36 protein-coding genes (1 of these 36 only partly in view) are annotated in these 53024 nt (G+C 59.7%); 16 read left to right on the forward strand and 20 right to left on the reverse strand.

Annotated elements, in window-relative coordinates:
- From HNO79_RS10940 to glnT, 3 genes are all read left to right on the forward strand, one after another.
- Positions 1 to 557, forward strand: partial view of a GltB/FmdC/FwdC-like GXGXG domain-containing protein gene (locus tag HNO79_RS10940; RefSeq protein WP_372380120.1) — the 3' portion only. Its footprint begins 130 nt before the window's first position; only the last 557 of its 687 coding nucleotides appear in the window; its start codon lies beyond the left edge, outside the window; it ends in the stop codon at positions 555 to 557.
- Between the two features lie 7 nt (positions 558 to 564).
- Positions 565 to 1902, forward strand: coding sequence for an FMN-binding glutamate synthase family protein (locus tag HNO79_RS10945; RefSeq protein ID WP_010515362.1), 1338 nt, complete (start codon positions 565 to 567; stop codon positions 1900 to 1902).
- A 76-nt stretch (positions 1903 to 1978) separates the two neighbouring features.
- Positions 1979 to 3307: a type III glutamate--ammonia ligase gene (gene glnT / locus HNO79_RS10950; protein ID WP_214164541.1), complete on the forward strand. Its 1329-nt coding sequence runs from the start codon at positions 1979 to 1981 to the stop codon at positions 3305 to 3307.
- A 110-nt stretch (positions 3308 to 3417) separates the two neighbouring features.
- Here glnT and HNO79_RS10955 read toward each other — a convergent pair whose 3' ends face one another.
- From HNO79_RS10955 to HNO79_RS10980, 6 genes are all read right to left on the reverse strand, one after another.
- Positions 3418 to 4191, reverse strand: coding sequence for an N-acyl homoserine lactonase family protein (locus HNO79_RS10955; RefSeq protein WP_338034406.1), 774 nt, complete (start codon positions 4189 to 4191; stop codon positions 3418 to 3420).
- A 57-nt stretch (positions 4192 to 4248) separates the two neighbouring features.
- On the reverse strand, positions 4249 to 5706 hold the full coding sequence (locus HNO79_RS10960; RefSeq protein ID WP_214164543.1) for an amidohydrolase family protein: 1458 nt from the start codon (positions 5704 to 5706) through the stop codon (positions 4249 to 4251).
- A gap of 51 nt (positions 5707 to 5757) precedes the next feature.
- Positions 5758 to 7023, reverse strand: coding sequence for a lipase family protein (locus tag HNO79_RS10965; RefSeq protein WP_214164544.1), 1266 nt, complete (start codon positions 7021 to 7023; stop codon positions 5758 to 5760).
- Positions 7020 to 7826, reverse strand: coding sequence for an IclR family transcriptional regulator domain-containing protein (locus HNO79_RS10970; RefSeq protein WP_010515356.1), 807 nt, complete (start codon positions 7824 to 7826; stop codon positions 7020 to 7022). Before HNO79_RS10970 ends, HNO79_RS10965 begins: the two co-directional genes overlap by 4 nt.
- Before the next feature lie 108 nt (positions 7827 to 7934).
- Entirely contained in the window at positions 7935 to 9371 is a 1437-nt protein-coding gene (locus tag HNO79_RS10975; RefSeq protein ID WP_110507221.1) for a glutamine synthetase family protein, read from the reverse strand.
- 14 nt (positions 9372 to 9385) lie between these two features.
- Complete coding sequence (locus HNO79_RS10980) at positions 9386 to 10699, reverse strand: aromatic ring-hydroxylating dioxygenase subunit alpha (protein ID WP_214164545.1); 1314 nt, start codon at positions 10697 to 10699, stop codon at positions 9386 to 9388.
- Positions 10700 to 10888: 189 nt separating this feature from the next.
- Between HNO79_RS10980 and HNO79_RS10985 the strand changes: the two genes are divergently transcribed.
- The 11 genes from HNO79_RS10985 (at position 10889) to HNO79_RS11035 (ending at position 26350) form a co-directional block, all read left to right on the forward strand.
- Positions 10889 to 11212 carry a 2Fe-2S iron-sulfur cluster-binding protein gene (locus HNO79_RS10985; protein ID WP_010515444.1) on the forward strand — a complete coding sequence of 108 codons (324 nt, stop codon included), beginning with the start codon at positions 10889 to 10891 and terminating at the stop codon, positions 11210 to 11212.
- Positions 11212 to 12432 carry an NAD(P)/FAD-dependent oxidoreductase gene (locus HNO79_RS10990; protein ID WP_214164546.1) on the forward strand — a complete coding sequence of 407 codons (1221 nt, stop codon included), beginning with the start codon at positions 11212 to 11214 and terminating at the stop codon, positions 12430 to 12432. Before HNO79_RS10985 ends, HNO79_RS10990 begins: the two co-directional genes overlap by 1 nt.
- A gap of 370 nt (positions 12433 to 12802) precedes the next feature.
- On the forward strand, positions 12803 to 15025 hold the full coding sequence (locus HNO79_RS10995) for a TonB-dependent receptor (protein ID WP_200409829.1): 2223 nt from the start codon (positions 12803 to 12805) through the stop codon (positions 15023 to 15025).
- 31 nt (positions 15026 to 15056) lie between these two features.
- Complete coding sequence (locus HNO79_RS11000; protein ID WP_214164547.1) at positions 15057 to 16658, forward strand: carboxylesterase/lipase family protein; 1602 nt, start codon at positions 15057 to 15059, stop codon at positions 16656 to 16658.
- Between the two features lies 1 nt (position 16659).
- Positions 16660 to 17919 (forward strand): MFS transporter, encoded by a 1260-nt coding sequence (locus tag HNO79_RS11005; protein ID WP_010515438.1) that lies wholly within the window; start codon positions 16660 to 16662, stop codon positions 17917 to 17919.
- Positions 17916 to 19073 (forward strand): mandelate racemase/muconate lactonizing enzyme family protein, encoded by a 1158-nt coding sequence (locus HNO79_RS11010; protein WP_214164548.1) that lies wholly within the window; start codon positions 17916 to 17918, stop codon positions 19071 to 19073. The genes HNO79_RS11005 and HNO79_RS11010 overlap by 4 nt, the downstream gene beginning before the upstream one ends.
- A 2-nt stretch (positions 19074 to 19075) precedes the next feature.
- Positions 19076 to 21172, forward strand: a complete 2097-nt coding sequence (locus HNO79_RS11015; protein ID WP_214164549.1) for a hydantoinase/oxoprolinase family protein — start codon at positions 19076 to 19078, stop codon at positions 21170 to 21172.
- Positions 21172 to 22905: a hydantoinase B/oxoprolinase family protein gene (locus HNO79_RS11020; RefSeq protein WP_048856460.1), complete on the forward strand. Its 1734-nt coding sequence runs from the start codon at positions 21172 to 21174 to the stop codon at positions 22903 to 22905. The genes HNO79_RS11015 and HNO79_RS11020 overlap by 1 nt, the downstream gene beginning before the upstream one ends.
- Complete coding sequence (locus HNO79_RS11025) at positions 22902 to 24101, forward strand: cytochrome P450 (protein ID WP_010515434.1); 1200 nt, start codon at positions 22902 to 22904, stop codon at positions 24099 to 24101. Before HNO79_RS11020 ends, HNO79_RS11025 begins: the two co-directional genes overlap by 4 nt.
- Positions 24102 to 24115: 14 nt before the next feature.
- Complete coding sequence (locus HNO79_RS11030) at positions 24116 to 24856, forward strand: SDR family NAD(P)-dependent oxidoreductase (protein WP_048856462.1); 741 nt, start codon at positions 24116 to 24118, stop codon at positions 24854 to 24856.
- Entirely contained in the window at positions 24857 to 26350 is a 1494-nt protein-coding gene (locus HNO79_RS11035) for a gamma-glutamyltransferase family protein (RefSeq protein WP_214164550.1), read from the forward strand.
- Positions 26351 to 26390: 40 nt separating this feature from the next.
- Here HNO79_RS11035 and HNO79_RS11040 read toward each other — a convergent pair whose 3' ends face one another.
- The 9 genes from HNO79_RS11040 to HNO79_RS11080 all read right to left on the reverse strand — a co-directional run bounded on the left by HNO79_RS11040 (position 26391) and on the right by HNO79_RS11080 (position 35517).
- Positions 26391 to 27650, reverse strand: coding sequence for a YlbE family protein (locus HNO79_RS11040; protein WP_010515431.1), 1260 nt, complete (start codon positions 27648 to 27650; stop codon positions 26391 to 26393).
- A complete protein-coding gene (locus HNO79_RS11045) occupies positions 27647 to 28912 on the reverse strand; it encodes a YlbE family protein (RefSeq protein ID WP_010515430.1) in 1266 nt (421 codons plus the stop codon). The genes HNO79_RS11040 and HNO79_RS11045 overlap by 4 nt, the downstream gene beginning before the upstream one ends.
- A gap of 21 nt (positions 28913 to 28933) precedes the next feature.
- Entirely contained in the window at positions 28934 to 29110 is a 177-nt protein-coding gene (locus HNO79_RS11050) for a hypothetical protein (RefSeq protein WP_010515429.1), read from the reverse strand.
- Entirely contained in the window at positions 29103 to 30644 is a 1542-nt protein-coding gene (gene fdrA / locus HNO79_RS11055; protein WP_214164551.1) for an acyl-CoA synthetase FdrA, read from the reverse strand. Before fdrA ends, HNO79_RS11050 begins: the two co-directional genes overlap by 8 nt.
- A gap of 13 nt (positions 30645 to 30657) precedes the next feature.
- On the reverse strand, positions 30658 to 32184 hold the full coding sequence (locus HNO79_RS11060; RefSeq protein WP_048856465.1) for an ABC transporter substrate-binding protein: 1527 nt from the start codon (positions 32182 to 32184) through the stop codon (positions 30658 to 30660).
- Between the two features lie 190 nt (positions 32185 to 32374).
- Entirely contained in the window at positions 32375 to 33160 is a 786-nt protein-coding gene (locus tag HNO79_RS11065) for an IclR family transcriptional regulator domain-containing protein (RefSeq protein ID WP_214164552.1), read from the reverse strand.
- A 105-nt stretch (positions 33161 to 33265) separates the two neighbouring features.
- Complete coding sequence (locus HNO79_RS11070; protein WP_010515423.1) at positions 33266 to 33673, reverse strand: GlcG/HbpS family heme-binding protein; 408 nt, start codon at positions 33671 to 33673, stop codon at positions 33266 to 33268.
- Between the two features lie 17 nt (positions 33674 to 33690).
- On the reverse strand, positions 33691 to 34596 hold the full coding sequence (locus HNO79_RS11075; RefSeq protein WP_214164553.1) for an oxamate carbamoyltransferase subunit AllH family protein: 906 nt from the start codon (positions 34594 to 34596) through the stop codon (positions 33691 to 33693).
- 6 nt (positions 34597 to 34602) lie between these two features.
- Positions 34603 to 35517, reverse strand: a complete 915-nt coding sequence (locus HNO79_RS11080) for a carbamate kinase (protein WP_010515421.1) — start codon at positions 35515 to 35517, stop codon at positions 34603 to 34605.
- Between the two features lie 533 nt (positions 35518 to 36050).
- Here HNO79_RS11080 and HNO79_RS11085 point away from each other — a divergent pair.
- The gene (locus HNO79_RS11085; protein ID WP_214164554.1) at positions 36051 to 37289 is read left to right on the forward strand and encodes a cation:dicarboxylate symporter family transporter; all 1239 of its coding nucleotides are present in this window, start codon (positions 36051 to 36053) and stop codon (positions 37287 to 37289) included.
- 134 nt (positions 37290 to 37423) lie between these two features.
- Here the strand turns inward: HNO79_RS11085 and HNO79_RS11090 are convergent, their stop codons facing one another.
- The 5 genes from HNO79_RS11090 to HNO79_RS11110 form a co-directional block, all read right to left on the reverse strand.
- On the reverse strand, positions 37424 to 38479 hold the full coding sequence (locus HNO79_RS11090) for an NAD(P)-dependent alcohol dehydrogenase (RefSeq protein WP_214164555.1): 1056 nt from the start codon (positions 38477 to 38479) through the stop codon (positions 37424 to 37426).
- A gap of 197 nt (positions 38480 to 38676) precedes the next feature.
- A complete protein-coding gene (locus tag HNO79_RS11095) occupies positions 38677 to 40782 on the reverse strand; it encodes an HlyD family efflux transporter periplasmic adaptor subunit (RefSeq protein ID WP_214164556.1) in 2106 nt (701 codons plus the stop codon).
- Between the two features lie 22 nt (positions 40783 to 40804).
- Positions 40805 to 42139, reverse strand: coding sequence for an efflux RND transporter periplasmic adaptor subunit (locus HNO79_RS11100; protein WP_214164557.1), 1335 nt, complete (start codon positions 42137 to 42139; stop codon positions 40805 to 40807).
- A gap of 21 nt (positions 42140 to 42160) precedes the next feature.
- Positions 42161 to 42970 (reverse strand): efflux RND transporter periplasmic adaptor subunit, encoded by an 810-nt coding sequence (locus tag HNO79_RS11105; RefSeq protein ID WP_214164558.1) that lies wholly within the window; start codon positions 42968 to 42970, stop codon positions 42161 to 42163.
- A 98-nt stretch (positions 42971 to 43068) separates the two neighbouring features.
- Positions 43069 to 44730, reverse strand: coding sequence for a TolC family protein (locus HNO79_RS11110; RefSeq protein WP_244987518.1), 1662 nt, complete (start codon positions 44728 to 44730; stop codon positions 43069 to 43071).
- Positions 44731 to 45278: 548 nt separating this feature from the next.
- Between HNO79_RS11110 and HNO79_RS11115 the strand changes: the two genes are divergently transcribed.
- Positions 45279 to 53024 (forward strand): DUF4347 domain-containing protein (locus HNO79_RS11115; RefSeq protein WP_214176808.1); only part of this gene is annotated, 7746 nt, incomplete at its 3' end.

The following is a 53024-nucleotide window of genomic DNA, read 5'->3' on the forward strand; positions in this document are numbered from 1 at the left end:
GTCTGAACGCGCCGATTGATGTCATGATTGACGGGCAGGCCGGATATTACGCAGGCGGTATGAACAAGCATGCCAATATCACCATTGAAGGCAATGCCGGCCCCGGCGTTGCTGAAAACATGATGAGTGGCAGCACCCGCGTGCGCGGCAATGCCAGCATGGCAGCCGGTGCCACGGGACACGGCGGGCTGCTGGTGATCGATGGGGATGCCGGGGCACGCTGCGGCATATCGATGAAGGGCATCGAAATCGTGGTGCGCGGTTCGGTCGGGCATATGAGTGCCTTCATGGCGCAGTCCGGCACGCTGGTCGTTTGTGGGGACGCGGGCGAAGCACTGGGGGACAGCCTGTACGAGGCGAAGATTTTCGTGCGTGGCGAAGTCAGAAGCCTGGGTGCGGACTGCGAGGAAAAGGACATGACGGCTGACGACCTGGCCTGCCTGCAGTCCCTGCTGGCCCGCGCGGGTGTGACCGAATATCCGGCAGACAGCTTCCGTCTCTATGGATCCGCGCGCCGCCTGTACCATTTCCATGTTGATAACGCCGCGGCGTACTGAGGCCATCATGACAGACAATACAAAGAAGATCCCGCGAACGAAGCCGCGTTTTTCCGCAACATTCGATCCCTTCACCATTTCCGAAATCCAGCGCGCCGCTGCCACCGGGATTTATGACATCCGCGGTGCTGGCACCAAGCGCAAGCTGCCCCATTTTGATGACCTGCTGTTCCTTGGGGCATCCATTTCCCGCTATCCGCTGGAAGGTTACCGTGAACGCTGTGACACGGATGTCGTGCTGGGCACGCGGTTCGCGAAAAAACCCATTCACCTCAAGACGCCGGTGACCATTGCGGGCATGTCCTTCGGTGCGCTGTCCGCGCAAGCCAAGGAGGCGCTGGGACGCGGGGCCAGCGCGGTCGGGACCTCCACGACCACAGGTGACGGCGGCATGACGCCGGAGGAGCGGGGACATTCCTCGACCCTTGTCTACCAGTACCTGCCTTCGCGCTATGGCATGAACCCTGATGACCTGCGTCGTGCGGACGCGATTGAAGTGGTGGTGGGACAGGGCGCAAAGCCTGGCGGCGGCGGCATGCTGCTGGGGCAGAAGATTTCCAGCCGTGTAGCCAGAATGCGCGACCTGCCCGAAGGCATCGACCAGCGTTCCGCCTGCCGCCATCCGGACTGGACGGGGCCGGACGATCTTGAAATCAAGATCGAGGAACTGCGGGAAATTACGGCATGGGAAAAGCCCATCTATATTAAGGTAGGGGCAAGCCGTCCCTATTACGACGTGTCGCTGGCGGTAAAGGCCGGGGCGGATGTCGTGGTCCTCGACGGGATGCAGGGCGGCACGGCGGCAACGCAGGAAGTCTTTATTGAACATGTCGGCCTGCCCATTCTCTCGGCCATTCGCCCCGCAGTGCAGGCACTGCAGGATCTGGGCATGCACCGCAAGGTACAGCTGATCGTGTCCGGTGGCATCCGCAGCGGCGCGGACATGGCCAAGGCCCTGGCGCTGGGTGCGGATGCGGTGGCTATTGGCACTGCCGCCCTGATCGCACTGGGTGACCAGAGTCCGGAGCTGGCGGAAGAATACGCCCGGCTGGGTACGGTTCCCGGCGCGTATGACGACTGGCAGGACGGACGCGACCCCGCCGGTATCACCACGCAGGACCCGGAACTGGCCGCACGCCTTGATCCCATTATGGGCGGACGGCGGATTGCCAATTACCTGTCTGTCATGACGATGGAAGCGCAGGCGATTGCCCGCGCATGCGGAAAGAGCCACCTGCACAATCTTGAACCTGAAGACCTTGTCGCCCTGACGATGGAAGCGGCTGCCATGACCCGCATCCCGCTGGCCGGGACGGAATGGTACCCGGGTAAGCAGGGCTTCTGAAAACATGGCGGGGCACCTTTGCACAGGTGCTTCCTTTTCGGGTTTCTCGACGATACTGAACACGGATATCCTGCTTATGGTTCAAGATACTATCCCGCAGCGGCCGCCTGTCGATCTTGCAGCCGTAGCTGAAGAGCGGGGAATAAAATACTTTCTCATTTCCTATACCGACCTGTCGGGTGCACAGCGGGCGAAACTGGTGCCGGCTGTTGCCATAAAGGACATGCAGAAGAACGGGGCCGGATTTGCGGGGTTTGCGGCTGCGTTCCAGCTTTCCCCTGCTGATCCCGATCTGGTTGCTGTGCCCGACCCCACGACACTGATCCAGCTTCCATGGAAGCCTGAAGTCGGCTGGCTGGCATCCGACCTGAAAATGCATGGGCAGTGGATCGAGCAGGGGCCACGCAACACATTACGCCGGATGATCGACCGGGCGGCGCAGGTCGGACTGACGGTCAAGACCGGGGTAGAGTGCGAATTCTTCCTGCTGACACCGGATGGGCAGACCATTGGTGACGCGCACGATAATGCTGCCAAATCATGTTATGATGCATCGGCATTGATGCGGCAGTATGATGTGATTACCGAAATATGCGACGCGATGCTGGAACTGGGCTGGCAGCCCTACCAGAACGACCATGAGGACGCAAATGGCCAGTTCGAAATGAACTGGATATTTGATGATGCCATGGTCACCGCAGACCGCCATGTATTTTTCAAATTCATGACACGATCCATTGCCGAGAAGCATGGATTGCGGGCGACATTCATGCCCAAACCCTTCGTCAACCTGACGGGCAGCGGCTGTCATGCGCATATCTCGCTATGGAACAACGGCAGGAATGTCTGTCATGCGGACGGCGATCCGCTCGGGCTGTCCGCGGAGGGGTATCACTTTGTCGGTGGCCTGATCGAAAATGCGGATGCGCTGTGCGCCTTCCTCAATCCCGTGGTGAATTCCTACAAGCGCATCAATGCGCCACGGACGGTTTCGGGCGCTACATGGTCCCCCAATTCCGTTACGTATGCCGGGGATAACCGGACCCACATGATCCGTGTGCCGGGCAAGGGACGTTTTGAAATGCGGCTGCCCGATGGTGCGGCCAATCCTTACCTGCTGCAGGCTTCGCTGCTGGCGGCCGGGCTGGATGGGCTGGAACGCAGACTGGATCCGGGCAAGCCGTTGGACATCAACATGTACACGGACGGCCATACGGTTCCGGATGCCAAGAAACTGCCCCTGAACCTGCTGGATGCCGTACGTGCGCTGGACGCGTCCACAGCAATGCGCCGACTGCTGGGTGATGGGCTGGTCGGTCCGTATATCAACCTGAAAATGGAGGAATGGAATGCCTATTGTGGGCATCTGTCCACATGGGAACGGCAGGCGACGCTTGACTGCTGAAAACCATGACCGCGTATGTGTGCAGGGCGGGTGACTGTCAGGTCCCCGCCTTTTTTCATGGTGCATATGGGGCGGACCGTTTTGCCTGTCACGGCCCGTATTCCGGTCATTCAGGCATAGAAATTGGGGGAGAGCGGCAGGTCCTGTATTTCCTGCGGGTCATGAAACAGGATGAGTTCCGCATTGAAACGCTGGGAGAGGGCATTGATCCGCTGGATGGACTCAAGGGCTGCCTCGGCATCATAAGTGACCCCGGGCAGTACTTCATGCGCAAAGTTCTCGCGTAAATCACCGGCATCGAATGTCAGGATCTTTTTACCCGAACAGGGCAGGGTAACAATTGCCGACTGGTGCCCCGGCGTATGACCGTATGTTGCAATCAGGTCCAGGCCGGGGCACAGGCTCCAGTCACCGTTATGGAAGTTCCACGCAATATCATCACTGGCGAAGTCTTCGGTGAAATAGCCGTATTCCTTGCACTCCATGGCGTAAGAGTATTCTGCTTCCTGCATATGGATAACGGCATTGGGAAGCTTTTTTATGTATCCGGAATGATCATAGTGCAGATGGGAAATAATGACGTCGGAAATGTCATCCAGCCCGATGCCGATTTCAGCAAGCAGTCCTTCAAGATCATGCCCCTTGCGGATAATGGGCGGCGTTACGCCATAATCGGAAAAATACCTGGCTTTGTTTTCCTCGGTTGAAATATAAAAAGGGTCCAGGCCAGTATCAAGCATTGTCCACCCTGTCGCAGTTTTCAGCAGATAGACACAGATTGGGGCGCAGATCATGAAATTCTGCCCACGGCCCAGGGTTGAGACGGACTTGGGTATGACTTCATATCCACATAGAAGAATATAAAGACGCTCGACGGCCGTCATGCCACGTCTCCATGGTATGTTGTCTGTTGCATGTATGTCATCTGTATTGGACCGTAGTCATGCCAGATGCGCACCGGACCGGTAGAAGCGTCTTATCCCGTCCTGCATCTGAAGATCATGCACCTGTCTGTCCGTATTGGTCCTTGCATCGATGAACCGGGCGGTACTGCGCAGTTCTGCTTCAATGTCGGACCTTGAGACCGTGCGGCATCGACCGTTTTCGACAATGGTTTTCCCGTTTATGATCAGGCGGTCCACGTCCTGATGTGTCAGGCGCGACATAAGTATGTCAGGGGTCAGAGGCATGGCCGGAGCTGTCGCATGAATGCGTCCGGTGTCCAGCACCACCACGTCCGCCACCTCCCCTGCGGCAAGACGGCCCCCGTCGCGCGATCCGGTCACAATATAGCGCCCGTCCTGCATCAGTGCCTTCAGGCATGCAGGCAGCATCAGGTTCATGTCGCCCGGGCCATCAATGCCGGGGGCCAGGGCCTGCGTTATGCCCTTCACAAGGCGTGCTTCACGCAGGATATCGTCATCATCTTCCAGCGCCATTCCATCCAGGCCGATACCAAACGTAATGCCTGAACGGACGATCTGGGGCAGAGGCGGAAAACCGGAGCACAGGCGCATATTGGATGACAGGTTGCATGCAATCGTGACGCCGCGTTGTATCAGAAGGTCCAGTTCCCACGGCTGAAGCCAGACACAGTGCGCAAGGGTAAGGCGGGGACTGAGCAGGCCGATTTCGTCAAAATAGGTCACGATACCCTGCGGGAAGTGATGATCGGCCCAGTCCCGCTGGAGCTTTGTCTCAAGGAAATGCATGTGGACACGGCGATTTTCGGCTGCCGAAATCTCGGCAATCTTTTCCAGCGTTTCCCGGTTGGTCCATTGTGGGCCAACGGGGCCGAACTGTATGGAGAAGGTATCTGTTTCCAGCGCCTTCAGTTCTTCAAAGATACGCAGCCCTTCTTCCAGTGTGCGTTTATGGCGCTCTGCCCATAGCTGCGGGTGTGCCTGCGGGTTATCGACAAAGCGCGCCAGATCTGCCGTTTCGCCATAGACAAACGGGTTTTCCCCGGCAAAGGGCAGTGCGAACGCAACACGGATCCCGACCTGCTGGGCTGCCTGCGCCACGCCTTTCGCTTCTTCCAGCAGTCTGCGGCCATCCTGCGTGTTATGGCAGTGTACCACGGCGCCGATCCCGGCTTCCGCCATGCGAGTAAAGGCGCAGGCCGTGCTGAGATAGGAAAGGGCGCGCGGTTCCAGCCCGAGGCGTGCCATCCATATCTCCAGTGGACCATCGGCTATGCCAACAGACAGGGTGGGAAAACCGCGGCCATGGTCATGCGCGTTGGCAAAGGGCGGCATGGCCACCCGGCGCGATGCCCCCGCCAGATCAGGGGAAGGGGCAATACGTTCGATATGCCTGCCGTTCAGGCACAGGCGTTGGTTGGCCACCAGTTCAGGATCTGTCGGGTTGGCCAGAAGATAGTCTACATCCAGATCCATGGTGTCATCCATCAATAGAAAACTGCGGTCATCCCGGTTGGGACCGGGACCTTAATTATTGAATTTCACGTCCGTCCGCGGGGTCTGTATGGGACCGGGTTCCGCAAGGTCGTGACAGGAGGATGGTGCCGGCCTGCCATCCATGACGCCCTGAACAAAAGGCCATGAATCCTGCAATGCGTAATTGACGGTACCACTATGGGTCAGTCCGGGATATTTGTACCAGACAACCGACGTTCCAGCCTGGCACAGCGTCTTGACCGCTTCATACTGTCCGTTGGTGCCTGCCATGTTATCGGAAAGGCCCGTCCCGACAAAAAGCGGTATGGTCACATGGCCGTCCGGCAGATCGAAATAAGTATTGAATTTGGCGTCAGACGGAGGAAGATCCGATTTGATCAGTTCACCGCCCTCATGAATGTCAAGCGCCTTTGCCTGATTGAACAGATCATGCAGGCAGCCCTCGTTTGCCGTCTTGTAAAGCGCTTTTCCCTTTTCCGACAGATAGGCCGGCAGGTCGGTCTGGGGCGCGATGGCCTGGTCACTGCCCGCAAGCCGCAGCATTGCAAAGGCAGGGTCCATTTTCAGGATGGTCGTATAATGCTGGTCGACGCTTGTCTGCCCGTTACGTTCCTTATCGCCGATGGCGGTCACCAGTCCGGTCAGCACCCCACCGACAATATGAAGTTGCGGTGCGTAATGCGGATATTCCCATGCAGCGGCCAGTGCGGCACCCGCCCCCTGTGACTGTCCGATCAGGACAATCCGGTTCTGGATATCCAGTGATCTGTCGCCAATAACCGCACGTGCGGCATCAAGGGCGCTATAGGCTTCGGGCCGGTAGAGCAGGTAGGGATGCACACCTTCGGTCCCCAGCCCCTGGTAATCGGTCGCGACAACGGCAAACCCCTTTTCCAGCCATGCGTTCAGATAGGCCTGATCGCGCTTGCTGGGTCCGCGCCGGGAGGGGGCGCACTGATCGGCAAAGCCCACTGTGCCATGTTCCCATGAAACCAGTGGCCAGCCGCCTTTTGGGGGGGCGGATCTGGGAAACAGTATGTAGCCTGATACGGCGGTCTTTTCTGTATTGTTCAGGCCATTCGTGGAACTGTACAGAATACGCAGCGCTTTCCCCGTTGCCGGGGGCAGCCAGGATTCAGTTAGTTTTTCCGTGCGAAGCATTGTGCCCGGCGCCGCCGATACAGGTTCCGACCATTCATAAAAGGGAGGGAGCGGGGCCAGGACACCTGCCGCATGCGCCGTGCCCAGTGTCAGGCTGGCGGCAACTGATAAAAACAGGAAAGACTTTGGTATCATAGTAACTGGTTCCTTATTTCCGAACATGCCTGATGCAGAACCGGAATAATACTCTCTTTTTTCTCGGGGGAACTGATCTTCTCGACACGGGTCCCCATGTTCAGGGCTGCAACCTGAACCCCGTCGCGCCGGATCAGTGGAACGGCAATCGAACAGTACCCGATCTCGACTTCCTGTTCGACAATACAGAATCCGGTCTCGGCAGTATGGGAGAAGATTTCACTTAACCGCTGTTTGTCCGTCACCGTAAAGGGCGTCAGGCGCACGGGTGACAGGTTCTGAAGGAACGTGTCACGTTCCTCGGGCGGCAGGGCGGAAATCAGGATACGCCCGACGGCGCTGCAATATGCGGGCAGCCGCATGCCGATGTTTTCCCGGATCTGGTAAGTCGGCGATTTCCCGGGGGAAGCATACGCGATCATCAGGGCCTCGGTCTGGTCCATGACCGCGACGGAACAGTTGGCGTCCAGTTCGGTGGCCAGTCGTTCGCATAATGGCTGGAGGATGGACGATATGGGGTTGGTATCAAGATAACTGCTGGCCAGTTCCAGAATCTTGGGCTGTATCCTGAACAGCCGCCCCTCCTCGGCAAGATAGCCCATATGTACAAGGGTCAGAAGCGCACGGCGCACGGTCGCGCGGGGAAGGTCCAGCTTCCGTGCGATTTCACTCAGCGTCATGGCCCGGCTGTCGGATGAGAAAGTCCCGAGAACGCCCAGGCCACGCGCCAGTGCTTCCGAAAAATCCCTGCCTGCCGGGTTTGCACTCCGTGCATCGGCGCTACTGCTCTGAAGCCGGCTCATGTTCTGATGGTTCCCATGTTATGTCAGGTTGGCCATGGATATGTCATGTCACATGGACTGCCATATCCCGGCCATGGCAGGAACTGCCTGACCGGGATGTGGCGGGGTTCAGAACAGGTCGAAATATTCCCGCTGTTCCCATTCGCTTACCTCCAGTTCATACCGCCTGATTTCTGATCGTTTTATCTGCGTTATATAATCTATGAACAGTCCGCCGAAGGCTGCACGGAATGTCTCGTTGGTCTGCAGCGCATCCACTGCTTCGGCCAGGGTCTGGGGCAGAAGGGGGCTCTGGTTGTCATAGGGGGTTTCGGTCGGTGGTCCCGGGTCAATCTTCTGGGCCAGCCCGTCCATGCCCGCCACGACCTGCGATGCGAGGTACAGATAGGGATTGGCCGCGGGTTCGCCCACACGGTTCTCCACGCGCGACGCCCTGTCGCCCGGTGCGCATAGCGCCCGTACCATGACGCCCCTGTTGTCGATGCCCCATGCCGCCCGGTCCGGCGCAAGTGAGAAGGGGCGGTAGCGTTTGTACCCATTGATGGTCGGGGTGGAGAAGACCGCCGCCGCAGCAGCATTCTTCAGCAGGCCGCCCATCCAGTGCAGCCCCGTTTCCGACATGGCTTCCGTCGGGCCTGATGGTTCGAAAACATTCCGGTGGGTCGCACGATCGCATAGCGACTGATGCAGGTGCCACCCGCTTGACATGACAGAGGGCAGGCGGGGACGGCACATGAAGCTGGCATGATAGCCATGACGCTGGCAGACCTGCTTTGCGGCGGCACGGAACAGGACCATGTCATCGGCAGGCTGGCTGCCCTGTCCGACATTGAAGACCATTTCCACCTGGCTGGGTCCGAATTCCACCTCCAGCGAGGCAAGGTCAAGCCCGAGGCCCTGAACATTTTTCCGCAGGACTTCAAGAATCGGGTCCAGCGTATCGTAATTCAGTTCCGTCAGGTAGTTGTACCCGCGATGGGTCAGTTCCACCGTGGAGGGTTCCCCCGGCTGTCCTGCATCCGATAGCGCAAGCCGGGGATCGACCATGCGCGTAAGGTGGAATTCAACCTCCAGTCCCGACATGAAATCATATCCCTGATCAGCCAGGGATTTCATGGCATTGTGGCACAGGTGGCGTGTGGCGATCGGGACGGGGCGGCCATCCCTGAAATACAGATCACAGAGTACCCAGCCCGAATGCGGTGCCCATGGCAGCACCCGGAACGTCGTGGGGTCAGGCACCATGACCATGTCGGCCGACCCGCGCATTTCCTTCAGCCCCGGAACATTCTGGGGCGTGAAGACGGAAATGACCGTGCGGTGCGCCGTATCTTTCATCAGCAGCGATGATGCGATTGTCAGGCCGTTTTTAAAGGCGCCCTCCACCCCGCCTGCGACCAGTGTCTTGCCGCGCAGGATTCCATGCTGGTCAGGAAAAGAAAACCTGACCACCGAGAGGTCTTCGGCCCTGATCCGGTTCTGGACTTCCTTGGCCGCCTGCTGCTGCTCCGGTGACCACAGATCGTATTTTTCTATGAAGGACATCTTCTTGCTACTTTTTAATCGCGTTTTTTCCAGGAAGCTCCGTTGCGTCGGTTGGCGTCCACCTGGCGCCAGTAGGTATCGATACTGTTGCTGGGGGCGACCCCGTCCATGGTGGCGGGCCCCTGGATCGCAGCCGCTTCATCGGGTGTCAGGACCATAAGCGGGGTTTCGCCGTTCACCGCTTTGGTGATCGCATCAACCAGAATGCGTCGGTAGGCGATAATGCCCTTGTCGCTCTGCCCCAGGTGTTCACGCGTCCTGTCCTGGATCGGCCCGAGGGATTCAACGGCCCACTGGTCATGTACGTTAATGTCCTCGCCCATGCCGGTATATGTCTTGTGGAGCTGTTCCTCGACATTGAAGCCGTAATTGTTATGCCGTCCGACACGCGGCCTGTAATCCGGCAGGGTGTACAGTTCCAGGCGCTGGTTGCGCATGTGGGTCTTGTTTACGGGCGTGGTGAAGCTGGTGAAGATGGCGTACCAGTAGCATGACGTATCATCGATCGGTACATGCCATTGCGTAATGGTCATTTCGCTTGAAAGCGGAATGACAAATGCCTGCGGAAACAGCAGATTGGTGACGCGGACATGTGTTTTGTCATCGCTCATCGGCCGGGTGGCGATCAGTTGCAGGCCGTAATCGGTTTTATCGACCTCGATCGCGGGGGCATCGAATTCCCGCAGCACGCGTGTCATCGGCATGTCACTGTCTGAAGATGTCGCGCGGAACTGCCTGCCATAGGCAGATTCGGGTTCATCATCTTCAAAAAAACGATGCAGGAAGCTTGCATGCGCCGGGTCAATTCCGACTTCCAGTGCCTGAAGCCAGTTGCATTCCATCAGTCCCTTGAACGCGAAGACATGGCTGTCCGGGGCCTGAAAACAGTCAAGGGCCGGGAAGGCCGGGGGTTCGCCTTCACCAAGATAGGTGAAGATGATGCCGCTTTTTTCCACGACGGGATACGAACGCTGACGGATCTTCCCGCACAGTCTGCTTCCCGCAGGTTCGGCCGGGGTTTCAAGGCACTGGCCCTGCACATCGAAAAGCCAGCCATGGAACGGACAGCGCAGGCCGCCATCTTCCAGTCGACCGAATGCCAGATCCGCACCCCGGTGCGGACAGTCACGGTCAAGAACGCCCAGCCTGCCGCTTTCATCGCGTAAGACAACCAGATCCTGCCCCAGCAGACGGGCCGGCCGGATGGGCCGTTTTCCTTCAAGTTCGTCCGACAGCGCCACCGGCTGCCAGTAACGGCGTAACAGGGTGCCGGCCGGCGTACCGGCAGAAATTCTTGTTATGAAATCGTTCTGTTCCGAACTCATCATATCGCGAGGTACTCCAGCGAAATGTCAGATGTATTTGCCGCATCTTGTCCGATTAGCGAACAAGACTTCCATATACGGACATTATGCTTGCGCTAATTGTGGAAGAAGAGCAAGCTTGTTTCGCACTCGTGACAATAAACTTGTTACGACATGTGTACCGCTCAATTGCATGTATTGGGGATGTCAAGCATGACCGAAGTGATTTTCCACCTACCTGACGGATCTGCCCGATCGGTCGCCGCCAAGTCCGGCCAGACCGTCATGCAGGTCGCTGTTCAGGGAAATGTCCGTGGAATTGATGCGGAGTGCGGGGGCGCGTGCGCATGCGCCACATGTCATGTCTATGTTGAACCGGAATACGTGGGGCTGATTCCCCCTGCAAGCGAAGAAGAATCCGAAATGCTTGACGGTGTTGCGGCGGAACGACGCCCCAACAGCCGCCTGGCATGCCAGATTACCGTGCCGGATGACGTGGAAACCTTTGGCGTTGATGTGCCGGAGTGCCAGTTTTAATGGGAAAGGGGACGCTTATCATTGGTGCCTCGCATGCTGGCGTGCAGTGTGCATCGGCCCTGAGGGACGCGGGTTACGCCGAACGCATCATCCTTGTGGGCGAGGACGATGCCCTGCCGTACCATCGTCCCCCGCTATCGAAATCCTTCATCTGCGCGAAGGTGTCGGAAGAAGATATCGAGCTGAAAAGCCATGCATTCTATACGGATGAACAGATCGAGCTGAAGCGCGGGCTGCGCGCGGACTCCATCTGTCGTGAGACACGCACCGTAACACTGTCCAATGGCGAGGTACTGGATTACGACAATCTGGTGCTGGCGACGGGCAGCCGCCCCCGCTTGTGGCGAAAGGGTGAAATGCCCGGCAATGTGCATGTCCTGCGCACCCTTGCTGATGCGCGTCATATCATTGGCGCACTGAAGGCGACGGACGGGACCGTCGCAATCGTGGGTGGCGGGTATGTTGGCCTGGAACTGGCGGCGACGGTCAGAACGCAGTTTGGTCGTGATGTCGTTATCATAGAGGCATCCCGCCGCCTGCTGTCCCGGTCGGCATCGCCGCTGCTGTCGGACTGGGTGGCGCGCCAGCATGTGCAGGCGGGATCACGTCTTTTGCTGAATACGCCCATGGTCGGGTTTGAAACATCTAATGGCGTGGTGGATGCGGTCGTGCTGGATGGCCAGCCGGATGTGAAAGCCGGTGTGGTCATACTCGGCCTTGGGATTGTCCCCAATGAGGAACTGGCGTCGCAGGCCGGCATCCGGTGCGCTGATGGCATTATGGTGGATGAATTCTGCAGGACGGATGACCCCTGCGTCTATGCAATCGGAGACTGCGCGCGCTTTTCCGTTGCGCAGGTTGATCACACGGTGCGACTGGAATGCGTTCAGAACGCGCATGACCAGGCAAGGGTCGCCGCCGCCACCATTGCAGGCAATCCGACCCCCTACAGGCCGGTGCCATGGTTCTGGTCTGACCAGATGGGGGCAAAGCTGCAGACTGTCGGTTTTCTGGATAATACCGTCTCGTCCATCACGCATGGGGATATCGAAAATGGAAAGGGTGCATTCTTTCATTTCGATTCAGAAAAAAATCTGTGCGCGGCCGAGACCGTCAACAACCCCGCCATTCACATGCAGATCCGTAGGGCACTGGCTGCTGGCAAGAAGTTGGATCAGCAACGTTTTGAACATGAAGGGAAGTTGGACCTGAAATCATAGAATTAGCGCAACTTATACTTTCCCTAAGTTGCAGTTTTGTGTGTGTTTGGTGCTACACCTGCCGTCTAAGATAATTCCTGAAAGGAAAAATAGTTTCTTACAGCCGCATGCGATGCTACATTTTTGGTGCTGGACCGTAACGACATGCCAGGGTCAGGCGCACTTGGTTGATTGTCGTAATATTCTGCAGGCCGGAGATAAAAAGATGAGCGTTAGTAGACGAATTTTCCTGTTGGCGAGCTGCGTGGTCGCTGCAACATATTCGCAACAATCTAGCGCTCAGAGCGCGGTTGCGACAAAGCAGACCCGTGAAAGCCAGCACAAGGCACAAAAAGCGGCAGACCGGACGGAAGCGCAGAAAGTCGAACTGATGACCGTTACCGCCGACGGCGCCATTTCGGCGACTGGTGTTACGGGGCGGCAGATGGGTGGTGGCCTGATCGCGGCTGAAACGGGATTCAAGTCGGCCAGTACGGTCAGCCATGATTTCATTGCGAAACAGTCGCCGACACAGTCCATATTCCAGTTGCTCAAATATGAACCCGGCGCCAATGCCGCATCAAGCGATCCCTTCAACATGCAGTTCGGGGGTGGCGGTCTTTCGGTGCGTGGCCTCGATTCATCGCAGATGGGGTTTGTATATGAAGGCATCCCTGTTACCAGCACCTATAACAGTCAGGTCAATCCGGCGGAATGGGCCGATACGGAAAACCTGGAACGCGTGCGGCTTGATCAGGGTTCACCGGACATTTCAACACCAACCGTCAATGCGTCCGGTGGCGTCGTCACCATGTTTACCCGTGATCCGTCCAGAAACTTTCATATTACCGCGGATTCCACCGGTGGTTCGTATGACATGGCGCGTGGCTTTGTCCGTGTGGATACGGGTGAGATCGGTCGGTCCGGCGTGCGCATGTTCATCTCCGTCTCGCAGTCGGAAGGCAACCACACACGTGGTTACGGTCATGATTCCAAGACCCACATGGACCTTGGCCTGCTGAAGGACTGGGGGCATGGCAGCCGGTCCAAGCTGACGATTTCGTTCAGCGAATTTGATATTTCCAACTACAACTATCCGACCCTAGCCCAGTATAATCAGGGCGGTCAGTACAATTACACCAACAACTGGGCGAACGGCACCAATTCCAAATACTACAAGCTGCATGATAACCCTTATGAATCGCTGCTGGTGTCCCTGCCCACCAACATCAATATCACCAAGCATCTGAAATTAAACTTCACGCCCTATACATACTACATGTTTGGCACCACGGGCTTTGGCGGTACCGTAAGTGAAAACGCGGTTTATTCCGGCCTGACAAGCGTGCCTGTCGATCTGAATGGCGATGGAAAAATCGGCGGAAGTTCGATGGTCTATGAGCCTTATATCGAGGAAACGTCGCGGTCAGGCTTTAATACGAACCTTGAATATAAAACGAAACATAACTCCCTTACATTCGGTTACTGGTTCCAGTACGAAAATGATGATCTGTATTCCAATTACGGGCGTGTAAGCTCCAGTGGCGCGCCGCTGGACCCGTGGGGCACCACGAACTATTACACGTATAACGGTCATCCGATCTCGCTCATGGCTCAGCACTCCTATGTTACGACAAATGTGCTGTATATTGCCGATACGGTCTCGCTGCTGCATGACCGCCTGAAGATGATGGCCGGTTTCCGTGAAGCCATGGTGACGCGTCAGGGTGTCAACTCCCTGCCGGGCGTGCCGTATAATGCCAACACCAACAATGCCGAACCGCTGCCCATGTTCGGCGCGACGTTCAAGCTCAACCGTCATCATCAGTTCTATGTCAATGGCAGCACCGCTTTCCGTGTCCCGTCATCCAATGCCCTGTTCGAAGGGACCTATAATGGCGTGGAGACCAAGGCGGGAAATACATCCCTGAAACCTGAATACTCCATTACTGAAGAAATCGGCTATCGGTATACTTCAAAGCTCCTGATGGCGCGGATCGCCTTCTTTAACTACAACTTCACCAATCGTCTGGTCAGCACCGAAACCTATCGCGGTTCACAGCAGATCCCGTCTGAGATCAATGGCGGTGGGGAACACGCCCGTGGCGTTGACTTTGAAATGGGCACGGGTCCCTGGCACCATCTGCGGCCTTATATTTCGGCCGAATATCTGGATGCGCGCCAGGACAGCAACCTGCAGGTCGGTGCGGACTATCTACGCACGAAGGGCAAGAGCGCTGTCGAAGCCCCGAAATACCAGCTTGGTTTCGCACTTGATTATGACGATGGCCACTTCTTCGGCAACGCAGGCGTGAAATGGGTCGGGCGGCAGTATTCAACCTTCATGAATGATGCGTCCATCGACCCTTACGTGCAGCTCGATCTGACGGGTGGGTACCGGTTCAACAATGTCGGTTTCCTCAAGCGGCCCGAAATCCGTGTCAACATGGTCAATGCAGCGAACAATCATTACCTGTCGGGTGTGTATGGCGTGCAGACAAGCGCCAATGCATCGCGCGGCCTGAAGGGCACGACAATCGCAGCGGGTGGTGCACCCACCTACTACGTTTCAACACCGTTCATGGTCATGGCGACGGTCAGTGCCGGCTTTTAATACTGTTATGGGATAGGGGAGGCGCTTCGTGGTGCGAGGGCAGACAGGACGACGCGGTTTCATGATCGGCTCGGGGGTGACCATGCTCGGATGGAGCGCGGCAGAGGCCCGTTCCGCCGTCATTCAGACAAAGGACGGGGCGCTGGAAGGTGTCTCCACCGCTGTTCCTGGTGTGACCGCATGGCTTGGCATTCCGTATGCCGCGCCACCTGTCGGCCCGTTTCGCTGGCGTCCCCCCCAGCCTGTCAGGGCATGGAAGGGGGTGCGCAGGGCCGATCATTTCGGTCACAGTCCGTATGCGCCATCCTCGTTTTCCAGTGATACAGACAGCGCCTTTACCCCTGCGGACATGAGCGAGGACTGCCTGACCCTGAATGTATGGGCACCCCCGCGTCGCAGGACGCTCCGTCCGGTCATGGTCTGGATTTATGGCGGCGCCTTCATCATGGGAACCAGTGCTGATCCGCATTATAATGGTACGGCACTCGCGGCTGAGGACGTGGTTGTTGTCTCCCTCAACTACCGCGTTGGTATTCTGGGGTCTTTTGCCCATCCGGAACTGGCGCGGGAATCTCCTCAGGGCGTTTCGGGCAATTACGGCCTGATGGACCAGATCGCCGCCCTGCGCTGGGTGCGTGACAATATCGAGGCCTTTGGTGGCGATCCGGACAATATTACCATTTTCGGCCAGTCCGCCGGTGCATTCAGTGTGGCCTACCATCTGGTCATGCCCCAGTCCCGCGGGCTGTTCCATCGCGCCATCGCCCAGAGTGGCGCACCTCTGGGGCGGCCGGATTCCGAAATTCTCCTCGGACGACTGCCTGAGATGCAGCAGGCAGGTGCCGCGTTCGGCCGTCGGATCGGTCAGCCAGATCTTGCCAGCCTGCGCAGCCTGCCGGCAGAGACCCTGATCAAGGAATACGGGTTCAGCTGGCAGTTCTATCCGGTGATTGACGGTTTCCTTGTGCCTGAACATCCCTTCCGCATGCTGGCGGCCGGAAACTGCGCCCGGGTTCCGGTCATGGCCGGACACAATCATGATGAAGGCAGCCTGTTCCCGCCCATCGGGAATGGAACGGCGGCTGGCCTGCGCAAGGCTGTCCACCAGATATATGGCAGTGAGGCGGGCAGGGTTCTGTCCCTGATGCAGGCGGAACCCGGGGTGACGCCCACAACGATGGGGCGCGATGTATTCGGGGATCTTGTGTTCAACTGGAACAGTATTGTCCTGGCCATGATGATGGCCCGCGTCAGTACAAGCTATGCCTACCGTTTTGACTACAGATATGCGCTTCCGGCCGTGTGGGGCGCGAAAAGTGCCACCGCAGCGCCGCCGGGATATGCGTTTCATGGCGCGGAAATAGGCTTTGTGTTCAAGACCCAGCCAATATGGTCCGAACGCCAGCACGAACAGGAAGATCTCATGCGCAGGATGTCGGGCTACTGGCTGAATTTTGCACGTAATGGCGATCCGAACGGCGCGGGCCTGCCCCAGTGGCCGTCCTACAGGCCCGGACAACGGCAATTGTTCCGCCTGGATGAGCGGCCCCCGGAGCTTGTGCCAATCGAAAATTACGACAGGCTGGTACTTCTGGGCAAAGCCATGGACAACCGCGTGCTGGAGCAGGGCTGACATGAATGCGGCAATAGACAAGCCCGTAGCCCGGCGGAACGTACGATCCGCGCTGCTGATCGCCTTCTGTTACGCAAGCATCGTGCTTTCAATGACAAGCGTCGGCATATTTGTATCGTTTGTTGTCGAAATCGGGCGTGACCTGCATATATCGCGTGCGGAAGCCGGTATGGCACTGTCGATCTATTCGATCCCGGCTGCTCTGGCCTGCATGCCGATCGGGCGTCTGATTGATCGTATCGGCATCCGGTATGGCATGATGCTTGCCGGTATTCTGGCGGCATTGGGGGATATTTTCCTTGCCGGTGCCAGTGATACCGAAATGCTGTATGGCGGCATGGCATTGGAAGGTACGGCCTTTGGCTGCATGGCGGTTGCCTGCCCCAGTGCCCTGGTTTCCTGGCTTGATGGAAATCTCCGCACGCGCGCGCTATCCTTCTGGTCCACCTATGGGCCGGTTGGTTATGCGTGTGGCCTGCTACTGGCGGTGCCGTTTGCAACAGGCACCCACTGGCGCCAGTCATTTGCGTGGGATGGTGGTATCTTCTGTGTCCTGATCGTGCTGGCATTCTGGCTTCCGGCACAATCTGCAATCGTGGAAGTCCGCAGCCTGCGTGCGGGCCTGAAACTTTTCCTGCTTGATCGTGCCGTGCCCCGTCTTGCCCTTGCCCTGGCGTTGCCAAATGCCGTGGCCTACGGGGTCAGTGTGGTCACGCCTTCCTATCTTGAACATCTGTATGGGCTGAGCCTGAAGGTCTCGAACGGCGGCGTTGCGGGGGCCAAGATACTGGCCATGGTCTGTGGCGGTGTCCTGACGGGGTATCTTCTGATCCGCAAGGTGGATTTCCGGAACCTGTACCGCTTGCTGGTCGTCATGGGGATATTCGCGATCCTGGTGCTGTTTTTTCCGTATGGGACGTTCCCGATCGCCCTGCTTGGTCTGGTCATGTGGCTTCTTGCCTTTGGGGGACTGGTCGGGTCCGCCACGGCGCAGTTGCCATTACTGGTTACATCCCCAAGGGATATCGGGCTCGCATCCGGTATCATCGGGCAGATAACGTCCTTTGTCTGCCTGCTTGCCCCACCTGTCTTTCTGGCCATTTCGCAGTGGAACATCCTGTGGGGACTGGCGTCGGTCACGCTGCTTCTTGCCGCATGGCTTGTTCCCGGAGGCCGGACAGGACTGGCCAGCCAGACAGGTATCGGGACCCATTCACCAGATCGGACACCCCAAATTCTTCATGAGGAGAAAAGAACTTGAAAATTATCTCTATTACGGCATTCCCGTTTTCACTGCCCACGCGGCGTGACTTCCGCTGGGCCGGCATGCTGGGGAACCTGGGGAATTTTGTCGCGGTCCGGGTCGAAACGGAAAATGACGTTGTCGGCTGGGGGGAGGCAACACCACTTCCCGACTGGGGCGGGGATTTTGGCCGTCATGCCGGTGAGACGGTAAAGACCGTTATCGAAATGGTCCAGAACGTGCTGGGGCCGGCACTGATCGGGTCGGATGTTTCAGATGTGACGCGTGCGGCCCAGATCATGAACCATGTGGCAGTGGGGAACGTCTACGCAAAATGCGCCGTCAGCATCGCGCTGTATGATGCATGGGGCAAGGTGACGGGTCTGCCTGTGTACAGGTTGCTGGGCGGAAAGGTGCGTGACGGCGTGGCGGTCGCGCATATGGTGGGCCTGATGCCGCAGGCCGAGGCAGTGCAGGAAGCCGTCATGGCGGTGGAAGATGGTGTCGGCACACTGCAGATCAAGGGTGGCGTGGACAGCGCGCGGGACATCTCGCTTATTACGGAACTGCGCAGGCTGCTGGGGGACGGCATCACGCTGCGCATGGATGCCAATCAGGGCTATGGTCACGGCAAGAATGCGTCGCGTGTCGTAAGGCAGCTGACGGATGCTGGTGTGTCACTGGTGGAACAGCCGTCGCAGGGCCTGCGTTACATGTCGGAAGTCACGGCATCGTCGTCCGTGCCCATCGTGGCGGATGAAAGCTGCTGGGACATTCATGACGCCTATGATGTCGTCCGTGAACGGGCAGCCGACTGCTTCTCCATCTACCTTGCCAAGGCTGGCGGTTTTGGCGGGGCGTGCAAGGTGGCTGACTTCGCGGAATCACACCTTATGGCCTGTGACGTCAATGGTTCCATTGAATCCGCGATCGGCACGGCGGCCAACGTGCATTTCGCGCTGGCGCGGCCGAGTGTTTCCCTGGCAGCGGTCATTGCGATCAGCGCGCCATCAGGCACCCATCCCTATCGTGTGGCCGGCCATTATTATGACGATGATGTTCTGGCGGAACCCATGACTGTTAAGGACGGGGCCCTCCTGCCGCTTGATGCGCCAGGGCTCGGGATCGTTGTTGATGAAGAAAAGCTTCAGTCTTTCCGGTCTGATAAATGAGCATGACGACTTATCGTATCGCGGCGGATATTGGCGGGACGTTCACCGATATCGCGTGCCTTTCGGGCGATGGTATACTGCTAACGGCCAAGGTGCCGTCCACGCCGCACGATTATAGCGAAGGCATCCTGAACGGTATCCGCCAGATTATTGAACGCGTGGACGTGCCGATGTCGCATTTCGCGAATCTGCTTCACGCATCGACAATCGCGACCAACACCATACTGGAAAGCAAGGGGGCGAAGACCGCGCTGGTCACGACCCGTGGTTTCAGGGACGTGCTGGAACTGCGGCGTATCCGTGTGCCGCGGCTGTATGAACCGCTCTACTGCAAGCCACCACCGCTGGCATCCCGGCGCCTGCGCTTTGAAATTACCGAGCGCATGGACCCGAAGGGACAGGTGCTCGCACCGCTGGATACTGCGGATGTGGGCGCCCTTGCCGTCCGGCTGCGTGACCTGCAGGTTGAAGCGGTCGCGGTCTGCTTCCTGCACAGCTACGCGAACCCTGCGCATGAACAGGCTGTCCTGTCCCAGCTTCGCGATGTGCTGCCGGCAGAGTGTTTCGTCTGTATCAGCTACGACGTGCTGCCTGAAATGCGTGAATACGAGCGCACCAGCACCACGGTCGTGAATGCTTATGTCGGTCCTGTGGTCCGTCGTTACCTGACAACGCTGGAATCACGGCTGAAGGATGCGGGTTTTGACGGGCATGTCCTGATGATGCAGTCCAGCGGTGGCCTGCTGGATGTGGACAAGGTCGTGGCGAAACCGGCAACGGTGGTCGAAAGCGGCCCCGCGGCGGGCGTGGTTGGCGCCGCGCGGCTGGGGGCTGCCGCAGGGTATCGGGACCTGATTACCTTTGACATGGGCGGCACGACAGCCAAGGCATCGCTGATTCAGGACGGCGGCCTGACCGTAACCGATGATTATGAAGTTGGCGGCGGGATTTCCATGTCCAGCGCACTGGCCAAGGGGGGCGGATATGCCCTCAAGCTGCCCATCATCGACGTATCCGAAGTCGGGGCAGGGGGCGGCAGCGTCGTCCGGCTGGATGCGGGTGGCGTGATCAAGATCGGCCCGGAAAGTGCTGGTGCCGTTCCAGGCCCCGCCTGTTATGACGCAGGCGGTGAAAAAGCCACGGTAACGGATGCCAATCTTGTGCTGGGGTACCTTAATCCCGAAGCCCTTGCATCCGGAAGTGTATGCCTGAACAAGGCCCGTGCCGAGGAGGCGATCCACCGCGCGGTATGCGATCAGACCGATGTCAGCCTGCTGGATGCGGCTTATGGCATTCACTGTGTCGCGAATGCTGCGATGATGCGCGCCGTCAAGGGTGTCTCGACATATCGTGGGCGCAACCCGAAGGATTTCACCATGCTTGCGTTCGGCGGCAATGGCGGGATGCATGCTGCGGCGCTGGCGCGTGAACTCAATATGGGCCGGGTCATCGTGCCCCTTGGTGCGGGTGTATTCAGCGCGGTCGGACTGCTGTTCGCGGATTATGAATCCGGGCGCAGTCTTGCGCTGTCCGGCCTCCTGTCAACAGATCAGGCAGATTGCGAGAAACTGAAGGACGCACTGGAATCGCTTGAACGCGCCGTGCTGGACGACATGCAGGAAAAGTCCGGCATACAGGTCCGCAGGACCATTCACTTGCGGTATCACGGGCAGGGATCCGAACTGGGGATAGCGGTCGATACGTCGGATATTACGGCTCAGACCGTAAACCGGCTGATCGAGGATTTCGTGGCGGAGCATGAGCGCAGCTACGGATATTCCCACGAAAATACGCCCATCGAACTGGCCGCAATCCGCGTCGTGGCTGCAATCTCCCCCTGTGGCACCACAAAAATCCAGAGCCCCGGGCGTGCGGTTGAGAACGGAGACAGGGCCGTGCGCATGGCCTATTTCGGTCCGCTGGGGGGGCTGGTGGAAACACCGGTCCTGCGGCGTGATATGCTGGACACGCAGCCCATGCAGGGGCCGCTGATCATTGAGGAATATGAAGGCACGACAGTTGTCCCGCCCGACTGCCGCGCATGGCTTGATGATTACAACAATATTGTAATCGAACTTGAAACGCGGGATGATTCCTGATGGCTGAATGTGATCTGGCTCTCCTCGAAATCATCAAGAATGGTTTTGAGGCCATCGCCGATGAAATGGCGATCATCCTCATGCGGACGGCCCATTCGCCAATCGTTCGCGACGCCATGGATTTTTCCACGGCGCTGTGTGACGCCAATGGGGAAAACATTGCCCAGGGTCTGACTACGCCGATGCATCTTGGCAGTTTCTATGATGCGATGAAGCATCTCATGAAGCAGTACGAGGGGGATATCGCCGATGGCGATGTCTTTATCGGCAATGACCCCTATCTTGCGTCGGGGCAGCATCTGCCCGATATTTATGTCGTCCGGCCCATTTTCTTTGAAGATGAACTGTGCGGATGGGCGGCAACGATTGCCCATCATGTCGATGTGGGCGGACTGGTTCCCGGCAGCAACTCGCTCAGTGCGACCAGCATCCATCAGGAGGGGCTGCGCCTGCCGTTCCTGAAGCTGGTCAGTGCAGGGGTGCCGGATCGGGCCATTCACAGCATCATTGCTGCCAATGTCCGCACGCCTGACCTTGTGCTGCCCGACATTGCGGCCCAGTGCGCTGCGGTCGAAGCCGGGACGCGCAGCCTGCACGAAATGCTGCGCCGATATGGCAGGGAGCGCATAAGGCGGTACACCATCGCCCTGCATGATTATGCCGAGAAGCTTGCCCGTGCTGCCATCAGCGCCATAGCGGATGGATGTTACACTTTCGAGGACCATATCGACGGGCTGGGAGACTGCCCCGAACCGGTTGTATTCCGTCTCAAGCTGCAGATTTCGGGTGATGAGGTGGTGGCCGACTGGACTGGTACATCGGCCCAGGTCGCGGGAGGCATCAATGCGCCGCTGTCCTTCTGCAAATCAAATGTGTATGCGGCCCTGCGTTCGGTTATGGGTGATGATGTGCCCAACTGTCATGGCTATACACGCCCGATCAGGGTCATCGCGCCGGAGGGGACCGTCCTGAACTGTACCTATCCCGCGGCCTGCGGCGGGCGCGGGATCACCGGTTACCGGATTGTGGACTGCATGTTCGGCGCGCTGGCGGACTGCCTGCCCGACCGTGTCGCCGCCGATGGTGCGGGCGGGTCAACCCTGCCCAGCTTCAGTGGCCGCCAGCGGGGGAAAACATTCGTGTTTTCCGAATGCATCATGGGTGTGTGGGGGGCAACCAGTCAGCATGATGGGCAGGAAGGGGTGCCGCATATGGCCTCCAACCAGGCGAATGTGCCCATTGAAATCATCGAGGCGGATTACCCGATCCGGATAGAGGAGTATGCCATAGCCCCCGATACCGCAGGCGCGGGGCGTTATCGGGGTGGGCTGGGCATTACCCGTGCCTATCGCATCCTGCAGGATGACGTGTATTTCGGGGTCCGTTCGGACAAGGTGAGGTACCCGCCCTACGGGCTGTTCGGCGGCGGAACAGGGGCGCCTACGGTCAATATCCTGCAGGTGGATGGGCATGAGCAGGTCCTGCCCGCGATGCCGACACAGCCCATCATCCTCAATACCGGCGATGTGTTCCATCATACCATGGCAGGGGGCGGGGGATATGGCCTGCCGCACGAGCGCGCCCCGCAGATGGTCCTTGATGACGTGCTGGACGAAAAGATCTCGATCCAGACGGCGGCACGGGATTACGGGGTGGTCATTACGCCGGACCATGTCATTGATGAAAACGCAACACGCAACCAGCGCCTGATTTTAAGCGGAGCGAAACAGTGACTTACCATACGGATGGACGGGTCTGTTCCGACCTGGACCCTTTTTCGGAAGAATTCCGCGCGGATCCCTATCGGCATTACGCGCAGTTACGGGCGCTGGGTCCCATTGTTTGGCTGGAACGCCATGACATATGGGTTGTGCACCACTATGCGCAGGTGAAGGAAGTCCTGACCGACTGGAAGCGGTTTTCCAATGCGGGCGGCGGTGGCCTGACCAATTATTTCAAGGAACCGAACTGGCGCAAGCCAAGCATCATCCTGGAAGTTGATCCACCAGAACATGAACGCACACGCCGGGTGCTGATGCGCCTTTTCACGCCGGGTGCGCTTCAGAAAATGCGTACGGTTTTTCTGCAGGAAGCCAGCACGCTGATGGACGGGGTGCTTGAAAACCGGGAAATCGAGGCGATTTCGCAGCTGGTTCAGCCCTTCCCCATGAAGGTCTTTCCCGACGCCGTGGGCATGCCCCCGCTGGACCGGGACATGATGCTGATTTACGGCGGCATGGTCTTCGGCGCCTTTGGCCCGCGTACGGCGTGGTATGACAAGCTGCTGGAACGTGCCGATGAAGTCAGCGCATGGGTCGATGCCAAGTGCGAACGTTCCGCCCTGACCGATGACGGGCTGGGTGCAGCCATCTATGCCGCGGCTGACCGCGGTGAAGTCACGCATGCGGAAGCCAAGCTGCTTGTGCGTTCCTTCCTCTCGGCCGGGGTGGATACGACTATCGATTCCATAGGCCTGTGCCTGCGTGCGCTGGCGGAACATCCCGAACAGTGGAAGATCCTGCAGGAAGATCCCTCCCTGGCGCGTGCCGCGTTTGAAGAAGCAACGCGTTATGACAGTTCTTCCCAGAGCCTGTTCCGCACGACGACCGAGGCGTTCGAGTTCGAGGGCCAGAAGCTGGACAGGCACCAGAAGGTGCTGGTGCTGATCGGTTCGGCCGGCCGTGACCCGGCCGTGTGGGAGGAACCCGACCGGTTCGATATCCGCCGTCGCATCACGCACCAGATCGGCTATGGCACCGGCATCCATGGCTGTGTCGCGCAGATGATGGCGCGTCTGGAGGGTGAGGTCTTTTTCCGCACGCTGGCGGAAAAGTTTGGCAGGCTGGAAATGACACAGGACGCGACCCTGCGCCTGACGCCCGGACTGCGTGGCCTGCTCACGCTGCCCATGGCCATTGGTCCCAGATAAGGAGAACAGATAAAATGGGAACCGTAATCGTTGCTGGCGGTGCGACAGGTATCGGGCTGGCAAGTGTCAGGAAGTTTCGCGAACGCGGGGACAATGTCGTCCTTGTCGACCATCGTGAACAGGCGCAGGCCGTGGCGGATGAACCGGGCAAAGGGGCCTGCGTGTTCCTGCAGCGCGACCTTGGCGCGCCGGGTGTGGCCAAAGAAGTGGTGGAAACCGCAGTCCGGCAGTTTGGCGGGCTTGATACCGTCCTGATTACTGCCGCCCTCATGCTGTCGGCAACATTGCCCGACTGGACCGAGGAGATGTGGGACCGGACGACAGACCTCAATCTCAAGATGCCGTTTTTCATGACGCAGGCGGCTGCCCCCTATCTTGCGGCGTCCGATAACCCCAGCATCATCTTCACGTCCTCCACCGGGGCGATCAAGGGGCATGCGGGCATGTCCGCCTATCAGGCGACAAAGGCCGCCCTGCCGGGGCTGGCGCGTAGCCTGACTGCGGAACTTGGCCCCAGGGGGATCCGGATCAACTGCATCCTGCCGGGCTGGATCGACACGCCGTTCAATGATCCGTTCTGGACCTTCCAGCAGGACCCACAGGGACGGCGCAAGGAAATCGACGCGCAGATCCCGCTGGGCCGACACGGTGTGCCGGACGAGGTTTCATCCCTGATCCTGCTGCTGAGTTCGGAGGCAGGGCGGTACATAGCGGGTACGTCCATCGTCATTGATGGCGGGTACACGGCGGTATAAATGACAACAGGTTCGCACTGGCGGGTTGCCGATGGCTATTCGTCACCGGTCATGCCCGTCCTTTCCGGCTGTATGGGCGCGGTTTCCGCGGCCCATCCTCTGGCGGTGGCGGCAGGACAGGAAATACTGGGGCAGGGGGGATCGGCCGTAGATGCGGCCATCGCCGCGCAGGCAGTTCTCTGCGTGGTTTCCCCCGATGCATGTGGCATCGGGGGGGATCTGTTCGCGATTATCGATGATACTCATTCAGTACAGGCCATAAGCGGTGCCGGGGCGGCCCCCGCATCCGGTCATGAGTGTGCAATTGACGGGGCGAACAGCATCACGGTGCCGGGCCTGCCGGGTGCCTGGTCCGTCATGCATGACAGGTGGGGCGTCCTGCCGCTGGAAGCCTGCCTGAAACGCGCCACGCTGATTGCGGAAAACGGGTTTGAGGTTTCCGCCTATCTGGGCAGGACACTTGCGGCGCATGATGGGCGCCTGCGACAGAACGGGTCCGCCGACTGTCCATGGCGACATGTGAAGGCGGGTGACAAACATGTCCAGCCGCAACTGGCCGAAGTGCTGCGTGCGTTTGCCCGCACGGGGCCTGCGTGTTTCTATACCGGGGACATGGCCCGCGCCATTGTCGGCCGGGTTCGCGCGTTGGGCGGAGCGCTTGACCTGAATGACATGGCCGATCACCAGACGGGACTGACCGATCCCCTGCAGGTCAATTATAATGGAGTGGACGTTTTCCTCCAGCCACCGCCGACGCAGGGCGTGCTGCTGGGGATGGTCCTGAACAATTTCGCGAATTTCCATCCCGCCGATGATATCGCAGCGGAACACATTGCCGTTGAATTGACCGAAGCCTCCTTTGCCTATCGCGACCGCGCGTTTGAAGGACCGGCGCTGCTGGATCAACTGCTGGAGATTGACGTATCCCGGGCCGGAAACCGTGGTGGCCCGCGTGGGTACCTGCATACCGCAGGCGTCTGCGTGACCGATGCACAGGGAATGGCAGTGTCTTCCCTTGTCAGCGTGTTTGATGATTTCGGGTCGTGTGTTTTCGTTCCCGAACTGGGCATTTTTCTGAATAACAGGGCGGGTGGTTTTACACAGGGCGCCAATTCCTATGCACCCGGCAAACGGCCGGTCCATACGCTGGCACCAGCCCTGTTGCGGACGGCCCAGGGCACGCTTGCCATTGCTACGCCGGGGGCTGATGGGCAGGTGCAGACCCTGCTGCAGTTCATTGACCGTATTATCCGGCGTGGGGAAGACCTGGCAACCGCCATTGCGGCACCCCGGTGGCGCAGTCAGGCAGGGAAACTGCTGATGGAACACAGGCATCCTGCCCGGTCCGCCCTGGCCGGGAGGGGGCATATCATCGAACCGATGGCGGACGGTGCAATGTGTTTTGGTGCCATCGCCTGTGCCGGGGTGGACAGGGCAGGCATGCCTTATGCCGTAGGTGACTGGCGGCGTGAAAACTGGGCCGGGGTCATATGACCCCGTTGCTGCCCAGCGGATTTTGCGGAAACAGCCCCTTTCAGGCTGTTTCCGTATAACGCCGGCCAAAATCCCTAAGCGCTTCGGCAAAGCACCCCATGGGGGCCGTGGTCTGTCCCGCGCCGATCACGCCACCCTGGCGGTGGGCAATCGCCGTATCTATGACCGGGGTGATGCCGGTCTTCATGACCTTGCGGATGTCGATACCGGCCGGTGCGCCGATAAAGTCCATGGTCGTGATCTTGAACTCCTTCAGGGCACCGACAGTAATCTGCTCCATCTTGTGCACTACGGACTGCGCATGAGCGAATGAGCCGTCCACAAACTGCTGCAGCACCGGGGCCGCAGCCTGCACATGACCACCAAGCCCGATGGTTTCCATGATGCTGCTGTCCCCGATATCGGGCACGGCATCCGCATCGGTCCATTCGGATGAGAAATAGAGCCCGTGGATGCGGTTGGCGGGCGCGGTATACCAGCGATCCCCCATACCACTGATCTTTATGCCAAAATCAACGCCATTGCGGCACATGGCGGATACAACCGTACTGTACTCGATCCCCCCCACGGCATTGGCCATGGCCTTGGCCGCCGCCATGGAGACGCACAGTGAGAACTGGTCGTTGATTTTCAGGTAAGCCAGTATCTCGCGCAGCCTGTCATGATCCTTGCATGTATCATATAGCGCCATGATCAGGGCGTTCAGGATCACGCTGCTGCCGGCACTGTTGCGGTTATGGCATTCATCCCCCATTTCCAGCGCGCGGGCCATGACTGGCTTTACGGGAATGCCGGGGGTCGCGCGGACAGCGGCGGACAGCGTGGGGCCAAAGACCTGCTCCAGCCATGTCCACCGCTTGCGGGCTTCGCGGTTGTAATCGGCCCGGTCCTGCAGCCCGGTCGCCGGTCCCTGGAACAGCTGGGAATACCCCCAGCTGTCATGGACCGGGTCATGGACCACGGCGAGGGGGCTGGAGGCCGTCGTAATGCCCGCCATGCCCCCGACCGCGCCATATTCATGACAGGGCGCGACCGTAACGGCGCCGGAGGCAATCAGCGCCTCGGCGGCCTCTTCCGTTTCCGCCAGCCCTTCATGCAGGATTCCCTGTACCACGCCCATTTTCTGGGGCGGGCACATGCGGTTCCAGTCAATCGGTGGGCCCGCATGCAGGATGGTCGAGCGGGTCATGCCCGGCAGGGCGTCAATGGCCGGCCTGACATCCACCCATACCGGTTTTGCAAGGTGCAGCCGGGAAAATGCTTCCCTGTTGGCGGCTTCGATTTTTTCCTTCAGTGTCATGCCGACATGCCTTCCAGTTGCTGACCGAACGCCCTGAGCGCCTTTTCGAAACATTCCAGGGGGGCATGCACTTCGCCTGCGCCAATCAGGCCGCCTTCCTTATGGGTGATGGCGGTATCCAGCAGGGGGGTAATGCCGGTCCGGACAACCTTGCGGATATCAATGCCGATCGGGCCGGGTGTGAAATCCATGACCGGAATACGGACATCGGGATTGGTGCTGGCACATATTTCCTGCATTTTGCGCGTATTTGCGATCGCGGAATGGATGTTGCCCTGCACGAACTGGGTGACGGTGGGGGCGCAGGGCTGAATGAAGCCGCCCAGGCCGACGGTTTCGGTAATGGCGCTGTCCCCCAGATCAGGCGCTGCGCAGTCATCATCCCATTCCGCACGGAAATAAAGCCCTTTCACCATCTGGGCGGGGGCCGTGAACCACGTATCGCCCAGGGCGCTGACCTTTATGCCGAAATCCACCCCGTTGCGGGCCATGGCCGTGACAATCGTGCTGTACGGGATCCGTTCGGCCGGCACCAGCACCGCCTTGGCCGCTGCCATGATGGCATGCAGGAGGAAATGTTCGGAGTCCACCAGGAATTTCAGGGATGTCCTGACATCCTCGCCCGGCATGTCCAGCGTCAGCAGCGAGGGATAGAGTTCCCTCAGGAACAGAAGCGTCGCCGCAATGGAGCGGTTATGGCATTCATCCCCCATCTCCACCGCGCGGGAGATGATCGCCTTGATGTCAATCGGCCCGGACGCCCGCAGTGCCTGCCGGAACACCGGCGCGAAAACCTCGGCCTGCCATGACAGGTTTTTCAGGATGGCATCATCATAATATCCCCATTTCAGCAGGCGCAGGCCGCCCCCTTCCGAAATGCAGCTGTAGGCGCGGTTCCCGAAGGTCGTGTTTTCGACCGCCATCACGGGGGTGGAGGCGGAAATGATTCCCCCCCCGGCACCGACGCACAGGTAGTCGTGGCACGGCGCTACCCGGATTTCACCTGAATCAAGCTTGCGCCATGCCTCTTCGGGGGACTGCGCCAGCCCTTCCCACAGGGCGGCGCCCGTAACGCCGTTTCGGTGGGGGCCACACATTTCCCGCCATGGAATGGCCGGACCGGAATGCAGAATGATGTTCTTCTGCATGCCCGGTACGATTTCCAGCGCCGGCCCGACGTCGACAAGCTGGGCCGTGCCGGTACGCATGATTTCGATCGTCCGGGCATTGGCCGTTTCGATGCGGGTCTTGATATCTACCATATCTGTTCTCCGTGGGCGCTGTCAGAGCAGCGTATCAAGCAGGGCTGTCAGTTCTTCGTCATGTCTGACCGGGGGGTGCCAGCGGACCTGAACCACCTTGACATCCTGCCGTTCCAGATTTTCGCCGATCAGTTCGATACCAACATTGGCGATATGAAGCGGGGCGCCGGAAAGCAGGGGATTGGGATTTTCAGACATTGATTGCCTCGACATAACGCTTTGCCAAAGTAACGGCCTCTGCATTGCTGCGTGCCACCATGACACCAGCCTGCTCAAGCTGTTCAAGCTGCTCATTGTAGTTCTGGATATCGTGCCTGGTCCCGCAGATGGTCACGATGACCGGCAGGCTACGTCCGTCCTGTCCGGCGATATCGCGCGCCTTGTGCAGGATTTCAGCCAGATTGCGCGCCGGGTTGTCCTGCGCACCGTAGCCGATGACAAGATCGAGCAGCAGCAGAGCGACTTCAGGATCTGCTGCTTCATGCAGGATACGCTGGTTCCGCAGGCCGGGATCGATCATGGGATGGGCACGGCCCTGCGTATAGGCGTCGTCTCCCATGTCGATCACGGTATGGCCCTGACTGGCAAAAATATCCGTCAGGGCATGGCTGTCGTGCTTGAGGTTGGAATAGACCCCACCCGGAATATCCCCCAGCAGGAGAAGTGCTTCATAACACAGCGTCCCACCCGCATACAGACCGCGGACATATCGCTGAACAGGCTTTCTGGTGTCGAGCGCATTGCGGATGAAGTCCTCCCTGTCCACCTGCGGGGCGCAGGGCAGGCTGGCATCCGGTCTGACATGTCGTGCGGTTGCCAGCGCCGTTTCGGCCAGTGTCGTGCAGAATTCCGCGCCCGCCGTATCAACAGGCGGGGTTGCGCCAAGGAAGTTGAAAACGATCGGCTTGCCGATTTTGGCGGTGGTCGCAAAGACACGGTCCTGCGCGATGGCCGAAGGCGGCTTGGACGTCACGACAATAATGTCCGTCTGTGGATCCTGTGCCATCAGTTCAAGGGCCTGGCACATTGTCGCCCCCCCGATATCCTGATGCAGGTCACGGCCACCCGTGCCGATGATGTGGCTTATGCCGACATCCATCCAGTCCAGCAGGCAGGATATTTCCTGTGCGCCGGTGCCGGACGCGGCCACGATCCCGACAGGGCCACGTGCGACGGCATTGGCGAAGCCGATGGCGGTACCATTGATGATCGCGGTGCCGCAGTCTGGCCCCATGAGCAGCCTGTTCTGTTTCAGTGCTGTTTGCTTGAGGCGCTTTTCATCTTCAATCGTCACGTTGTCGCTGAAGAGGAAGACATTCAGCCCACGCTCCAGCGCCTGTTCCGCTTCGTCAGCGGCAAAGGAACCAGGAACGGAAATGCAGGCGAAGTTGATGTCCGGATCCAGTGAAATCGCTTCATCCAGCGTGCCGGCCTGAACGGTATTCCCGGCATTTTCCGTATTTTTCTGCAGCATCTGGGCCGCTGTTGCAATGGCGGCGTCGGCTTCTTCTTCCGTATGGGCCGTAACCGCCACGATCAGGTCTTCGGGCTTTGCATTCCGCGCCTCTTCGGAACAGAAACCCGTGGTCTCGAGTATTTTCCGGTTGTTGGGGGTTGCCATCATGATCATGGCTTCAGACACGCCCGCTTCCTTGCGCAGAAGCTGGGAAAGCCGCATGAGCCTGACGGAATCATGGTATTCACGTGGACGAACAACTATGCGCGATGGCATTGGCCGCTGCTCCTTAGGGGGTTATGGTGGTATCGTGAAAAAGCGGGTAGGCGCCGATGGCGTCAAACCTGAACCCCGTCACGCTGTTCTTGTGGGACACGATGTTTGTATTGCAGTGGACCGGAATGCACAGGGCGGCTTCCATGACTTCCATCTGGACCTGTTTGAAAATCGGAACGTAGTCTTCCGGCTTTATACAGGTTTCCGCTGAATCAATCAGTTCATCGATAACAGGAAAATCCGAAGCGCCCCGCTTGCTCCAGCCATATCCGTTCTGGCCGCTCTGCCGTGAATGATAGACAAAGCTGAGCAACTGGGACGAACTGGCATATTTGCCCTGCGGGATCAGGTTATGGGCGCCATCCATGCCTGCCCTGATCCATGTCCTGGCATCACAGAGTTCGACCTTGACCGCGATTCCGACTTTCGCCAGCTGTCTTTTTACATACGCGCCGATTTCCGGATAGAAATTGACGGGCAGGACATAAATGACGACTTCCAGCAGCCTGCCATCCTTGTGGCGGAACTGGTCCGGGCCGGTCAGCCATCCTTCCCCGTCGAGCAGGGTGCGGGCCTTTTCAATATCATGATGATACAGTTTTTCGACCCGGGGTTCATAACCAAGGGTATACTGGGACACAGGCCCATAGGCACGGGTAAATTCGCCACTGAATATTTCAGTGACAAGACTGTCTACATCCAGCGCATAGGAAATGGCCTGACGGACATGGATATTATCGGTAGGCGCCCGTTTGGTATTCATCATCAGGCTGACCGGCACGCCACGTATGGGCCAGCAGACGACGGACAGCCCCGGCTGGTTCCTCAGTGCTGCCGCATCGGCCGGATTGGCCGCGAAAATGGCGTCAACCTCGCCGGTCAGAAGGGCTTCGGTTCTCGCGCCATCGTCGGGAATGAACCTGAAGACGATTTCATCCAGATGGGCAGGCCCCCTGTTTTCGACCAGTGCAGGCGCCCACGCATAATCGTCATTGCGCGTGATGACCAGACAGTTCCCGGCATCCCACCGTTCAAAACGGAACGGTCCGGTTCCGACAGGATGCCTGCAGAAATCAGGACCGAGCCCGTGGATGGATGCGGGGGACACAGGGGCAAGCCAGCCCTGGCTCAGCGCATCCAGAAACAGGGCATAAGGCTGGTCCAGGATGATTTCCACCGTATGCGCGTCAAGAATGTTCGTCTGACGGTAGGGGCCCAGAAGCGCGCCGGACAACTGGGACCGGTTGGCCGGGTCATGCGCCCGGTCAAGGCTTGCCTGCACGGCCTGCGCATCGAACGGCGTGCCGTCGTGGAACCGTACGTCCCTGCGGAGGGAGAAAGTATACCGGCACTGGTCGTCCGATATTGAAAAACTGTCTGCCAGACCCGGAAGATAATCACCTTCGACAGTCTTGTTGACGAGCGTATCGAAGATCCCGTTCGTCATCTGGAGTGCGAGTTCAGCAGCCCCCAGATGGGGGTCAATATTGGAGGGCTCGTAGTGCACACCAATGCGCAGCCGCCGTGGAGAACCCGTCATCACATCATCCCACCATGATCACATTGAAAACTTATGTTCACAATAGACACGGTTTGCGCCACGGAAAGCAAGTGCATATTCGAAATGAATTTTCCGCAGGGGAATATTTTAATAAAGATCCGGTGGCAGGCAGACGCCGAATTTCTGTGGAATGCGGCATCCCCCGGCCAGATGGCGGAATATGCGCCACCTAGATAATGGTTTTGCCGAATTCCGTGGCGACATCCAGCATTGCCGGCAGCGCCCGTTCGATCAGTACGTCCTCGGGGACGATGCTGCTGAATGTAAACGTGTTGAACGAGGCGACAACATTGGCATTGTGGTCAAATACCGGCACGGCAAGCGACCGGATGCCAACCTGCATTTCCTGATCCACGAGCGCAAACCCGGTTTTCTGTGTGTCCTTCAGGTTCGCGCGCAGTCCGGTCATGGTCGTGATGGAATATTCCGACATGGGTGCAAGCCTGACCCGCTTGAGAATCGCGTCACGTTCCTCACTGGGCAGGAACGCAAGGATGCACCGTCCGGCAGATGCATAGGCCAGCGGAAAGCGCCTGCCGATCGTCAGCGCGGGGGATGCGAATTCATCCGTATTGGCGGATGCGACATGCACGATGTCCAGTTCATCCCGGATGCCCAGGGCGACGGGAAACCCGGTCTGGTCGCGGATCATGTTCAGATAGGGCTGTGCCTTCTGCGCAAGAGGAATGGATGACAGGAAACTGTAGCCCAGATCCATGACTTTTGACGTCAGCCGGAAAAGGCGCCCGGACTGGGTCACAAACCCCAGGTGGCATAGCGTCAGAAGGTAGCGCCGCGCGCTGGCCCGGTCCATGCCGGTCCGTTCGGACACAACGGACAGCGTCATCTGCGGATGGTCCTTGTCGAAAGCCATCAACACATTCAGACCATGCGCCAGGGATCCGACCAGTCCCCTGTTTTTTTTTATTTCTTCCGTAGAGTTCTGCACTGTCATGTCCGCATGGAATTAAAAGATCCATTCGTTAAAAAACAAATCCTCCTTTTATGCAAAGGGGAAGCAGCCCCACGGATCGCGCGGCGCGGGCGGGAAATGGCGACCTCAGCCTGACGTCGTGCAGCCAATGGCGGTAGCCCCCGCCTCGGCGCAGGCTTCATCCAGGTCGGCGCTTGCCCCGCCCACGCCAATGGCGCCGATCAGCATGCCATCGCGGAACAGGGGAACCGCGCCTTTCGCATAAATCAGGTTGTTGCCCTCCATTTCCCGAATGCGCGACATGACAACGGATTCAGGTGGTATGACGCCGCTTTTGCAACGTGTTGCGGCAGATGTGGCCGCCTTGCCCTGGCTTCCGAAAATGCTGGCCCAGTTGGACTGATCCATCCGTGCGAACGTGACAAGCCGTCCGCCCCCATCCATGACCGCAACGCATATTTCGATATCAAGCGCGCGGGCCTTGTCAATTGCGGCTTTCATCGCGGCCTGTGCATCCTGAAGCTGAATATTCATGTTTTCTGATCCATCCTTCAATCGGGTGTGCCGCCCATGGCGGACAGGGTGTCCAGTGGTATGGGGGACAGGGCGGCAGGTGGCATATGCATGGCCTGCATGCCCCAGATGAAACCTGCAAGCGTATCTTCCCCCGAACTGAAACCGGGCGCCATGACGTTTTTCAGTGCCTCGGTCCGTAATGCGCCGCGTGATACGGGGGCCAGAAAATCCCGCCATGTATCGCTGACATGGCCGTGGGCCGCCGCATCAAGAAAGGCAAAGGACAATGACGTGGTCTGCCCGTGGACCGCAGTCAGGATGGGCATGCAGGTCTGCATCGGGTCGGGTGCTGAAAACCAGACCGCGACCATAAGCCCGCACAGGAAATCGTCCCCGCCCGGTGTCAGGCCCCGGCCCAGTCCGGCAAGCCTGCCTGCAGCCGTGGCAATGTCGCGTGCATTTCCCGACACAAGCCCGGCGTGGAAAAGCCGGGTAAGGGCGCGGGCTTCGGGCGATGGTGATGCAGGGGCCGACGCCGATGGCAGAATGGCCGTGCGCCGGGGCAGGATGGCCAGGTCACGCAGCACACTGTCCAGCCATGATGGTACCCGGGCCGGGGCCATACGCGCCTTCAGTTCCGATTCATGTATCCGAGCCTGATGCAGGTTGATCCGCAGGGTATCAATTTCGATCACACCACCCTGCAGGCGCCCCTGCGCAGACCTGTTCAGGGGCAGGGTCCTGTGCCCGGGCAGCACGATGGATAGTGGCCCGACCCGACCCCCATTCAGTGTAATGACCACAATGACCGGATCACCGGCATGCGCGACAGCCAGATATATATAGTCGGTAAATCGTGCAAGGACGGTGACATTACCTTCGATGCCCAGCAATCGTGACCGGATGAACGACCCAGCAATGACAGGTTTTATGTCTGGCACGGGATTTCAGTTCGCATCGGGCATGATCCACGTCCCCGCCTGCCGGGCAATGATCTTCTCGATTTCCGACAGGCAGCCAATGGCGGCGGGCCGTCCGGTTTTCTGCACGAAATTGATGATCGCTTCGACTTTCGGCCCCATCGACCCCTTGGAAAATTCCTTCTGCTGCAGTTCTCCTGCAGTCAGTGATGTCAGGAGTTTCTGCTGTGGCGTGCCGTAGTTTTCATATATGCCCGGAACATCCGTCGCGATGATGAACAGGTCAGCTGCCAGATGAACCGCAAGCAGGCTGGAGACACGATCCTTGTCAATAACCGCATCAATGCCCTCCAGGCTGCCATCCGGGGTGGAAATGACAGGAATGCCTCCGCCGCCTCCACAGATGATGACCGCGCCATTGTCCAGCAGCCAGCGGATGGGCCGGTGCCACAGAATTCGTAACGGGTGGGGGGATGCGATCACGCGCCGCCAGGTCGGGCCGTCCTTTTTGAAGGTCCAGCCGTACTGGTCGATTAATGCCTGCGCCTGCGCTTCATCAAAATGGGGACCGATATATTTGCTTGGACTGGTAAATTCCGGGTCGTTCGGGTCCACTTCAACACGTGTCAGCAATGTTGCCACGGGCACATCCCGGCCCAGCACGTTGCCCAGTTCCTGTTCCAGGATATACCCGATCATGCCTTCGGTCGCGGCACCCATGATATCAAATGGATAGGGAGAGGCCTGCTTGAATGCCTGGGACTGCATGGCCAGCAGGCCGACCTGCGGCCCGTTGCCATGGGTCAGGACAAGCTGGTGCTTGCGCGCAATGCCTGCCAGGGCACATGCGGCCATTCGGGCATTTTCACGCTGGACGGATATGCTCAGGGGCTGCCCCCGCTGCATCAGCGCGTTACCCCCAAGGGCGATGACGGATTTCATTGCGGTTCCTTATGATGAGAAGCCCTCACGGATATCACTGTGCGCACAAATGTTCTTAATGAGCAAATTATATTTCTGACATCGAAACGGATTCGCGTGGCCATGTGCGTGCCCTTCCCCTGTCATCGCAACCGGGTCCGTTATTGCCATGTAATGAAGGCGCCACGACGCGCGGAACGTGGCGCCAGAAACGGTGTTCCGCCCTGCGCCGGGTATACTGGCGCCCATGCCCCGGTCTTTGCTGAAGACGGAAACGTTCATCGGGAACGACGTGCGGGAACGCAGGCAGTCTGTCGCGGCATTGATATATGATTGCCCGGATGCGGTTCATCCCATGCAGGATCATGGCACCCCGCCTGCCAGACTTACGGATTACGGACAGGGTTCTGGTATCATACGGTGGTCAGCGGGTGCATATATCCGTTAAGTCATGACTGTCCGGTTCATGATCATTTCCGTCTGTCTGCAAGGATGCTGGCTTGAGCGATTGTCACATTTCATCCCCGTCATACCGCCGTAAATGGCTTCCGGGCATGTTCACGCAGGTTGTCATCGCCAGTGTGGCGGGGCTGGGACTGGGGCTGCTGGACCCTGGTTTCGCCAGCCGGACACACTGGACCACGGACCTGTTCCTGCGCCTGATTGTCATGGCGGTGGGCCCGCTGTTGTTCTGCATTGTCGTCATGGGCATCGTGGGGGCGGGCTCCCTGCGTGCCGTCGGGCGCATGGGCATCAAGGCGCTGGTGTATTTCGAGATCATGACGACCTTCGCGCTGGTTACGGCCGTCGGCATTGGTATGCTGGTGCAACCGGGCCGTTCCATCGTGTTCGCCCCAACGGCGGAAGATGCGCAGATGGTCGCGTCCTATGCACGCAATGCGCAGATCCTGCATGAAGGCGGGATTACGGCATTCGTCCTCTCGCTTATTCCCCGTTCGCCGACGGATGCGTTCGCGCAGGCCAATGTGCTGCAGATCCTGTTTTTCGCCATTCTGTTCGGCTGCTGCCTCAGCCTGATCGGGGAAGCCGGGGCACCGCTGGTCAGGCTGATCGATGCCCTGTCGGTCCTGTTCGCGCGCATGATGCGGCTTATCATTGCCCTGGCGCCGTTGGGTGTCTTTGGCGCCATGGCTACGACAACTGCACGGTATGGCATGACCGCCATCATGCATCTTGCCGCTTTCGTTGCGTTGTATTTTGTGGTCATCGCGCTGTTCATCATCATCGCACTGGGCGGCTGTCTGCGCCTGTCGGGTGTCAGTCCGTGGCGTTTCCTGCGTTATTTCCGTGAAGAACTGGTCATTACGTCCACGACCACCACATCGGATGCCGTATTACCCAGCGTCATGGAAAAACTCAGGCGCATGGGGGTTGATCCACAGGTTGTGGGACTGGTCGTGCCAGCGGGGTATTCCCTGAACCTTGATGCCCTGTCCATCTATCTGGGGCTGGCGGTGGTCTTTCTGGCGCAGGCGACCGGGACGCACCTTTCTGCGTGGCAGATGATCATCATGCTGGCCACGGCGCTCCTGACGTCCAAGGGGGCGCATGGGGTGCCGGGTGTCGCCATTGTGGTGCTTGCGGCAACGCTTGCGGCCATTCCGTCCATTCCGGTTGCAAGCCTTGTCATGCTGCTGGCGGTGGACTGGTTCATCGGTATTGCGCGCGCGGTTGGAAACCTGGCCGGGAACTGCGTGGCGCCAGTCGTGATCGGGGCCTGGGAAGGGCGGCTGGATCGTGAAAAAATGGCGGATGTGCTGATGCGGGACTGACCCGTGTCCAATCGGCCGGCAGGCTGGTGCGCCATCGTTGGCACAGTAACAATGGGGCCTGTTCCCGCCACCCAGTGCGTGGCCCCGCATGACGGATGGCTGGAACGGAAGCGATGTATCTCAGGCAATCCGGGTCATGCGGCCTGCGGCATGGTCGCCATGTCGATCACAAAGCGGTATTTGACGTCCGAGCGGAGCATGCGGGCGTATGCAGTCTCGATTTCATCCATGCGGATCATTTCAATATCCGCAGTAATGTTGTGCCTGCCACAGAAATCCAGCATTTCCTGTGTTTCGGGGATGCCACCAATCAGCGATCCCGCAAAGCTGCGACGTTTCATGAGCAGGCTGAACACGGAAACCGGCAGCGGCTGTTCCGGCGCGCCAACCTGCACCATCGTGCCATCGCGCCTGAGCAGGTCCAGATAGGCATTGATGTCGTGTTCCGCCGCGACCGCGTCGAGAATGAAGTCGAACCGCCCGCGTTCCTTGGCCATGGCCCCTGCATCCTTTGACAGCACAACTTCATGCGCACCCAGCCGCAGGCCGTCGGTCACCTTGCCGGGTGATGTGGTGAACAGCACGACTTCCGCCCCCAGCGCGCGGGCAAACTTGACCCCCATATGGCCCAGGCCGCCAAGGCCTACGATACCGACACGCTGTCCCGGGCCGACCTTCCAGTGCCGCAGCGGTGACCATGTGGTAATGCCTGCGCAGAGCAACGGACTGGCGGCGGCCGGGTCCAGCGTGTCCGGCACGCGCAGCACGAAGCTCTGGTCAACCACAATCGCGCGCGAATACCCACCAAAGGTGATGCCGCGGCCGTGCCGGTCCTCGCCATTATAGGTGGCGACAAAGCCGGTCTCGCAGTACTGCTCCAGCCCGTCGCGACAGCTTGTGCATTCGCGGCATGAATCAACCATGCAGCCTACGCCGACCATGTCGCCTGCCTTGAACCGGGTGACGGACGACCCGGTTTCCGCCACCCGCCCCACGATTTCGTGGCCCGGAACGCAGGGATAGATCGTATTCTGCCATTCATTGCGGGCCTGGTGCAGGTCGGAATGGCAGACGCCGCAGTACAGGATATCGATGCGCACGTCATCAGGACCGGTATCGCGCCGGTCAAAGGCAAACGGCTTGAGTGGCGCATCCGCGGCAGTCGCGGCGTAACCAACACATGAAAGCATGTTCGGATCCTTTCAATTCCTGTCAGGCGGATTTGGGTGATGCGTCCGCCATGGCATCCGCACGGCAGGCGTGCGATCAGCCATTCCGGGTATTCGGGGGGCAGGGCGCCAACCCGGTCAAGGGCGGCAGGCGTCTATGGTGATAATGTGATCGTGTTCGTGGCTGGCGTCTGTCGATCAATTGTCCGGGCACGGGGTCACAAACCCGCTTCCCCCATGAAGACCGCAACCACCTTGCGATAGGTCCGCTGTATGAAGCTGGTTGCCGTGGCATGGATATGCACCACCCCCTTTATACGTCGGGTAACGGGGGGCAACGTCCGGTCAGGCCGGATGAAGACCTGATAGACCGCTTCCTCCGGTAACAGCCTGTGGCCTGTTTCGTCCCGGTGCGCCTTGATGTGACCGTTATATGTCGAGGCCTGTTCCTGGGCATCGATTTCAGGCACGGATGCAACCGAAATCGACTGCACATGTCCCATGACCCGCGCTGCATGAGGATCATCGGCAATGAAGCTGGCCCGCGCGCCGGGATGGATGAAACCGATATCCGTTTCATGCACGTAGGCTTCGACGGCCGGGCTGTCGGGGGATATGACCGTGCCCAGATATTCATGCTGTTTCACGGTATCGCCCGCATGGATTTCAGGCGGCACGTCAACAAGCTGACCGGGAAAGGGCGCGTGGATGGTCATCTGCCGTATCGCGGCCTCGGTGCGCAGGCGCTCGGCGGTTTCCTGTTCGATCTTCTCGCGCGTATCATCGAGGGACGCGGTATCTTCCACCCCAAACATCCGTTCCGACAGTGTCGCCTGCAACGTGTCCAGCCGCGCCATGGATACCGCGCGGTCATGATCAAGCTGTGGTGATCGCAGTTCGGCAACGATCTGCCCTGCCTGCACCATGCTGCCTGTGGGCAGCAGGTGCATGACGGTGCCCGCATCGTCCGAATACAGGGGGGCCTGCTGTTGTGCCCGTAATACGGCAGGGGCGTGTATGCTGTGGTTCCATGGCAGGACCAGAAGCGCCAGCAGCAGGGCAAATGCGCCACCGGTCATCTGCACGTGGCGGTTCATGGGCGCATGCAGGACCTGTCTTACCCATTCCAACAGTTCTCCTGCAATGGGGCGCGCGACAAAAAACCACATTTCAATTCCCATCAGCACAATACCCAGCGCCGGAAAGACCGCGTGGTAGACAACCAGTGCAATGCCCGTGAACAGGAAGAAGCGGTACAGCCACGTGGCCATGCTGTAGCCAACCAGTATGTCGCCACGCCGTGTGGGAAAGGCCTCGGGTGGCGGGTCATTCACCCCGAACAGGAATTTACGCGTGCGCCAGCGTGTCCATGCAAAGGCACGTTCCTGCAGGTTGGGGATGCCCATGAGGTCGGAGAGGATATAATATCCATCAAAGCGCATGAGCGGACTGAGATTGACCGACAGCGTCAGCAGCCATGTCGAACTGCTGAGTGTGAACAGCCCGTCACGCAGCGGCCCGTCGGGCACCAGGCTCCACAGGATCGTGGCAAGGGTCGCCAGCATGATTTCAGCCACCATGCCGGCGCAGTCGATTACAAGCCGCGCGCGCGCGCTGACCAGTCGCCACGCATCTGTCGTGTCTGTCCATAACACCGGGCACAGCACCAGAAAGGCCACCCCCATGGCCGGAACCCTGCAGCCGCAATGCCGTGCGGCAATACCATGGCCCAGTTCATGAACAACCTTGCTGCATGTCAGGGCCAGGGCGATGCCGACCGCTCCTTCGGGGGTGACAAGGTGCATGAACCCGGCCGAGTACAGACCCCACTGCTGGATCACCACAAAGGCGGCCAGCATGACCGCCAGCCCCAGCCCGATGCAGAACGGGCGGGTGAAAATCCAGTTCGTCCACGGCACCCAGCGTTTCAGCATGGGATCGGGATTGCACAGCCGCACGCGCAGGAACAGATAATGATGCAGGATCCATGACAGGAGCGGCGGCCTGCGGGCCTGATGGGCCAGCAGGGCGCTGTCCGCGCCAGTCTGTGCCGTTGTCAGCCCGGCCCGGCGCAGGAAGGCGGCAAGATCGGTGACATCATCGGGCCGTGCGGCGAACGTGGTCTGTTCACGTACCACGCGGGCAATGGCGGCCGGGTCCGCCAGGTCCCAGCGCTGCAGGATCTCCATTTCCATGCCGCCCAGACGGATATAGCGGTGGCGGGCGGGGTCATACAGTGTCCATGTGGGTGCGCCGGTTACGACGGGCCCGCGCAGCAGTTCCAGGTCATCACGCAGCGCAGGCCATGGGGCAGGGGCGTTCATGCCGCACGTCCCGCCCGGCAAACTAGAACGACAGCCATTGCCGTACCACGCCCAGTGGCCTGCGCAGCGCCCACAGCACCAGCATGTGCCGCGGCCCGTAAATACGCACCGTCCCGCGCAGGCCAAGACGGATATCATGGTCCAGATCGGCGCGCAGCGTATAGGCCAATGTGCCCGCAGGGGTGGGCGTGCTGGCATAGGACGTGAACACCAGATGCCCGTCCGCCGGATGGTCGGGATGCACGTTATCAAAAAAACGCACGCGCGCGCCGGGATCGAAATGGGCGGTTTCGGTCACCGGCAGGCGGATTTCGATGCGACGGGACAGGGCCGGGGCGACCATCAGGATACGCTCGCCTGCCTCAACCGGGCGTCCCACCCATTCGGAGGGGTCGTTATAAAGTGCCAGCCCGTCTATCGGCGCGGTCAGGGTGGCACGGTGCAGCAGTTCGCTCTGGTAACGCATCTGGGCCGCTTCTTCGTCAATACGGCCCTTCAGTTCGCCTGCCTGCGCACGGGCCTTGGCATCCAGCATGCCGGCCTGAATGGCTTCATCATACTGGGTGCGCGCAACCTCCAGCCCCTTGCGGGCGACCTGATACTGGCTTTCAAGCTGTGCGCGTTCTAGTTCCACCAGTGGCGTGCCAGCGCGCACCGGCGTGTTGGGGGCGACATCAAGCTGGTGCACGATTCCGGCGAAGGGCGCGCGTACATAGCTTGGCTCCACCGGCACGACTTCCGCCGGCGCCAGCACCCATGAATGGGCGGGATACAGGGCGACAGCCACGGCAATCGCCGCCATGGCCGCCACACGCCTGCGTACCCGCCGGTTACGTGGCCGCGGAGGGCGGGACGCCACAAGCTGCCTGCTTTCGGCATATTCGCCGCCAATCATGCCCAGGGCCTGGATGTCGGGCTGTGTCCATTCCTCGGCACGGGCAACCAGCAATGTGCCCACCGGACCATGTCGCCCCGACAGGGGAATGAGGACGGCATGCGGGGCCAGCCATTGCTGCCATTCATCACGCACATCCGCGGGCAGCGCCGCAGGGTCAAGCAGCGCGGGCGTCGTCTGGGGCGCAAGGCTGTCAAACACCCTGCGTAGCCAGCGGACATAGGGGGCAGATGGATCAAATACCGCCGTGCCCGATACTGCCGCCATTCCCGCCATGTCCACCCGATACAGCGCGGCCTGCTGATAGGGCAGCAGGTTGTGGGTTTCGTTGACCAGCACAAAATCCAGCTCATCTGCAGGGCAGGTGCGCAGGCGCTCGCACTGATGCACCAGCACCGAAAGCCGCAGCAGCGCGGCCTGTCGTCCGGACTGCATGCGGGCGGGATCGGGTGGGGACATCATGACGTGGCCGTCACATGGTCCTCACTTTCCGAACTGTGCTTCGCCCGTCATGCCGGGCAGCAGATCGGGTGCGGGCCTGACCAGCTTGCCATAGACCTTGATGGTCTTGCTGACCGGGTCCACCTTGCCCGAAATGCGGGTAATGGTGGCGGGGTAGGTGGCGTCGGTTTCAAGGATGTGAATCCTGAACGGGGTGCCCGGCGCAAGATTGCGCAGTTCCATGGATGGAACGATCATGGACAGTTCAAGCGATGTATCATCCAGTATTTCCAGCATGGGCGTGCCGGGAGAAAGATACTGGTAATTGTGCACCATGGTATTGGAAACGCGACCGTCGAACGGGGCTTCGACCGTGCACTGGGCCACAACGGCAGTCGCCATTTCCAGATCGGCATTGGCGGCACGTTCATCAGCCGCTGCCGACTGCAGGTCCGATACGCTCCATTGCCCCAGTGCTTTCATCTTGTTCTGCACATCCAGCAGGCCACGGCGCTTGATATATTCGGCGCGGGCATGGGCAAGAGTGGCCTTCTGCTGGCCACAGCGGAATTCGGCCAGTACGTCGCCCTTGTGGAAATGATCACCGTCCCGGAAAGGGAATTTTTCCAGCTGTCCGGACATGCTGGCGCTGATCTGTGCGCTCATGGGGGCGGTTACCTGCACGCTGGTCGCATGGCCGGCTGCGCTGTCCGCCTCGGTCGCCGGGGCAGGTTCTGCCGGTGCCCCTGCCGGGCTGCTGGATGGCGCAGGTGAGGGCTGTGCTGTCTGGCCAAGGGCCATGCAGGGTGCGAGGGCAAGCAGCAGGGCAGGAGCAGACAGAAAGGAGCGCATGTGCAAAAAACCGGCATTCCAGAATATAAAAGACAATCTGCACCAGCTATTGCGCATCAGTCTTTGTTGGGTGTGTTTACTGTTACCCCGGAGGGCGATCAGCCCGCCTGCGGGACAGGCGGCGGGGCCTGCGTCTGGGCGACCGGGGAGGCGGGAGGGGCAGCCTGCGGCACGGGTGTTGCAACCGGTACCGTTTTGTCGCCTGCATCGGGGGACCTGACGTTATCGGGCAGTGTCAGGTCGGGCAGGCGTCCGTCTTCCCACTGGCTGATGGAATGTTCGACCTGCGCCGTCAGATGAGTCAGGTCCTGTATGTCCGCATTGGCGGGCACAAGATCAGCCCCGATGGAGGCATACAGGTCAGCCAGCGCCTGATGGGTGTGGGCAAGGCTGCGGCTGTATTCAAGCTGCCCCAGCAGGGCGGCCATCTGGTGGCGGACGCGGTTGGCTTCGGACTGGGCCCCCGCGGCGGAAGCGGAGACCGCGAGCTGTTCCATCTGCAGGCTGACATTGTTGATCTGCCTGGAGGATTTGAGGAAATCCACCGCCGTGACATATTTCTGCGCACTCAGGTTGATCTGCGCCAGGATGGCGACACTCAGTGCAAGGCGGCGCAGTTCGGACAGCCTGACATTCCCCTTGGCCACCGCGATGGCGCGCGGTCCCTGGATCATGTTGATCAGGTTGATGGTCGCGCGCACCCCGATCTGCCCCCAGATATGGTGGTACAGCAGGGCATTGGAATCAAAATTCCCGTTGCCGATGGCGCCGATGCCCGGCATCATCTTCAGGATCTCCTTATAGACATCCTGACGGTCCACCTTCTGCTGGTACACTTCCATGCGCAGTTCAGGCCGCATGACCAGGCCCATGCGTTCCAGCGTCGGCATGTCCATGTGGTCCAGTGGCTGCACGTCCTGCGGGTGGGTGGCAAGGTTGAGATGGGTGTCCTGCGGCACGTTGATGAGAGAGGCAAGCTGGATCTGCGCGCCAACCAGTTCATCCTTGATGCGCCGCATCTCACCCAGGATCTGGATGATGTTCTGCTGGTAATCAAGCAGGGTCAGCGGGGACTGCAGGTGCGCATTGCCCGCGTCCTGTGATGCCGCCAGCATGTTTTCCGCGTCATGGATGATGGGGTCGAGGCGCGGAAGCATGACCTGCGCCGCTGCAGCTTCCCAGTAATTGGTGGTGACGGCCTTTACCAGGTCATTGATGGCGCGCCGACGGCGTTCAACGGCGATCAGTGCGCGGAAAGCCTGCTGGCGGGCGGAGAAATAGCTGATCCCCGCATCCATTGCATTCCATGAAAAGCTTATGTCGCCGCTGCCATGGGTCGGCATTTCGGAATACGAATAGTCCAGCGAACGCTGGTTGCTGAATTCATCAATACTTTCAGCCGCATTGTTGTTGCTTCTGTCAGTATAGCCGGCATCGGCGGACAGGCGCGGCAGCATCTGCATCAATGCCAGGTCAAGCTGTTTTTCCTGCTGGTTGATCTCAAGCTTGGCAACCTGTGAATCATAATTGAACTTGAGCGCGCGTGCGATGGCGGTGCCCAGCGTCAGGTCGCCGCTTAACGGGACATAATGCGCCTCGATCGTGGCATGGTCCGCATCGGCACGCTTGATATGCTCGGCCAGCGGCATGGGCTTGGGCCGCATGCCACATCCCGCCAGAAACACGATCGTGGAGAGTGCTGCGCATGAGGCCAAACGCGCCCTGCTACGGTTGATCTGTTGCATCACAGGCTTTGCCATGAACTTCCGGATTTATTAAGGTATAAAAAATATCAAAGATATATCACAAAATATAAACGCATAATTAATGTTTTATATTAAGTGTATCGACTGGTTGTGTATCAGAACTATGTTTGATTTTTCCAGAGAGTTATGTGCCAATCGCATTCCTGTCAACTCGAATTGTTGTAACGGGAGAAAAAAATTGTAGATTGAATGAATGGTTGAAAAAGTGCATCTCTATGCCATTCACGTGCTGGTACTGATCCTGGGCCAAATGGTTACATGACAGGGTATTCTGGTATTGGCGCTTAAATAAATGAAAAAACGGATTTTCCATGCGGCTGATTCTTGAGCAGAGATATCTCTTTGATGGCAGCATATCGCATGTCTCCCATCACCATGGTGCAGACCTGAAGCATGGGCACCAGGGGGAAAACGCCCACGATGCCCCCGTTGTGGAAGAATCCGTCGGCGCATTACCAGAGACACCCGCAGCTTCAGGTAGTGTTCAGGCATATCATGAACGCGATGGTGGTAAAAAAGACAGTTTCACTGATATAGTTTTCGTGGATTCCCGCGTCAGCGACTGGCGCGAACTGACCGCCGCGATGGGGAATAACGTGGGCGTGGTGGTGGTGGACAACACGCGTGATGGCATGTCCGTCGTCTCACGCGTGCTGTCCCACCAGCACGAGCTCAGCAGTGTCAGTTTCCTGACCTATGGACAGGCGGGTGAAATCCAGCTTGGCAGTACGACCATAAATGCCGCGACCATCATGGCCGACAGCGCGCTTGTGTCCCAGTGGGGCGATGCAATGGCGCAGAACGGGCAGATCCTGTTCTGGGGCTGTGACGTGGGGCAGGGTAGTGCGGGACAGGCGTTCGTTGATGACCTGCATACATTGACCGGCGCGGGCGTTGCCGCCTCGACCGATGCCACGGGCCTCGGGGCGCTTGGTGGCGACTGGACGCTGGAACGCACATCGGGACTGGACGGGGTGGCGGTGGACACGCCGTTTTCCACCACTGCGGAAGCTGATTACGATAGTGTACTGGATGCCCCTCAGGCAACGGTCACGATCACGAATACGCAGGGCACCAGTACCCTGCTGGGCAATTCCTTTTCACAGGACATTACCCTTGCCAACAATGCGTCGAACGGTGTCGGCTACGCGCCATTTGTCGAGATATTCGCTCCGACCAACTCGACGCAGAACACCCCTCTTTCCTCCGTCACCTATCTTGGCCAGAGTCTGAACACCAGGGCTGTCACGCTGGTGGATGTCAATGGTACGGTGGGCGCCTATAATCCGTACAGTAGCGGCACGGATGGCAAGCCGCAGTTTGTCGCTGCACCTGCCGGGTTCCAGGCGGGCGACAAGATGTATGTCGTGTCCCTTCCGTTCGGCAGCTACACGCCGAATGAGCCGTCCATTACCCTGACGGCGAATTTTTCCAATAATACGACTGAATCCGTCAGTGCGCCCGGCGGCACGGGCGCGCCCATCATCATTGCGGCGGCCGGTGGTTACCAGTATGGCGCCGATGCCCTGAATGACCCCGGCACCGACCCGACCATACAGGGCGCGGTACAGGTCAATACCGTTGACCAGAACCTTGTGCAGGTCAGCGCCGGCGTCACGACATCACCCCGTGGTGAGGACGAGGTGCCAACCGGCCCTTCGTACCCCGCGAATTACGAGGTCACCGTTACCCCGTCCGAGGCGACGGCGAACAACCCGATCCAGAATATGACGCTGGATGTCGCCCTGCCAGACAGTGTCAATTACACAAACGGGGCCATTACCCTGACCGGGGCCGATGGCAAAACCATAAGCGGCACGGCGACCTATGTTCCTGCCGCGGCGGGTTCGACCGCAGGGGGATCGGTCCATATCGTGCTGGACAGCGTGGCATACAGCGCGGATGCCCCCTACAAGGTCGATATCCCGGTCTATGTCGGCCAGACGGATGCGGCGGGCAATGCCATCCTCGACACGTCTGGCGGGACGACGGGGCCCACGACAATCCCCGCCACGACCATATCCTATACCGGCAACTGGACCGCGCCCGGTACCACCAGCGAACCCGTAACGCTGGATCAGACCGTGGATACGTCCTCCACGGTATTCAGTGCCAAGGCGTTCGCAGCGCAGGAAACGGACACGGTCACCGGTTCGTCCGGCCTGGCTGCGGGGCAGGTGATGCCCGGTGACACCGTGACACATGACATCCACATCGAAAATTCGGATTATTATTCCAGCACCGGCATGAAGGTCAGCGCCGTGCTGAACGACGGTCAGACCCTGCAGGCCGGAACGGACCCGACCTTTACCTATACGGACGACACGGGCACGCAGCAGGTCGTCCAGCTTGGGGCCGTGACCAACGCAGTTACCAGTGTTGTCAATGGCCAGACGATCCAGCAGTCCGGCTCCAACCAGTACTGGTCCTATACGCAGGATGCCAGCGGGCAGACTACGGTCACGATGAATATCGGCCAGTACCTGACCGATCATGACCTGCCGCCCATGGGGCAGGGCCAGCAGGGGACGATCAGCTACGCCAGCACGGTTCTTGATGATTACGTCGGCTCTTCCACGGTTAACCCGGTGACGGAAGACGATACGGTCAGCAGTTCCGTTACGGTCAGCGCGGCCGTAACGGGGCCGGATGGCACGGTATCCAGCGCGCAGGATGGCACGGGCAGCAGTCTTGAAGTGCCCAAGGGGTCAACCGACCTGCAGATCGTGGCCATCAACGGCGTGCCCGTTACCCCGGATGAAGGGGTTCCGGTCATCCATGCCGGTGATGCAGTAACCTATGAGGCGACCTATAACCTCCAGACCAGTACTTACAGCAAGCTGGACCTGTCATCCTATCTGCCCCTGCCGCTATATGATACAGGCGACCCGGCGGGCACGGGTGCATCAACGTTCACGGCGGCGGCCAGCACGGCCATGGCTGACCAGAAGGTGGGTACCTACAGCGTGCTGAGCATGCCTGGTGATACCGATCCGACCGCCAATCCGGCCCCGGCCAATGTCACCGTCTCGACCGATGCCACGACCAACAGCGTCACCTTCAACATGGGCAGCAATCCCACTGTTTCGTCGAATGACGCGGTACAGGTGCTGTTTACCGTCAAGGCGACCTCCAGCCCGTTCGCCGATGGCCTGAGCCTGACAAGCCAGGAAAAGTCCGTCCTGACCAACGGAGAGGGTGACTCGCTTCCCGGCGATGCGCTCCAGTCGATCACCGTTGGTGAGCCGGAGGCCGAACTCAGGACCGGTATCGTCTCGGTTACGGATGACGATGGAGCCAACCAGTCCGTTACCTATGCGGCCCAGACGGCAGGGGAGGCGGGCAGCACCGATCCCACCGGTACCTTCAACGCGGCCGGGACCACTGGCGGGGCCTATACCGGCACGCCCACCAGCGGCATCAGCGCCGTGGATGACCTGAACGCCAGTGGCGCAAATGGCGGCGACACCGTGCGTATCGCCTCCACCGTTGAAAATACCGGCTCAGGCGGCATGTACGACCTGACGGTGGCGGGTACGCTGCCTGCAGGATTCAGCGCATCGGATGTGAAGAACTTCCAGGTCACGCGCCCTGACGGCTCGGTTGTCTATTCCTCCGCGACCGATGCAACAGCGGCGGCAGCCAGCTACTTTACCACCGGCGGCCTGACCATACCGGCCACGTCGGCCACCGCCATGGTTCTGGCCCAGAACCAGGACCTGACCATTACCTATGACCTGACGCTGCCAACCACGCAGAACGCGGGTGACACGCTGACGGCCAGTGCGCATGTCGTGAACTTTGGCAACAGTCCCGGCGCGGTGGCGGAAGGCAACGGCTTCGTAAGCGATGGCGTGCCACTGGGCGGTCAGGCGTCCGATATTGCGGATCCCGCCAGCGTCACCATATCCGCCCCCACCATAACCAAGACCATTGGCGCATCCGACCTGCCGGTCAATGACGGAGTGGATGCGTCGGGTGCGTCCAGCGGAACGATCGTCAGTGGCGAGACACGTCCCACCACCATTACCGTTACGCTGCCCGAAGGTTCGATTTCGAATGGCGGCAATGATGTCACCGTGACCGAAACCCTGCCCAAGGGGGAAGATTATGTCCCCGGTTCCTTTACCTACACCATGGGCACTGGCGTCACGTCCCCTTCCGTAACATTGCTCACGCCTGTCAAGAATTCCGATGGCACTACGACCCTGACGTTTGACCTGGGCAAGACGGTCACCAATACCAACACGGATACGACAGGTACCATTGCCCTGACGTATGATGCCTATTATGGCAAGAACAGTGCCCCGGCGGATGGTGCGCAGATCACGACATCCGCCGTGCTGAACTATTCCGCACAGGACGGCACGGGCACGGATACCGCGCGCACGTCCGGGCCGGCCACGGCAACCGTGACCGAACGCACGCCCGATCTGTCCGAAACCATTACGGACAACAGTGGTGGAAAGCCGCTGTACAGTGGCGAACAGGTCACCTATACCGTCACCCTGACCAATACCGGCAAGGTCACGGCATACGACATCACGCATGATCCCGCCATCACGGCGGATCTCAAGGACTATACCATCACGCCCGCCAGTGACGGTTCGACATTTGATGCCACCAGCACGCTGGCCAGCCTGGCCCCGGGGGCTTCGGAAACCTACACCATTACCGGTACGGTCGCATCCAACCTGCCGGCCAGCACCACCCTGCCGGTAACGGATACCTATAGCTGGAGTTCGGCGCCTGCGGCTGACGTGCTGGACGCAGGGGATGGCACCACGGTCGATACGCCCCAGAATTACTCCCGGGAGGCGCAGGATACCGCCCCGACCGTTGGTAATTATACGGCCGTGCTGGACATCGTGGGTGAGGGCAATGCAACCACACCCGGCGTTTCGTCCACCTCGCCCGTCACGGCGGACAATACGGTGCCGGGTGATACGATCACCCTGCAGGGCGAGGTCACGATCCCCAAGGGGCAGAACGGCAACGTGGTGCTGACTATTGCGGTGCCCACGAATATCGACCTGAACATGGATTCCCTGCGCCTGTTGCTGGCCAGTGAAGGGGGGGCGATCACGTCCTCCACGCTGGGTGATGCCTCGGGCCTGCAGTTCAACGAAGGAACGGATGGTACGGCGTTGACCCTGTCGGGCAATGGCAAGACATTCGTGCTGAACGCCAGTGCTCAGTCACAGCTTACGCTGGACCCGAATTCGGTCGCGGGCGTGGTGACAACGGATACCACCAGCGAGGCGGGCGAGACCCTGCTGAAGATCAATCTGGGCACCGTAACCAATAACGATATGTCGTCCGTGCCCAATTACGGCATCATCCAGGTGACGGGAACGGTGGCCAATACGACGGCCGACAAGGATGGCACGTCCCTGAAGGAAACGCTTTCTGCCAGCAGGGGCGCCACCAATATGACGTCCAGTGCCGTACAGGAGACGGTAAAGGAGCCGAGCCTTACGCTGCGCAAGACGGTTGAGTCGATCGATTACGCTAATGGCACCGTCACCTTTGTCGATACCGTGAGCAATGCCGGGCATGCCACGGCCTATGACGTGGCGCTGGACGACCCGCTGCTTGCGGGGCAGGAGAACTATGTCTCCGCCACGGCGACGGGGGGGGGTACGATAAATGGTACGCTCAATCCTGATGGCAGCCTGCCTGGATATGATGCGACCACGAACGCCATTACCACCAGTGGCATGGCGCTGGCCGCAGGTAAGAGTGAGACCGTAACCTACACCGTATCGCTGGCGGATCTGCAGAAAGGACTGGCGGAAACGACCACGAACGTGACGTGGAAATCGCTGAACGAGGCGGACACCACGCCATCCGGCGGACAGGACCAGAGCCGCGACGGTTCGTCTACAGACAGTGCGGATACCTACGTCTCTTCCGTTACGATGGGGCTGGGCACCCTGTCGGGACAGATATGGCAGGCGCTGGGCAATACGCCGGGCACGTATGACAGCGCCGTCGACACCGCCCTGGGCGGGGTCGGGGTCACGGTAACCGCGCGCGGCCAGGACGGTATATTCGGATCGGGGCTGGTGCAGTCTGGCGTCATGACAGATGCCAGTGGTGATTACGCAGCTCTGGTGCCGGTCTATGGCACGCCCACATCTGCCGCCATGGCGGAGGTCAGCGTACCCACGACCGGCGGTACAGATGGCCTGCCCACGGGCGAGACACAGGTCTATGACCGCGATGGCACGGCGGGCAGCACCGTGACCCAGGTCAGTGCGGACACCACAGGTGGCATGTCCGCCACCCATGCCGATCTGGCCTATGAACTGCCCGATACCGCACCAACCATCGCGGGCTGGCAGGATACGACGCCCCATACGACCACATCGGGCACAGCCACGGCGCTGGGGCAGGATGACGGCAGCGTGCAGGTGGCTGACAGCGAACTGGATGCACTGACCACGGCGGAAGGGGGCACCTATTCCTATGCCGGCACCACGCTTGTGGTGCAGCGTTATGTCGATGGTAAGGCCGCGCCCTCAGCCACCGACAGCTTCGGCACGCAGACGGGCAGTGGGGTCACGCTGGCGGGTGACGGCACGGTGAACGTAAATGGCACCGATATCGGCACCTATACGGATAAGGGGGGCGTCCTGCAGGTGGCGTTCAACGCATCCGCCACAAAGGCCGACATCGCCACGCTGGCACAGGACCTGACCTACACCTATACGCCCACGGGCAGTGATGCGGCAACACAGCTGGATGTGACGCTGGGGGCGACGTTCTCTGATGGGAACACCGACCTTGCGGGCCAGCAGGTCACGACCGGGGCACAGGGCACGGGCGGCGTGCAGACCAGCACGCCCATGCTGACCCGTGTGAGCGTTGGCGGCACGTCTTTTGTTGCCGGAGCCTATGTCGAACCCAATGATACATCCGCAGCGGCGGCGGCCATCGCGCTGGGGCCATATGTATCGGTGGAAGATGCATCGGGCGCAGGCGTGGGGTCGATCGGGTCCGTGACGGTCCAGATCGGGGCCGCCCGGACGGAAGACATGCTGACCGCGACAACCACCGGCGGCATCATGGCCAGCATGGATACTACGACCGGCACACTTACGCTGACCGCAGGCAAGGCCACCACGCTGCAGGACTGGCAGGCCACGCTGGCCAGCCTGAAATATTATGACAGTTCCGATACCCCGACCGAAGGGACGCGGAGTGTCAGCATATCGGTGTTTGAAAACGGCGCGGCGTCCCCGTCGGTCACGACCGGCACGCTGCAGGTTGCAGCCAGTAATGATTCACCCGTACTGGATCCCGTTTCCCCGCTTGATGCCGCCGGTGTCGATGTGGACTCAGTCCAGCAGGTGACGGTGCATCTCGGGTCCGCCACGGCGCAGGACATGCTGGCCGCAGCAGCCACGGGCGGCATTACCGCCAGCATGGACACGTCCACCGGCACCCTTACGCTGACGGCGGGCAAGATCACCACGCTGCAGGACTGGCAGGCCACACTGGCCAGCGTAAAATATTACAACAGCACCGGTACACCGACCGAAGGCACGCGTGATGTCAGCATCTCCGTGCTGGAAAACGGGTCGGCCACCCCTGTGGTCACCGCCGGTACGATTGCCGTCACTGCCGCCAATGATTCCCCGGTATTTGGCGATATCTCCCCCCTTTACGGGCAGGAGGATTCCGGGCAGCCGCAGGGCGCGGTGGGGACGGCGGTGTCGCAGCTTGCCGGATATGTCGGTACGACCGGGGGCGCGGCCAATGTGACCGATCCCGACGGCACAGACCTGACCGGGCAGAATGTCGCCGGGGCGACACCGCAGCCAGGCATCGCCATCACCAATGCCGACACGACGCACGGGACATGGTGGTACAGTACCGATAACGGCAGGACATGGACCGAATTCGCTGGAAGTAGCACTTCGGTCAGTGTCGGTAATGGCAACGCACTGCATCTGATTGATAATGGACAGGCACGAATCTATTTTCAGTCCACCGACCCGAACTGGAACGGCAGGCTGGACAACGCCCTGACCTTCCGCGCATGGGATCAGTTTGACGGTGCGGCCAATGGCAGCATCTCGGCCCTGCCCGCGACGGGGCTGGGAACGGGTATAAATACGCCGGGGTCGGCCTATTCGGCAGCATCCGACAGCGTTGCGCTGATGGATGAAAACGTCAATGACGCCCCCAACGTGGTGGCCGACAACACCAACCCGGATGCCCCGGTAGTGACAGGCAACCAGCCTGCATCGTGGCAGGTGACGGAGGACACGGCGCAGTCT

This window comes from Komagataeibacter oboediens, assembly GCF_018491655.1.
Classification (GTDB): Bacteria; Pseudomonadota; Alphaproteobacteria; order Acetobacterales; family Acetobacteraceae; genus Komagataeibacter; species Komagataeibacter oboediens.

Coding starts and splice junctions, on each gene's coding strand:
- HNO79_RS10945 (WP_010515362.1), top strand. CDS start 565: ATGACAGACAATACAAAGAAGATCCCGCGAACGAAGCCGCGTTTTTCC.
- glnT (WP_214164541.1), top strand. CDS start 1,979: ATGGTTCAAGATACTATCCCGCAGCGGCCGCCTGTCGATCTTGCAGCC.
- HNO79_RS10985 (WP_010515444.1), top strand. CDS start 10,889: ATGACCGAAGTGATTTTCCACCTACCTGACGGATCTGCCCGATCGGTC.
- HNO79_RS10965 (WP_214164544.1), bottom strand. CDS start 7,023: ATGATACCAAAGTCTTTCCTGTTTTTATCAGTTGCCGCCAGCCTGACA.
- HNO79_RS11085 (WP_214164554.1), top strand. CDS start 36,051: ATGTTCACGCAGGTTGTCATCGCCAGTGTGGCGGGGCTGGGACTGGGG.
- HNO79_RS11090 (WP_214164555.1), bottom strand. CDS start 38,479: ATGCTTTCATGTGTTGGTTACGCCGCGACTGCCGCGGATGCGCCACTC.
- HNO79_RS10975 (WP_110507221.1), bottom strand. CDS start 9,371: ATGTCCTTCATAGAAAAATACGATCTGTGGTCACCGGAGCAGCAGCAG.
- HNO79_RS11015 (WP_214164549.1), top strand. CDS start 19,076: ATGACGACTTATCGTATCGCGGCGGATATTGGCGGGACGTTCACCGAT.
- HNO79_RS10960 (WP_214164543.1), bottom strand. CDS start 5,706: ATGGATCTGGATGTAGACTATCTTCTGGCCAACCCGACAGATCCTGAA.
- HNO79_RS11065 (WP_214164552.1), bottom strand. CDS start 33,160: ATGACAGTGCAGAACTCTACGGAAGAAATAAAAAAAAACAGGGGACTG.
- HNO79_RS11060 (WP_048856465.1), bottom strand. CDS start 32,184: ATGACGGGTTCTCCACGGCGGCTGCGCATTGGTGTGCACTACGAGCCC.
- HNO79_RS11020 (WP_048856460.1), top strand. CDS start 21,172: ATGGCTGAATGTGATCTGGCTCTCCTCGAAATCATCAAGAATGGTTTT.
- HNO79_RS11070 (WP_010515423.1), bottom strand. CDS start 33,673: ATGAATATTCAGCTTCAGGATGCACAGGCCGCGATGAAAGCCGCAATT.
- HNO79_RS11100 (WP_214164557.1), bottom strand. CDS start 42,139: ATGATGTCCCCACCCGATCCCGCCCGCATGCAGTCCGGACGACAGGCC.
- HNO79_RS11095 (WP_214164556.1), bottom strand. CDS start 40,782: ATGAACGCCCCTGCCCCATGGCCTGCGCTGCGTGATGACCTGGAACTG.
- HNO79_RS11040 (WP_010515431.1), bottom strand. CDS start 27,650: ATGACACTGAAGGAAAAAATCGAAGCCGCCAACAGGGAAGCATTTTCC.
- HNO79_RS11080 (WP_010515421.1), bottom strand. CDS start 35,517: ATGAAATCCGTCATCGCCCTTGGGGGTAACGCGCTGATGCAGCGGGGG.
- HNO79_RS11035 (WP_214164550.1), top strand. CDS start 24,857: ATGACAACAGGTTCGCACTGGCGGGTTGCCGATGGCTATTCGTCACCG.
- HNO79_RS11005 (WP_010515438.1), top strand. CDS start 16,660: ATGAATGCGGCAATAGACAAGCCCGTAGCCCGGCGGAACGTACGATCC.
- fdrA (WP_214164551.1), bottom strand. CDS start 30,644: ATGCCATCGCGCATAGTTGTTCGTCCACGTGAATACCATGATTCCGTC.
- HNO79_RS11110 (WP_244987518.1), bottom strand. CDS start 44,730: ATGGCAAAGCCTGTGATGCAACAGATCAACCGTAGCAGGGCGCGTTTG.
- HNO79_RS10980 (WP_214164545.1), bottom strand. CDS start 10,699: ATGATGAGTTCGGAACAGAACGATTTCATAACAAGAATTTCTGCCGGT.
- HNO79_RS11045 (WP_010515430.1), bottom strand. CDS start 28,912: ATGGTAGATATCAAGACCCGCATCGAAACGGCCAATGCCCGGACGATC.
- HNO79_RS10990 (WP_214164546.1), top strand. CDS start 11,212: ATGGGAAAGGGGACGCTTATCATTGGTGCCTCGCATGCTGGCGTGCAG.
- HNO79_RS11030 (WP_048856462.1), top strand. CDS start 24,116: ATGGGAACCGTAATCGTTGCTGGCGGTGCGACAGGTATCGGGCTGGCA.
- HNO79_RS10970 (WP_010515356.1), bottom strand. CDS start 7,826: ATGAGCCGGCTTCAGAGCAGTAGCGCCGATGCACGGAGTGCAAACCCG.
- HNO79_RS10955 (WP_338034406.1), bottom strand. CDS start 4,191: ATGACGGCCGTCGAGCGTCTTTATATTCTTCTATGTGGATATGAAGTC.
- HNO79_RS10995 (WP_200409829.1), top strand. CDS start 12,803: ATGACCGTTACCGCCGACGGCGCCATTTCGGCGACTGGTGTTACGGGG.
- HNO79_RS11050 (WP_010515429.1), bottom strand. CDS start 29,110: ATGTCTGAAAATCCCAATCCCCTGCTTTCCGGCGCCCCGCTTCATATC.
- HNO79_RS11105 (WP_214164558.1), bottom strand. CDS start 42,970: ATGCGCTCCTTTCTGTCTGCTCCTGCCCTGCTGCTTGCCCTCGCACCC.